General features: G+C 33.3%; 44 protein-coding genes and 4 riboswitches. Of the genes, 43 read left to right on the top strand and 1 reads right to left on the bottom strand.

Features of this window, described 5'->3' with window-relative positions; all coding sequences use genetic code 11:
- Positions 1 to 166 precede the first annotated feature (166 nt).
- The 39 genes from RT412_RS16355 to RT412_RS16545 all read left to right on the top strand — a co-directional run bounded on the left by RT412_RS16355 (position 167) and on the right by RT412_RS16545 (position 35,526).
- Positions 167 to 1,873, top strand: coding sequence for a methyl-accepting chemotaxis protein (locus RT412_RS16355; RefSeq protein ID WP_313342932.1), 1,707 nt, complete (start codon positions 167 to 169; stop codon positions 1,871 to 1,873).
- A gap of 17 nt (positions 1,874 to 1,890) precedes the next feature.
- Positions 1,891 to 2,748, top strand: a complete 858-nt coding sequence (locus tag RT412_RS16360) for an HD domain-containing phosphohydrolase (protein WP_313342929.1) — start codon at positions 1,891 to 1,893, stop codon at positions 2,746 to 2,748.
- Positions 2,749 to 2,871: 123 nt separating this feature from the next.
- Positions 2,872 to 3,294, top strand: coding sequence for an OsmC family protein (locus RT412_RS16365; RefSeq protein ID WP_313342926.1), 423 nt, complete (start codon positions 2,872 to 2,874; stop codon positions 3,292 to 3,294).
- Between the two features lie 23 nt (positions 3,295 to 3,317).
- Positions 3,318 to 4,178 carry a shikimate dehydrogenase gene (locus RT412_RS16370; protein WP_313342923.1) on the top strand — a complete coding sequence of 287 codons (861 nt, stop codon included), beginning with the start codon at positions 3,318 to 3,320 and terminating at the stop codon, positions 4,176 to 4,178.
- A gap of 98 nt (positions 4,179 to 4,276) precedes the next feature.
- Positions 4,277 to 5,254, top strand: a complete 978-nt coding sequence (gene prmA / locus RT412_RS16375; protein WP_313342920.1) for a 50S ribosomal protein L11 methyltransferase — start codon at positions 4,277 to 4,279, stop codon at positions 5,252 to 5,254.
- Positions 5,255 to 5,270: 16 nt separating this feature from the next.
- Positions 5,271 to 6,008, top strand: a complete 738-nt coding sequence (locus RT412_RS16380) for an RsmE family RNA methyltransferase (RefSeq protein ID WP_313342918.1) — start codon at positions 5,271 to 5,273, stop codon at positions 6,006 to 6,008.
- Positions 6,009 to 6,172: 164 nt separating this feature from the next.
- On the top strand, positions 6,173 to 7,399 hold the full coding sequence (locus RT412_RS16385) for a dicarboxylate/amino acid:cation symporter (RefSeq protein ID WP_313342950.1): 1,227 nt from the start codon (positions 6,173 to 6,175) through the stop codon (positions 7,397 to 7,399).
- Positions 7,400 to 7,516: 117 nt separating this feature from the next.
- Entirely contained in the window at positions 7,517 to 8,653 is a 1,137-nt protein-coding gene (hemW, locus tag RT412_RS16390; protein WP_313342915.1) for a radical SAM family heme chaperone HemW, read from the top strand.
- Positions 8,654 to 8,796: 143 nt separating this feature from the next.
- Complete coding sequence (gene hrcA / locus RT412_RS16395) at positions 8,797 to 9,855, top strand: heat-inducible transcriptional repressor HrcA (RefSeq protein WP_313342912.1); 1,059 nt, start codon at positions 8,797 to 8,799, stop codon at positions 9,853 to 9,855.
- Positions 9,856 to 9,859: 4 nt separating this feature from the next.
- Entirely contained in the window at positions 9,860 to 10,405 is a 546-nt protein-coding gene (gene grpE, locus RT412_RS16400; protein ID WP_313342910.1) for a nucleotide exchange factor GrpE, read from the top strand.
- Between the two features lie 158 nt (positions 10,406 to 10,563).
- Positions 10,564 to 12,414 (top strand): molecular chaperone DnaK, encoded by a 1,851-nt coding sequence (gene dnaK, locus RT412_RS16405; protein WP_313342906.1) that lies wholly within the window; start codon positions 10,564 to 10,566, stop codon positions 12,412 to 12,414.
- A gap of 97 nt (positions 12,415 to 12,511) precedes the next feature.
- Positions 12,512 to 13,648 carry a molecular chaperone DnaJ gene (dnaJ, locus tag RT412_RS16410; RefSeq protein WP_313342904.1) on the top strand — a complete coding sequence of 379 codons (1,137 nt, stop codon included), beginning with the start codon at positions 12,512 to 12,514 and terminating at the stop codon, positions 13,646 to 13,648.
- A gap of 251 nt (positions 13,649 to 13,899) precedes the next feature.
- Positions 13,900 to 13,982: riboswitch (cyclic di-GMP riboswitch) on the top strand.
- Positions 13,983 to 14,126: 144 nt separating this feature from the next.
- Positions 14,127 to 14,209, top strand: a riboswitch (cyclic di-GMP riboswitch).
- A gap of 145 nt (positions 14,210 to 14,354) precedes the next feature.
- Positions 14,355 to 14,437, top strand: a riboswitch (cyclic di-GMP riboswitch).
- Between the two features lie 116 nt (positions 14,438 to 14,553).
- Positions 14,554 to 15,972, top strand: a complete 1,419-nt coding sequence (locus tag RT412_RS16415; protein WP_313342901.1) for a hypothetical protein — start codon at positions 14,554 to 14,556, stop codon at positions 15,970 to 15,972.
- A 34-nt stretch (positions 15,973 to 16,006) separates the two neighbouring features.
- The gene (locus RT412_RS16420; RefSeq protein ID WP_313342898.1) at positions 16,007 to 16,249 is read left to right on the top strand and encodes a hypothetical protein; all 243 of its coding nucleotides are present in this window, start codon (positions 16,007 to 16,009) and stop codon (positions 16,247 to 16,249) included.
- 132 nt (positions 16,250 to 16,381) lie between these two features.
- A complete protein-coding gene (locus tag RT412_RS16425) occupies positions 16,382 to 17,023 on the top strand; it encodes a prepilin peptidase (protein ID WP_313342894.1) in 642 nt (213 codons plus the stop codon).
- A 16-nt stretch (positions 17,024 to 17,039) separates the two neighbouring features.
- Positions 17,040 to 17,210 (top strand): Flp family type IVb pilin, encoded by a 171-nt coding sequence (locus RT412_RS16430; protein ID WP_313342892.1) that lies wholly within the window; start codon positions 17,040 to 17,042, stop codon positions 17,208 to 17,210.
- Between the two features lie 109 nt (positions 17,211 to 17,319).
- Complete coding sequence (locus tag RT412_RS16435) at positions 17,320 to 17,508, top strand: Flp family type IVb pilin (protein WP_313342890.1); 189 nt, start codon at positions 17,320 to 17,322, stop codon at positions 17,506 to 17,508.
- 45 nt (positions 17,509 to 17,553) lie between these two features.
- Positions 17,554 to 18,018, top strand: a complete 465-nt coding sequence (locus RT412_RS16440; protein WP_313413332.1) for a pilus assembly protein — start codon at positions 17,554 to 17,556, stop codon at positions 18,016 to 18,018.
- Positions 18,019 to 18,039: 21 nt separating this feature from the next.
- On the top strand, positions 18,040 to 19,059 hold the full coding sequence (locus RT412_RS16445) for a Tad domain-containing protein (RefSeq protein WP_313342885.1): 1,020 nt from the start codon (positions 18,040 to 18,042) through the stop codon (positions 19,057 to 19,059).
- Positions 19,060 to 19,083: 24 nt separating this feature from the next.
- The gene (gene cpaB / locus RT412_RS16450) at positions 19,084 to 19,821 is read left to right on the top strand and encodes a Flp pilus assembly protein CpaB (RefSeq protein ID WP_313342882.1); all 738 of its coding nucleotides are present in this window, start codon (positions 19,084 to 19,086) and stop codon (positions 19,819 to 19,821) included.
- Between the two features lie 17 nt (positions 19,822 to 19,838).
- Positions 19,839 to 21,047 carry an AAA family ATPase gene (locus RT412_RS16455; protein WP_313342879.1) on the top strand — a complete coding sequence of 403 codons (1,209 nt, stop codon included), beginning with the start codon at positions 19,839 to 19,841 and terminating at the stop codon, positions 21,045 to 21,047.
- Positions 21,048 to 21,059: 12 nt separating this feature from the next.
- Entirely contained in the window at positions 21,060 to 22,412 is a 1,353-nt protein-coding gene (locus tag RT412_RS16460; RefSeq protein ID WP_313342876.1) for a CpaF family protein, read from the top strand.
- Between the two features lie 10 nt (positions 22,413 to 22,422).
- Complete coding sequence (locus tag RT412_RS16465; protein WP_313342873.1) at positions 22,423 to 23,370, top strand: type II secretion system F family protein; 948 nt, start codon at positions 22,423 to 22,425, stop codon at positions 23,368 to 23,370.
- Between the two features lie 7 nt (positions 23,371 to 23,377).
- The gene (locus RT412_RS16470; RefSeq protein WP_313342870.1) at positions 23,378 to 24,310 is read left to right on the top strand and encodes a type II secretion system F family protein; all 933 of its coding nucleotides are present in this window, start codon (positions 23,378 to 23,380) and stop codon (positions 24,308 to 24,310) included.
- Positions 24,310 to 24,639: a DUF192 domain-containing protein gene (locus RT412_RS16475; RefSeq protein WP_313342867.1), complete on the top strand. Its 330-nt coding sequence runs from the start codon at positions 24,310 to 24,312 to the stop codon at positions 24,637 to 24,639. The genes RT412_RS16470 and RT412_RS16475 overlap by 1 nt, the downstream gene beginning before the upstream one ends.
- A gap of 44 nt (positions 24,640 to 24,683) precedes the next feature.
- Positions 24,684 to 25,805: a hypothetical protein gene (locus tag RT412_RS16480; RefSeq protein WP_313342865.1), complete on the top strand. Its 1,122-nt coding sequence runs from the start codon at positions 24,684 to 24,686 to the stop codon at positions 25,803 to 25,805.
- Positions 25,806 to 25,890: 85 nt separating this feature from the next.
- Entirely contained in the window at positions 25,891 to 26,277 is a 387-nt protein-coding gene (locus RT412_RS16485; RefSeq protein WP_313342862.1) for a hotdog fold domain-containing protein, read from the top strand.
- 266 nt (positions 26,278 to 26,543) lie between these two features.
- A complete protein-coding gene (locus tag RT412_RS16490; protein ID WP_313342860.1) occupies positions 26,544 to 28,232 on the top strand; it encodes a GspE/PulE family protein in 1,689 nt (562 codons plus the stop codon).
- A 69-nt stretch (positions 28,233 to 28,301) separates the two neighbouring features.
- Positions 28,302 to 29,507, top strand: coding sequence for a type II secretion system F family protein (locus tag RT412_RS16495; RefSeq protein ID WP_313342857.1), 1,206 nt, complete (start codon positions 28,302 to 28,304; stop codon positions 29,505 to 29,507).
- 41 nt (positions 29,508 to 29,548) lie between these two features.
- Positions 29,549 to 29,902, top strand: a complete 354-nt coding sequence (locus tag RT412_RS16500) for a type II secretion system protein (RefSeq protein ID WP_313342854.1) — start codon at positions 29,549 to 29,551, stop codon at positions 29,900 to 29,902.
- 9 nt (positions 29,903 to 29,911) lie between these two features.
- Positions 29,912 to 30,376, top strand: coding sequence for an A24 family peptidase (locus RT412_RS16505; RefSeq protein ID WP_313342852.1), 465 nt, complete (start codon positions 29,912 to 29,914; stop codon positions 30,374 to 30,376).
- 131 nt (positions 30,377 to 30,507) lie between these two features.
- On the top strand, positions 30,508 to 32,022 hold the full coding sequence (gene pilM, locus RT412_RS16510) for a pilus assembly protein PilM (RefSeq protein ID WP_313342850.1): 1,515 nt from the start codon (positions 30,508 to 30,510) through the stop codon (positions 32,020 to 32,022).
- Positions 32,019 to 32,573, top strand: coding sequence for a hypothetical protein (locus RT412_RS16515; protein WP_313342847.1), 555 nt, complete (start codon positions 32,019 to 32,021; stop codon positions 32,571 to 32,573). The genes pilM and RT412_RS16515 overlap by 4 nt, the downstream gene beginning before the upstream one ends.
- 10 nt (positions 32,574 to 32,583) lie before the next feature.
- The gene (locus tag RT412_RS16520; protein ID WP_313342844.1) at positions 32,584 to 32,961 is read left to right on the top strand and encodes a prepilin-type N-terminal cleavage/methylation domain-containing protein; all 378 of its coding nucleotides are present in this window, start codon (positions 32,584 to 32,586) and stop codon (positions 32,959 to 32,961) included.
- Positions 32,951 to 33,505, top strand: a complete 555-nt coding sequence (locus RT412_RS16525) for a hypothetical protein (protein WP_313342841.1) — start codon at positions 32,951 to 32,953, stop codon at positions 33,503 to 33,505. The genes RT412_RS16520 and RT412_RS16525 overlap by 11 nt, the downstream gene beginning before the upstream one ends.
- Positions 33,506 to 33,519: 14 nt before the next feature.
- A complete protein-coding gene (locus RT412_RS16530; RefSeq protein WP_313342839.1) occupies positions 33,520 to 34,053 on the top strand; it encodes a type II secretion system protein in 534 nt (177 codons plus the stop codon).
- 88 nt (positions 34,054 to 34,141) lie between these two features.
- Positions 34,142 to 34,573 carry a prepilin-type N-terminal cleavage/methylation domain-containing protein gene (locus RT412_RS16535; protein WP_313342836.1) on the top strand — a complete coding sequence of 144 codons (432 nt, stop codon included), beginning with the start codon at positions 34,142 to 34,144 and terminating at the stop codon, positions 34,571 to 34,573.
- Positions 34,574 to 34,616: 43 nt separating this feature from the next.
- Positions 34,617 to 35,174, top strand: coding sequence for an elongation factor P (efp, locus tag RT412_RS16540; RefSeq protein ID WP_313342834.1), 558 nt, complete (start codon positions 34,617 to 34,619; stop codon positions 35,172 to 35,174).
- 10 nt (positions 35,175 to 35,184) lie between these two features.
- Positions 35,185 to 35,526, top strand: coding sequence for a CD1247 N-terminal domain-containing protein (locus tag RT412_RS16545; RefSeq protein ID WP_313342832.1), 342 nt, complete (start codon positions 35,185 to 35,187; stop codon positions 35,524 to 35,526).
- A gap of 213 nt (positions 35,527 to 35,739) precedes the next feature.
- On the opposite strand, the gene RT412_RS16550 is transcribed toward RT412_RS16545, so the two are convergent.
- Positions 35,740 to 36,612 carry a hypothetical protein gene (locus RT412_RS16550; protein ID WP_313342830.1) on the bottom strand — a complete coding sequence of 291 codons (873 nt, stop codon included), beginning with the start codon at positions 36,610 to 36,612 and terminating at the stop codon, positions 35,740 to 35,742.
- 320 nt (positions 36,613 to 36,932) lie between these two features.
- On the opposite strand from RT412_RS16550, the gene RT412_RS16555 reads away from it, so the two are divergent.
- The 4 genes from RT412_RS16555 (at position 36,933) to RT412_RS16570 (ending at position 42,246) form a co-directional block, all read left to right on the top strand.
- Positions 36,933 to 37,358: a C-GCAxxG-C-C family protein gene (locus RT412_RS16555; protein ID WP_313342828.1), complete on the top strand. Its 426-nt coding sequence runs from the start codon at positions 36,933 to 36,935 to the stop codon at positions 37,356 to 37,358.
- Between the two features lie 2 nt (positions 37,359 to 37,360).
- A complete protein-coding gene (locus RT412_RS16560; RefSeq protein WP_313342826.1) occupies positions 37,361 to 39,217 on the top strand; it encodes an ATP-dependent helicase in 1,857 nt (618 codons plus the stop codon).
- A gap of 208 nt (positions 39,218 to 39,425) precedes the next feature.
- The gene (locus tag RT412_RS16565) at positions 39,426 to 40,628 is read left to right on the top strand and encodes a bacterial transcriptional activator domain-containing protein (RefSeq protein ID WP_313342824.1); all 1,203 of its coding nucleotides are present in this window, start codon (positions 39,426 to 39,428) and stop codon (positions 40,626 to 40,628) included.
- Between the two features lie 178 nt (positions 40,629 to 40,806).
- Complete coding sequence (locus RT412_RS16570) at positions 40,807 to 42,246, top strand: diguanylate cyclase (RefSeq protein ID WP_313342822.1); 1,440 nt, start codon at positions 40,807 to 40,809, stop codon at positions 42,244 to 42,246.
- Between the two features lie 92 nt (positions 42,247 to 42,338).
- Positions 42,339 to 42,425: riboswitch (cyclic di-GMP riboswitch) on the top strand.
- Positions 42,426 to 42,501: the final 76 nt, after the last annotated feature.

Below are 42,501 nucleotides of genomic sequence, written 5' to 3' on the forward strand. Positions count from 1 at the left end.
ACCGAATGCAACAAAATTGTAGAAATGTTGTCTATGAGCATATTGTGGGACAGCAGTATAAATTAAATGTATTTATTTTATAAGAACGGTTGTGAAGTTATCAACGAATAAATTTAATATTCATAAGCGTTAAAACAATCACAAAATAGAATCACAGGAGGGAAAAATGAAAAATTTTAAGATTCGTAAAAAGCTGTTTGTAACATTCGGAATTGTGCTGCTTTTGTTTGCGGGGGCAATGGCAAGTGCAATTTTTGGAATGAGGACATTGTCATCTAATTTTAAAACCTTTTATGAAGGTCCATATTCCACATCCAATGCGGCCATGAGTATGAGGCGTATTCTTCAAGGGCTTGAAAAGGAAGTATTATTAACAATAACCGAGAATTCTTCGGATGGTGATAAAAAAATGAATAATTTGCTGGAAGAATTGAATAACGAAATAACAATTCTGGAAGATAAGCTTATTACCGAAGAAAGTAAAGAGGTATTGGAGCAAATAAAGCTGATTGTGAAAGAGGCAGCGGGCTACAGGCAGGAGATCATGGAACTGGCAAAGGACGGAAAATTGGATAATGCACACAGTATTTATAGGAATAAATATTATCCCATTGCCGAGGAGCTTGGTGTAAAGGCTGATCAGATTGGCAGGATTGCCGATGAATTGGGAATGAATGTTTATAATAGCGGGAAGAAGGCGGAGAACTCTGCCTATATTATACTGATTATTTTCTTTGCAGTCGCTCTTGCGGTTATTGTCGTGCTTGTTATTTATATTGTCAGAAGTATTACAAATCCTGTTTATGAGATAGAGAGGGCTACTAAGCAGCTTGCTGAAGGCGACTTAAGCGCGGTTGTTACATATGAGTCCAAAGATGAACTTGGCTCTCTGGCGGATAGTGTTCGTAAACTTATTATTAATCTCAGGGGGTATATTTCAAATATTTCAGAGATCTTAAAAATGATGGCAGACGGGGATCTGACGGCTACAGTTGATATGGAGTATAAAAAGGATTTTGCTCCGATTAAAGATTCTCTGGAGAATATTCTTGAGTCCATGAATATTACGCTTCTTCAGATAAATCAATCATCCCAGCAGGTAGCGGCGGGGTCTCATCAGGTTGCAGCAGCTTCGCAGGCTCTTTCGCAGGGAGCTACCGAGCAGGCAGGTTCCATAGAGGAGCTGGTTGCGGCAATTACGGAAATTACCGGACAGGTTAACAATAATGCGGTAAGCGCGCAGAAGGCAAATGAAATGGTTGTTGAAACCGCTGCTGAAATTGAAAACGGAAACCGACAGATGACGCAGCTTGTAGAAGCTATGAACAATATAACCAGAGCATCTAACCAGATACGAAATATAATCAAGACTATTGATGACATAGCATTTCAAACCAATATACTTTCCCTAAATGCCGCGGTTGAAGCAGCAAGAGCGGGAAATGCAGGTAAGGGTTTTGCGGTTGTTGCAGACGAGGTGCGAAACCTTGCGGCAAAAAGTGCGACTGCGGCCAAGGATACAACGCAGCTGATTGAAAATGCACTCACGGCAATTGAAAGCGGTACGGCAATGGTAACTCAGACAGAACAGTCATTAGAGGCAATTGAAAAAAAAGCGGAGCTTGTAGCTAAATTTGTCAACAACATTGCTGATGCCTCCAATTTACAGGCGGCGGAGCTGAGTCAGACGAACTCGGGAATAGAGCAAATATCATCTGTGGTACAGGATAATTCTGCTACTGCCGAGGAAAGCGCGGCTTCCAGTGAGGAGCTTTCCGGACTTGCCGAATCCTTGCGCAAGCTTATTGAGCAGTTTAAACTCAGGGACGAATTTGCAGAGCATATAGCCGACCGTGTAAATGCTATTATTTAAAGTTTTGGAGATTATGCATGGGAAAAAAGAGTTTTGTCTTATATGTCATAAAGTATGAATCTACTAAAAAATTAAAATTTATTGATGAATTGCAAAATCTTTTTGATGTAAAGTTTTTTTCATTCGATAACGGTATTAAGAACAGAAAAACAAGGAATTTGATTAGGCGATTTTTAAGATCGCATATATTCAAAACAAAAAATATTTACGAAAAGCATAATTTATCTCATGACATGTCGGTTAAGCATGAAGCTTGCATTATTATAAACTCAATGCTGATGTATTATATGACAGGACGAAGTTCAAGACATCCCATGCGTACAAAACTTATGTTAAAATTATTGGCAGATGAGGCAATTAAAAGGAATTTGCACACAGACGTTCTTTCGCCCGAAAACAATATCATAATCTCAAATGCTGCCTTGTTTCATGATTTGGGGAAATTGGGCATTTCCCCTTCCATTCTCACTAAATCCGGCAAATTAACACCGGAGGAATATGAAATAATTAAAACACATACCACAATAGGAAGAGATATGATGCTTTCCTGTAAAAATATCATTGCGCACGGCGAAAAGCAAGTTAAGTTTTTTTCAGAGATTATTTATTCTCATCACGAGCATTGGGACGGCTCAGGATATCCTCAGGGTCTCAGAGGCGAAGAGATTCCCGTATCCGCACGTCTTATGGCAATTGCCGACGTATATGATGCCATGACAAGCAAACGTATATACAAAGAAGCATATAGCCATGAAGAAGCTGTGAAAACGATTCTTAGGGGCTCCGGAACTCATTTCGATCCGCAGGCGGTTGAGCTTTTTCTAAACTTACAAGATAAATTTCATGACATAGCTTCGTATTATCGTGACAAATAAATTGTGAAACAATTATTTTTGCCACAATTACTATTCATAAAGCTTCGAGTCAGAAATTTCGGTTTGAAAATAGTGTCCGCATAATATATAATGATGTAAATAATATTGTTAAGGAGACCAATTATGAATAAAACAAATATAGAAGCTAAATTAAAAGGGAATATGGCATTTGAAATGGAAATTAACGGACATAAGGTTGTAACCGATGCGACCGTAGAAAACGGAGGCAACGGATATGGACCAAGTCCTAAAGCTTTGCTGCTGGCAGGTCTTATTGGGTGCTCCGGAATAGATATAATGCTTATAACAGGTAAAATGAGGTTAGATATTGATGATGTCAATGTAGAGGTTGAAGCTGAAATAAGAGATGAGGACCCTAAAATTTACAACTATATAAAATTGGTATATAAATTTAAAGGTAAGGATCTTCCCTATGATAAGCTTGAAAGAGCAGTAAAGCTTTCTATGGATAAATACTGCGGTGTTGCTGCAATGCTTAATAAAACTGTACCCATCACTTATGAAATACAGGTAATGGAAATATGATTCTTTAAAAGAGGAGTTAAAAAATGACCAACAGAATACAGGGTACGACCACATTGGTGGGTTTACTTGGATATCCGGTGAAACACAGCATGTCTCCTCATATGCATAATACAGCATTCAAGCTTCTTGGTCTTGATCATGTGTACATGGCTTTTGAGGTGCAGGACGGTCATATAAAAGATGGCTTGGATGCACTCAGGGTTCTAAATGCAGAAGGGTGCAACGTGACAATGCCCCATAAAAAAAAGGTTATGGAATATCTTGATGAGATTTCGGAGGATGCTAAAATAATCGGCTCAGTAAATACGGTGAAAAATAATAACGGAAAGCTTATCGGATACAATACTGACGGTATAGGATTTATTAAGGCACTTGAAGAAAATGATGTTGAATATACAGGTAAAAAAATAATAATTGCCGGAGCGGGAGGCGCAGCAAGAGCAGTTGCAACGCAATTAGCATACGAAGGTGCCAGAGAGCTTGTTCTTTTTAACAGGACCTTGAGTGCTGCCGAAGAAATTGTCGAGAACATAGATAAAAATATTCCTGACTGCAAAGGAAGAGCATTGGAACTGAAAGAGGAAGAACTGAGAAAAGAATTACAGGATGCTTCCATACTGGTAAACTGCACATCACTTGGTATGAAAGAAACAATTGATATGGCTGTAGTTTCATCATCTGATGCATTCCACAAGGATTTGTTTGTGGCAGATATAGTTTATGACCCGCCAAAGACTAAACTTTTGAAAATGGCGGAAGAAGCCGGCTGCAGATTCATGAACGGACTTATGATGATTATATGGCAGGGAGCAAGTGCATTTAAAATATGGACTGGAAAGGATATGCCTGTAGCTCTTATAAAAAAGGAAATACTTAGAAGTTAAATATTACCGCTGTTTGTTAAAGGAAGGGGGACACACCTCTTTATGAGAGTGATAGTCTTTGCGGGATAGAAGGAATGTCCCCGTTAGGAGGAGGAAAAATGAACTGGACTGAAATAACAATTTATACAACAACAAACGGGATAGAAATAATAAATGGCTCATTAATAAAATTAGGTATTAATGACGCTGTTATTGAAGATGCGAGCGTGTTTGAAGATTTTTTATACAATGATACGTTAAACTGGGATTACTATGATGAAGAGCTTGCAAATATGAAAAGCTGCGAAAGCTGTATTAAGGTTTATTTAGCCGACAATAATCAAGGTAGACAGTTGGTTACAGAAGTAAAAAAAATTATAGAAAGTATGAGGAAACAATATAAGGATATAGATTTAGGAAGGTTAGAAATTGAAACTCAAATCTTAAATGATGAGGATTGGGCTAATAACTGGAAGCAATATTTTAAACCGTTTGCCGTGTCTGATAAAATAATTATTAAGCCGACATGGGAAGAGTTAAAAGAGTCTGTTGACGATAAAATAATTTTGGAAATAGATCCGGGCATGAGCTTCGGCACGGGACAGCATCACACCACACGCCTATGTATTGAGCAAATAATAAAATACATGGAAAAAGATATGGAGGTATTGGATATGGGCTGCGGAAGCGGCATATTATCAATTGCATCAGTACTTTTAGGAGCTAAGAGAGCATTAGGTATAGATATCGATGAAAATGCGGTTAAAACTGCAAAAGAAAATGCAGCTCTTAATAATATTTTGGACGATAGATTTACTGTGTATTGCGGCGATGTGACAGAAGATGAAAACTTGCAGAGAAAAATCGGATTTAACAAATATGATATGATTGCAGTAAATATTATTGCTCAGATAATAATGGGAATGAGTTCAACCTTCCCTAAATTTTTAAAAAAGGGCGGTTTAGTTATTGCATCCGGTGTTATTAAAAAATATGTAGAAGATGTTGTTAAGGACTTTGAAGGACTTGGTCTTGAGATTTTAGAAATTAATGACAGCGAAGAATGGCTATCTATAACTGCTAAGTACAACGGATAGCAATCGGGAGGTAAATGTGTTCAGATATTTTTGTATTGAGGACTATATTATTGGTGATAAGGTTATAATCTCCGGTGGAGATTTAAAACATTTAAAAACAATTTTGAGAGCAAAAATCGGTGACGAAGTTTCAATAGTTACAGAGAGTAATGAATTTATTGCAGAAATTACGGAAATACATAATGATGAAATAATTTGTTTATTAGTTGATAAATTAGACAGAAACAATGAAGCCGCTATTAATATAACACTTTGCCAGGGTATCCCGAAGCAAGCTAAAATGGAAACTATAATTCAGCAAAATGTTGAATTAGGGGTAAAATCCTTTATTCCCCTAATAACTGAAAGAACTGTCGTAAAATTAAATGAGAAGGACAGAGAACAGAAGAAATTGGATCGATGGAGAAAAATTGCAAAGGAATCTTCAAAGCAAAGCAAAAGAAATATTGTACCCGCTGTTGAAGATATAATGACAGTAAAAGAACTTATCGAAAAGATTAAAAAAGAAGAGCCGGTTGTCTTGGTTCCTTATGAATTAGAAAATGTCTCAACATTGAAGGATGTTTTATCCTCTGCCAAACAAAATTATTATATAATAATAGGTCCTGAAGGCGGGTTTGATATAAAAGAAATAGAAATGTTTAGGAGCATCGGAGCTCATATTGTAACTTTAGGTAAAAGGATTTTGAGAACTGAAACTGCAGGAGTTGTAACCTCATCTGTAGTATTGTATGCATGTGACGAGATGATGTAAGTTGTGAAAATGCCCGTCTGCTTTGTCTTCGTTGAATATTAAGAAATATTGACAATTATTTTGCTATTTTAAGAAAAATATTTAGAGACAAAATAAAAAAAATAAGGTATAATAGATAAAGGTTTTCATAAAAAAAGAAGGAGGAACTATTATCTATGAAAAAGATGCAACTTACAACAAAGATTTTCATAGGATTGGCATTAGGTATTGTTTTAGGAATTATTCTTCAGCCGAATCCGGAAATCGCGGATAATTACATTAAACCATTTGGAACATTATTTTTGAATCTTATTAAATTGGTAATCGTGCCATTGGTATTTTCTTCATTAGTAGTTGGTGCATGCAGTATGGACGATGTTAGAAAGCTTGGAAGAATCGGTGGGAAGACGGTGGGTTTTTACATGGTTACAACAGCATTTGCCGTTACTATCGGTCTTGTTTTAGCTAATGTTACAAATGTAGGCGGCGGTTATACTATTCCAGTTGATGCAACATATGAAATAGCAGCAGCTCCAAATGTAATTGAAACATTGTTAAACATTATACCTGCTAATCCTTTAAAAGCACTTGTTGACGGTAATATGCTTCAGGTTATTGCCTTTGCATTGATAATTGGAGCAGGTATTATCGGAATTGGCGAAAAGGGCAAGAATTTACAAAGCTTTTTTGATTCATTTGCAGAAGTAATGTATAAAATAATTGCTGTAATAATGGAATTTGCTCCTATAGGAGTATTTGCATTAATTACACCTGTAGTTGCTGTTAATGGACCATCCGTTCTTTTACCGCTGTTAAAATTAATAATAGTAGTATATGTAGGTTGTGCTTTACATGCAATACTGACTTATTCTTTAACCGTTTGGGGAATTGCAAAAGTATCACCGTTACAATTCTTTAAGGGAATAGCTCCAGCGATGGTATTTTCTTATACAACTGCCAGCAGTTCGGCAACATTACCTATCAGCATGAAAAGATGTGAAGAAAATTTAGGTGTTTCAAAATCAATTTGCAGCTTTACGCTTCCGTTAGGTGCAACCATCAATATGGATGGAACAGCTATTTATCAAGGTATTTGTGCATTCTTTATCGCTCAGATATATGGACTTGAATTATCTATCGGTGCACAGATTACTATTATATTGACAGCAACATTGGCTTCAATCGGTACTGCCGGAGTTCCGGGAGCAGGTATGATAATGCTTGGTATGGTTCTGCATTCAGTTGGATTACCAATCGAAGGTATTGCAATTATTGCAGGTGTTGACAGAATTCTTGATATGATGAGAACAATGATTAACGTTACAGGTGATGCTGCGTGCTCGGTAGTTGTTGCTGCAACAGAAGGTGAAATAGACAGATCTGTATTCGAAAAAACAGCTAAAGCAAAATAAATTGAATAATTAAATAAGAAATGATATAATCGGAGCTGAAATTCAGCTCCTTTTTATGTTCAATGGTAGAGATTATGCATGCCGGATGACAATAAAAGAAAATAATTAAGAGGTATTATGAAAAGATTAGGTATATACGTACACGTCCCATTTTGCAAGAAAAAATGCAATTATTGCGATTTTTATTCGGTAAAATGGGATTATGAAGCAGAAAACAAGTACATAGAAGCAATATTAAATGAAATTAAAGGCTATAAAGAAAAATTAAGCATTTTTACAGCAGATACAATATTTTTCGGCGGAGGCACGCCTACAATTATAAAACCTTCTAACTTAAAAAGAATTATTGAATCGATAAATGATTTGATTGTAATAGACAAAAATGCGGAAATAACAGTGGAAGCAAATCCCAATACATTATCTCACGAAAACTTAATAGCGTATAAGAAAATAGGTATTAACAGATTAAGTATAGGAATTCAATCATTAAATGATGAAATACTTAAAAAAATTGGTAGAATACATAACGGTGATGAAGCACTGAGTTCGATAGACAGGGCTAAAAAGAACGGGTTTGAAAACATAAATGCAGATGTTATGTTCAATATTCCGGGCCAAAATGTTAAGGACATAGAAAATACTATTGACAGAATCATAGAAAAAGATATAAAACATATATCCTTTTATTCGCTAAAATTAGAAAAAGAAACGCCTCTTTACATAATGGAGCAGAGCAATAAAATAACTATGCCCGAAGAAGATGAAGAAAGAAAAATGTATTATGCAGGCAGAAGTGCAATGGAGAAGCGTAATTTAATGCAATATGAAATTTCAAATTTTGCATTAAAGGGGTACGAATGCAAGCATAATTTTAAATATTGGAATCAGGAAGAATATATCGGATTAGGACCTTCAGCCCATTCATTTTTAAACAATATCAGGTTCAGCAATCTTTCGGATTTGAATTTATATTGTGAAAATTTAAAATCAAATAAGTTTGAAAGAATTACACATGAAGAATTAAGCGAGGATGATTTGATGTTTGAATACATCATGCTTAGATTAAGATTGACCGAAGGAATAAATATCAATGAATTCAATAATAAATTTTCGACTGATTTCAAGGGAATGTATAAGATGCAGATTAATTATTTACACAAAAACAATTTGATTGACTTAAGTGAAAACAATATTAAACTGACCCAAAAAGGTATGGATATATCAAATTATGTAATAGAAGAATTTATGATTTAACCCTATTTTTCATCGAGCCCCTTCGCTGCACGCAGGGTGACATTTTTTTATAATTTCTATTGACAAAACAACAGTTAAGTAGTATCTTATATTTATGGATTTAGCACTCAATCAATGTGAGTGCTAACAAAGGAGTGAATGAAATGTCTTTGGATAAAAGAAAAATTAAAATACTTAAAGCAATTATCGCAAGCTATATTGATAATGCTGAAGCAGTTGGCTCAAGGACAATTTCAAAAAAATATGAGCTTGGAGTAAGTCCTGCAACCATCAGGAATGAAATGTCTGATTTGGAGGAAATGGGTTTTTTAATCCAACCCCATGCTTCAGCAGGAAGAATACCTACTGATAAAGCATACAGATATTATGTGGATGATTTATGGAAAAAGGTTCAATCATCCAACAATGCAAACTTACATCAGCTGAGAGATATAATAGAAGAGAAAGCTAATGAAATGGATTTTGTTTTTAAGAATTCGGTACGTATACTTTCTCAGTTCACAAAATATACTTCATTTATTGTTGCACCTCAGCTTAAGCAAGCAATAATAAAAAGAATTCAATTGGTACCTGTAACAGATAGGAAAGTGCTGCTTGTATTAATTCTAAACTCAGATATAGTAAAGCAAGTTATGATTAATTTAAACAGTCCGATACCTCCGGAACAGATGGATAAAATATCTTCGACTCTTACAGAAAAGATGTGTGGACATAAATTAGGTGATATTGATTCCGTTAAAAATAATATAATTCAAGAGCTTTATTATATAAGAGAGAGCAGCGGAGATTCACTTTTTGAATTACTTCCGTACCTAATGGAGCAAATAGGCAAATTAGAAGATTTCAACATATATGCCGATGGTATAACGAATATATTAAATTTGCCGGAATACAATGACGTAGTTAAAGCGAGAGAATTTATTTCATTTATTGAAGATAAAAACAGTTTAGCAAAATTGTTTCAGATAACCGGAGAAAATGCTTTAGACATAAGTATAGGTCATGAAAATCAATATAACGAATTAAGAGATTGCAGTTTAATAACAGCAACATATAAAATTAATGGCAAGCTCATAGGTAAAATAGGGGTTATCGGTCCTACAAGAATGGATTACAACAAGGTAATTTCAACGGTTAAATCCATGTCAGAAGCAATGAATGAAATAATAAGTCAAAACTTTAATGATGATAAAGAGGAGTAGTGATATGGCTAAGACAAAAAAGCATGATGAAGAAATTTTCAAAGAAGATAATGAAAATATATATGAAGAAACAATTGCTGATAATCAAGAAACTGAAGAAATAAAAGACTCAGAAGAAACTAAAAATGAAGAAATAGAACAGCTAAACAACAAATTAGTAAGATTACAAGCAGATTTTTTAAACTATAAGGCAAGAACAGAGAAAGAGAAAATATCAACTTACAGCAATACAGTTTCTGATTTTATATTAGATTTACTGCCAGTAGCAGATAATCTTGAAAGAGCATTGTCTGCCGAGAACTCAGAAGGAAGTTCATTCAAAGAAGGCGTTCAGATGGTGTATGATCAGTTTATGAGCATTCTTAACAAAAAAGGTTTAAAGGAAATAGAAGCACTGCATAAACCTTTTGATCATAATGTACATTACGGTGTCGGCTTTGAAGACAATGATAAATATGATGATGGAATCATAATTGATGTGCTGCAAAAAGGTTATACTGTAAAAGATAAATGCATAAGACCATCAATGGTCAGAATATGTAGACGATAGATTAGCGATAGATAAGCAATAGATTAGCAATGGGAAAAACATTGTTCGTCAATCGCAAATCAATTGCCTGTCTTGGCGATTCAAATAAAAAATACAAATAATGAAAACCTATTTAAGTTAATTAGTATTCAATTTAAATTTATTTATGGAGGAATAAAATGAGTAAAGTTATAGGAATTGACTTAGGAACAACAAACTCTTGTGTTGCTGTTATGGAAGGCGGAGAAGCCGTTGTTATAGCAAATGTAGAAGGAAAAAGAACTACACCTTCAATAGTTGCATTCACAAAAGAGGGAGAAAGATTAGTCGGTGAAACTGCAAAAAGACAGGCAGTTACAAACCCAGATAAAACTATTTCATCTATTAAAAGAGAAATGGGTACAAATCATAAAGTTAATATTGACGGCAAATCATATACACCACAGGAGATTTCAGCATTCATACTTCAAAAATTAAAAGCAGATGCAGAAAGCTATCTTGGTGAAACAGTTACAGAAGCTGTTATCACAGTACCTGCTTATTTCTCAGACAGCCAAAGACAGGCAACTAAGGATGCAGGTAAAATAGCCGGACTTGAAGTAAAAAGAATAATAAATGAACCGACTGCCGCGGCTTTAGCATATGGAGTTGACAAGGAAGATCATATGCAGACAATCATGGTATATGACCTTGGTGGAGGTACATTTGACGTTTCAATACTTGAAATAGGTGATGGCGTTTTCGAAGTTAAAGCAACATCAGGAAACAATAAGCTTGGCGGAGACGACTTTGACCAGGTTATTATAGATTACTTAGCAGATCAGTTCCAAAAGGAAAATGGCATAGATTTAAGAAAAGATAAAATGGCACTTCAAAGATTAAAAGAAGCAGCAGAAACAGCTAAGAAGGAATTGTCAAGCGCTATGACTTCAAACATAAATTTGCCGTTTATCACAGCAACTCAGGAAGGTCCGAAACATATGAACGTGGACTTAACAAGAGCTAAATTCAATGAATTAACATCATTCTTGGTAGAAAAAACAGTAGAGCCGGTTAAAAAGGCAATGGCAGATGCTAAATTAACAGCAAATGATATAGATAAAGTATTGCTTGTAGGTGGGTCAACAAGAATTCCTGCTGTTCAGGATGCAGTAAAAAGATTGACAGGAAAAGATCCTCATAAGGGTATTAACCCTGATGAATGCGTTGCATTGGGAGCGGCCATACAAGGCGGAGTATTAACAGGTGAATTCGGAAATGATATATTGCTGGTTGATGTTACACCATTATCATTAGGAATTGAAACATTAGGCGGAGTATTCACTAAATTAATAGACAGAAATACAAGAATACCAACTAAAAAGAGTCAGGTATTCTCAACCGCCGCAGACAATCAGCCTGCAGTTGACATCCATGTATTGCAGGGTGAAAGACAAATGGCAGCTGACAATATCACATTAGGCAGATTCCAATTGACAGGTATCGTTCCGGCTCCGAGAGGAATCCCTCAAATAGAAGTGACATTTGATATTGATGCTAACGGTATAGTTAATGTAAGCGCTAAGGATTTAGGTACAGGAAAAGAACAAAAAATTACAATTACCGCTTCAACTAAGATGCCAGATTCTGAAATAGAAAAGAAAGTTAAAGAAGCTGAACAATATGCTGAAGAAGATAAAAAGAAAAAAGAAGGAATCGAAATCAAAAATAATGCAGATACATTAGTATACCAGACAGAAAAAACCTTAAAGGATTTAGAAGGAAAAATTTCTGCAGAAGAAAAAGCTGCAGCTCAGACAGCAGCAGACGAGCTTAAAAAAGCAATTGAAAGTAACGATACAAACCAAATGAAGGATAAAACCGAAAAGCTAACAAAGGTATTTAATGACCTTGCTCAAAAGCTTTATGCTCAAACAGGTGCACAAGGCGAACCTGAAGGTGATCCAAACTTTAGCCAAAACGAAGCACCTAACGATGATAATGTAGTAGATGCAGATTTTGAAGAAATAAACGATGACGATAATAAATAAATCGATGAACGAGACTGCGTATCTAATATTAAAGTACCAAGCTAAATCCCCAAAAAGGGTTTAGCTTGGTTAATGTATGTGACAAGGTGGTGAAAGAGTGGCAAAAAGAGATTATTACGAAATACTGGGAATCAGCAAGGATGCAGATGAGAAAGAAATAAAGTCAGCATTTAGAAAATTAGCTAAGCAATATCATCCCGACTTAAATCCTGGCAATAAAGAAGCAGAAGCAAAATTTAAAGAAGTAAACGAAGCATATGAAATTTTAAGTGACCTGGATAAAAAAGCAAAATATGATCAATTCGGACACGCTGCATTTGATCAGAACTCAGGGTTTGGCGGAGGAGCAGGATTTAATGATTTTGGAGATATATTCGGAGATATATTCGGAGATTTCTTTGGAGGAGGCTTTAGCGGAGCAAGAACTCAAAGAACAGGGCCAAAGGCGGGCTCCGATCTTAAAATAAAGCTTGATATAACCTTTGAAGAAGCAGCGTTTGGAACAAAGAAAGAAATTAAAATTAATCGTATAGAAAAATGTCACGTTTGTGACGGTTCAGGAGCAAAGACAGGCACAAGCAAAAAAACATGCCCTACATGTAACGGCTCAGGTAACATAAGAACAGTGCAACGAACACCGTTTGGACAGTTTGCAAGCACAAAGACATGTACAACATGCGGTGGTATAGGTGAAGTGGTGGAAGAACCATGTACAACATGCAGCGGAACCGGTAAGGAAAAGAAATCGAGGAAGCTATCCATCAATATACCTGCAGGCGTTGACACCGGTTCTGTAATACCTTTAAGAGGCGAAGGAAACCACGGAGAACGAGGAGGTCCTTCAGGGGACTTATATGTTTATTTAAATGTTAAGCCACACGAAATATTTGAAAGAGACGGAAACGACGTTTGGTGTGAAATTCCTGTTTCATTTACAAAAGCAGCATTAGGCGGTTCGATTCAGGTTCCTACAATCGAGGGTAAAGTTAAGTATGAGGTACCGGAAGGAACGCAGACAGGAACTGTATTCAGATTGAAAAATAAAGGAATTAAAAATTTAAGAGGAGCGGGTAAAGGAGACCAATATGTAAGAGTTAAAATAGAGGTTCCTAAAAAGCTTACAGATAAACAAAAATCATTATTACATGAATTTGCATCCGAAATGGGTGAAAACACAGATAAGGAAGATAAAAAAGGATTTTTCGGTAAAATGAAGGATGCTTTTAAGGATTAAGAAGCCCTAACCCTATTTTTTAGAGTGTTTTTTCTGAAAAATAGCGGTAGGTCTTTCGCAACGAGTTCCCAATTTATGCGAGAGAAGCGAGCGAATAAATTGGTGAACGAGACTGGAATTTGTCATCCTACTGAATTCGCGTATTTTTCAACAAAAACTAACAATCTTAAAAAAGAATTAATAAAAACTTACAAATTTCTTAAAAAAACTATTGCATTATTTTTAAAAGTGGAGTACAATGTAATCAATAACTACGATAATAGCAAACTTGTCGAAAGGCAAGGACGCAAAGCCATGGGTCTAAAGTTTTTACTATGATTGCCAGGTTGCCGAAAAGTAATTGATATGTCTATTTGATATGTCTACTTAACTGCATGCCTGGGGTGTGCAGTTTTTTATTGATAAAAATTGTCAATAGTGGCTAAAAAGGAATTCAAATATCTTGCATTATTAAAAATGCAGGGTACAATATATACTACTACGATAATAGCAAACTTACCGAAAGGTAAGGACGCAAAGCCATGGGTCTAAAGTTTTTACTATGATTGCCAGGTTGCCGATGAGTGATTGATATGTCTATTTTGATATGTCTACTTAACTGCATGCCTGGGGTGTGCAGTTTTTTATTGATAAAAATTGTCAATAGTGGCTAAAAAGGAATTCAAATATCTTGCATTATTAAAAATGCAGGGTACAATATATACTACTACGATAATAGCAAACTTACCGAAAGGTAAGGACGCAAAGCCATGGGTCTAAAGTTTTTACTATGATTGCCAGGTTGCCGATGAGTGATTGATATGTCTGTTTTGATATGTCTATTTTGATATATCTATTGATGTGTCTGCTTAACTGCATGCCTAGGCGTGCAGTTTTTTTATTATTGTAAAGGAGGGATTGATTTTATGTCAGATCCAAATACTTTATCAGGCAATAATGCAGATTTAAGTGAATTTAAAAAACTTCAGAAAAGATTGAATCATGAGGGTATACGTCAACAGTTCAGAACAAAAGTTGTTGGCGGCTTAAATGAAGAAGACGTTACAAATTACATATTAACTTTGGAAGAAAAATTAAAAAAATTAGAATTAGATAACAAAAAAGCAACAGATGAAATTTTTTCTTTAAGGTCAAAGATTAACATAGAATTAGATTCAAAGGACAGTTTACTTACAAATTTTGATGAGTTGAAATTTGATTTGAATACATACAAGAGCGAATGCATTCGAAAAGAAACCGCTATTGTCTCACTTAGAGAGAAGTATAATTTAGAGAGTTCTTTGATGAAAAGTGAAATTCATCAAATGACAGAATCTAAGAAAGAATTAGAAAAAGCATTAAATGAATCTCTTCTTAAAATTGATGAAATAAATAAAAAGCTATCTGATTTTGAACTTACATACGAAGAGCTTAATAAGAAAAACAGTCAATTAACAGAAGAAAGAAATGAATTAGCAAGTCAACTAAGTATTTCACGGGATGAAATTGATAATATAAATGAAAATGCAACAAAATTTAAAAATGAAAATCAACAATTAATAAAAAGAGTTGCTGTATTGGAAACTGACAACGACTCATTAACAGTAAGAATATCTGAAATGTCAGAAGATAGTAAGTTGGTTTCGGCTCTAAATGAAGAAAAAATAAAAATGGAAGAAGAGATAAAAGCATACGAGGAGCTGTTGAATCAATCTATCTTCAAATATGATCAATTAAAAGAAAATGCAGACAGATATGAATATGAAAATATTAATCTAAAAGAAAGAATAGTAGAAATTGAAGAGGCAGTTTCGGCTAAGGACCATAAAATAAGTGAAGCAGACAGAATTTCTATGGATTTAAGACATCAACTTGAAATAGAAAAATCCCGCAATGAAAAAATAGATATGGACTTAGCAATATTTAAGCAAAAGATTAGCAGCTTACAGGATACAGTAAATTCAAATTTAGCTGAGCTTGATGAACAAAAAAAGAAAGCGCAAAACGCAGAAATAGAGTTGAATTTAGAAAAGTCGAAATTAGTAAGCTATAAAATCAACGGTTTTAGAGATGAATTCGGAGGCATGTGCGAGAAAATTGCAAACTTGGAGTTTGAAACAAAGCAGTATTTAGAATCCAGCACAATGCTTCAGCAACAGTTGACTATTCAGAAAAACAGAGCTGACAAGGCAGAGTATGATTTGGGAACATTCATGGACATGCTTTCTGAAATTAAGGAAAAATTCTATAACGAACACATTAATCTTGACGAAGAGTTTGCTCAGTTATTCGCAAAAAGAATAAGTTTACCGGATAAAGAGAAATTGATAGTGAGCTTTGACTAAACACAAAGAAAAAATATGAAAGACGGAGTTATCATTGAATATAACAAACGATAAAATATGTTTAGTCCAAAATGCTGAGCATAAGATAGAAAAATTAAATAAAACAGTAAAGCTCACCGTTTTATATACTTTGGCAGGTATTCCATTAGTATTTGTTCCACTTGGGGGAGAAACAGATCACTTTTATTTGCCTAAAGTAATAGCAATGATAACTCTGATTATTAGCTTTTTAGTGACGCAGCTTAAAAATCAAATAAAACTTAGCAGTTTAATTTAAAATGGTTTAGTTGATAAAACCCTGTTCATATATTTTGTTCTTATAGTTTTATCAGTGATTTTCTTAGGATTTATAGCTTCATATAAAATTAATTAATCAGTAATCTATGAAATTAAATTAGTAGAGGTATATATGAAATTATTTTTATCAATAATCATTGGAATAGCAGGATTAATTATTGGTTATAAAATTCCTGAATTTTTTCAAAGAATTATGCAATACAAGAAGGGAAAGCATTATACGGGAATAGGTAAAGAAAGCTTTAATATAGTGATGCTTTTATGCCTACTTACCGGACTGATCTGGGGGTATTCATTTTATCAAATGCATAACATGTTGTATGCTGCTATGTTAGCTGTTCTTATGACATTAGGATTAATAATTGCATACATAGATGTGAAAATTAGAATTATACCAAATGAATTAGTATTAGTAATTTTAATACTTGGTATAGCTTTTCAAATAACATATTTTGGATTTAAAGCTTTAATGGGGGCAGCAATCAGTATGATTGTGATGATGGTGGTTTTTACAGCTGTTGCCGGCTTTGTGGGATTTGGCAAAGTGGGAGCAGGAGATGTGAAGCTTGCAGGGGTTATGGGAATCAGCTTAGGCTATCCGTTAATTATAACGGCAATAGGAATTATGGCGGTTGTATTGACAGTATTCATATTATCGGGTATGGCACTTAAGAAAATATATTTATCAACAATGCTTCCATTTGCACCGTTTATGATAACGGGTTACATCTCTGCATTATTAACTTTAGTATAGTTCTAAGGGGGAACATATGAAAAAGAAAATTGATTGGTTCAGAAATGAAGAAGATGGTCAGGGTATGGTTGAATACGGCTTAATAATTGCTTTAGTTGCTATGGCAATTATAGGTTCATTATCTTTACTTGGTGTTGCAGCCAATGAAGTACTATATGAAAAAACTATAAGCGAAATAACTTTTTAGAGCAACAATCAGTGTTTTTTTACATAAACACAATGTTTCTTAATTTGTAATACTGTGAATATAACTTCACATTATTAATAAATAAAAAAAAAAAAATGGGGGTTACAAAATGAAAAAATTAATGAATTGGTTAAAAAATGAAGAAAGTGGACAAGGTATGGTTGAGTATGGCTTGATCATAGCTTTAGTGGCAGTTGTTCTTATTGGAGCGTTAGTTGCACTTCAAGGCGGATTAGATAACATATTTACTCAAGCTTCAGATGTACTTAATGATCCAAGTTCAGCAGTATCAAACTAATAACTATTCTTCAAAAACACCGGCCCGTCCTTTTGGTCGGGTTCGGTGTTTTTACCTAAAAGGGGAGGGAGAAAACTGAAACTTAAACGTTTTTTTAAAAAAGAAAAAGGACAGGCAATGGTTGAGTTTGCATTGGTGCTCCCTATACTTTTGTTGTTTATCGGGGGGGTAATTGATTTTGGATGGATTTTTCATAATCAGCTGGCAGCAAACAATGCAAGCAGAGAAGCAGCAAGGTATATTGCAATACATTATTATTTTGACAGTATGAATACAACAACAGCGACTACTAAAGCATCAGAAATAATTAACGATTATGTTAAACTTGTAGATTTAGCTGTTGATAACATAATCCCGGAGGACGATGATGTCAATGACGGTAAAAAGGTAAAGGTTAAATTATCCGGCAAAGTTATTATTCTAACGCCTATTCTTAGAGCTATATTAGATAATGATGGCGACGGTAAATTTCCTATACAAGCGGAAACAACAATGAGGGTGGAAAAATAGTATTAATGAGGTGGTGATATTTTGAAAAATAAAAAATACTTTACAAAACTAAAAAATGAAGAAAACGGTAATGTTATTGTTATAGTAGCATTGTTGATGGTAATTATAATGGGTTTTTCAGCTTTTGCTATAGATTTGGGAGTGAAATACAACGAAACATCAATTATGCAAAAAGGGTTGGATAGCATAGCTTTAGCAGCTGTCAGAGAATTACCTGCTGACAATACATCTTCACCTAAGTGGAACAACGCCGTAAATGCGGCAATAAAGTATGCAGAGTTAAATGATATTGAAGATATAACAGAAAGCAGCTTAACACCTGTATATGAGGATGGTAAAATAATCGGATTAACTGTTGACGGCAGCAATGAATTTCCATATTATTTTGCAAGGATTTTCGGTATAAATAAGGGTACAGTTAACAAGAAAGCAACTGCAAAATTATTAAAGGTCAGCGGAGTAACAGGTTTATTACCACTTGCGTTACCCAAGACTGTTATGGATAAAATTATAGATGAAGGTTTAATGGGACAAAATTTAACATTGAAGCTTGGACCTCAAAAACTTGATGGTATTGATGAAGATGATATGAGAGATGATTTCGAAGAGGAATTTGATTTAGCCGGAAATGAGGGCTGGAGGGGAGCAATTAATTTTGTAAGTATTACTAATTTCAACAATGCACTGCCTGGAGGAGATTACAAAAGTGCCATGGAAAGCGGTGGCTTTAACAGTATAGTAAATATAGGAGATCCTGTTACAACAAATTCCGGTACAATGCCCGTTTTAGTAGAAGGTAAAATAGTGATTGGACAAAATGCAACAATACCTGTTATTCAGGAGGATGTTCATGGAGTGTTGAGAATAGTGGGATTTGTAACATTTAAAATAACTAACCTTGAAGGAAATAATCAAAATCAACAGAAAATCAGTATAGTAACATCATCATATGTTAGTAATTATATAACAGCAGGTGATACGGAAACCGGAGTAATTATGAATGATTACGGTGTAAGAGCAGCTAAATTGGTTGACTATTAAATAAAGGCATACGGGAGTGGACATATGAAAAAAGTAAAAATTTTGGCATTTGTGACGGCAGTTATTGCTGCTGTCCTTTTATATAATTTTCTTAACTCATTGGATGAAAAAACAAGTGTTGAGGTTGTAAAGACCGGGGTGTTGACAGCATCCATAAATATTCCTCCTAATACGACCATAACAGCAGAAATGGTTGAGATATCGGAGATACCGGCGGAAGCAGCTCACAAGGAAGCAGTTTTAAATGAAGCTGCTGCCGTCGGAAAATTTTCCAAGTATGAAATTACAGCAGGAGAGCAGGTTTTGTCAACTAAATTAATATCACCTGAAGGGGGCGGGGGAGACGGAACTCTTGCTTATGAAATAAAGCCCGGCATGCGTGCTGTTTCCATAGGAGTAGGGAATTTGTCAGGATTAGTCGGTATGATAAAACCTAAAAATACTGTTGATATTATAGCTCAATTTCAAAGACCGGAAAAACAACCGGATGGCGAAGAAAAAGTTATAGATTACACAACCATGCTTGCTGAAAATATTATTGTTTTAGCAGTGGATGATGTATTATCACAGGAAGGAAAAATAATAAATCCCGAAACAGGATTGGCTTATACATCGGTTACGCTGCAGGTAACAACAGCTCAGGCTATGGAACTTAGTATGGCGGAATATAAAGGACAACTCAGGTTAATATTAAGGTCTCCTTTAGACGACGGTATAGTTGCACCTAAAACTATAAAATTTGACGATATCATAATTAATTAATGGACAAGGGGGCAAAAATGAGAATTAAGGTTTTATTAATCAGCAAAATGGAAAGAAATATAGGTGCTCTTAGGTCGATGATAGATGATGCAGATATTGCTGTAATCGGGGAATCCATAGGTGGTTCAGTTGCCTTGGATAAAATAGAAAACACATCTCCTGATATTATAATAATGACTTTGGGAGCAGGCGATACGGATGTACTTAGCTTAGCTGAGCGTATAACTCTTCACAGACCTCGTTCCTTTATAATTTTAGTTGCTGAGAATTTAGATATTGAAACTATGCAAGCTGCTGTTGCAGCAGGATGTCATAATATTACCGAATTTCCTTCTTCACCTAAGGAATTCGGCGAATATATCAAGACGATTTATAATAATGAATCATTGCGTATTAAATCTTTAAGTGATAAAGACACATTGGTATGGGCTTCAACTGTTATAACTATTTTTGGTGCAAAAGGCGGTCTCGGGAAAAGTACTATAGCAGCAAACTTAGCTGTAAAATTAGCTGAAAAGCGTAAAAAAGTTGCTTTGATAGATTTAGATTTGCAATTTGGTGATTTACATATTTTCCTTGATATTGAGCCCAAAGATACTATAACTGAATTGGTACAGGATGTTATGACTCCAAACATAGACTCCGTGAGAAGTTATATGGCTGTACATTCAAGCGGTGTCCATTTGCTGTGTGCTCCTAAAAGCCCTGAGTATGCAGAATTGGTTTCTGCAGAGAAAGTACAAAGCTTGCTAAGCTTGCTTCGTTCTTATTATGATTATGTAATTGTTGATACTTCTCCTTCTTTTAACGATGTAACAATGACAGCCATAGAAGCATCTTCGATTATATTTTTTGTTACAGGGCTTGATATATCAATTTTAAGAAATTCAAAGCTCAGTATTGCCATATTAGAATCGTTGCAACAAACAGATAAGGTCAGATTAATAGTGAACAAAGCAGTTGATATAAATTCAATCACAATTAACGATGTTCAAAGAATTATAGGTTACCCCATATGGGCTAAGATACCGAGTGATTATAAGGTGGCTGTTAATGCATTAAACAGAGGAGTACCTTTTGTGACAGGGGCACCTAACAGTAAGCTTAGCGAATCTGTAAGCTTATTGTCTGATGTATTGATAAAAGGTTCTTCCAATTACAGTATCATGGGCAAAAATAATAAGAGATTAGGAAAGAAATTCAGCATTTTTAATAAAAAACAATAAGGGTGGTAGGACATGAGTTTATTAGATCGTCTTGAAAAGCAAAAAACATCTGTCGCTGAAGAAAATGCAACAGATGTAACTGCCGCAAACAAGAATGTTTACATTGATGAATATGCGGATTTAAAGGAACGTGTCCATCGGGATTTTATCGAAAAAGTAAATCAGCAAGATTTAAGCTTGTTAGATATTAAGGGTGATAAGGAAGAGGAACTGTTAAAAATAATGGAATCATTGATTGAGGTAAAAGCACCTCATGTTTCCAGAACAGAGCGTTCAAGGTTGTTAAAGGAAATATACAATGATGTAATGGGATTAGGTCCTCTTGAAGTATTGTTGAATGACAATGAAGTAACAGAAATAATGGTAAACGGACCTCATCGTGTATATGTGGAGAGAAAAGGCAAGTTGGTGCTATCTGATGTTGTGTTTAAGGATAACACTCATGTTATGAATATCATAAACCGAATTGTATCACAGGTTGGGAGAAGGGTTGATGAATCAAGTCCTATGGTTGATGCCCGCCTAATTGATGGATCGCGTTTTAATGCAGTTATACCACCATTGTCATTGGTAGGTCCAAGTATGACCATACGTAAATTTTCTAAAAAACCATTTACCGCCAATGATCTTATAAAATTTGGTTCAATATCGCCTAAAATGGTTTCTTTTTTGGAGGCATGCGTAAAGGGCAGAATGAATATAATTGTAGCCGGCGGTACCGGCAGCGGAAAAACTACTTTATTGAATGTTTTATCAAGCTGCATACCTAACAATGAGCGTATAGTTACTATAGAAGATGCCGCAGAGCTTCAGTTAATGCAGGATCATGTTGTCACACTTGAAAGCAGACCACCAAACTTAGAAGGTAAAGGTCAAATTTCCATAAGGGATTTGGTTAAAAACTCACTGCGTATGCGTCCCGACAGAATAATCGTAGGTGAGGTTCGTTCGGGAGAAACCTTGGATATGCTTCAAGCAATGAATACCGGTCACGATGGATCTTTAACTACTGCACATGCCAACTCTCCAAGAGAATTAATGTCACGTTTGGAAACAATGGTTTTAATGTCAGGTATGGATTTACCTGTAAGGGCAATAAGAGAACAAATTCAATCAGGTTTGGATATAGTCGTACATCAATCAAGGTTGAAGGATGGTTCCAGAAAAGTTGTGAATATAACTGAAGTTGTTGGTATGGAAGGAGATACAATCACGCTCCAGGACATATTTACATACAGAGTAGAAGGTGTTGATTCATCAGGTAAAATGAAAGGCAGTTTCACAGCAACCGGGATTCGTCCGAACTTTGTTGAAAAACTTGCATCCAGCGGTATCCTCGTAAGAGATGATTGGTTTGCAAATTGAGGTAAAAAATATGGATATTATATTAATTACGATAATTTTGGCAATATTAGTATATTTTATATTTATTCTTTTGTTTTCAAAAATGGGCAATAAACATGTAAGGTACAGAATATCTAAATATTTTAAGGAAAATAATGTAGATGATGTACAAGAACAGTTCATAAAAGAAAAATCAGAGGAACAAAATAAAAGAAAAAAGGATAGATTTAAGCTTGCAAGCAAAGAATTTTCTTACCACATCATATCCTCGGGCATAAAGCTAAAGCCCAATGAATTCATTTATTTGTGGTTTGGATTAACATTAATTCCTTCAGCTATTGTGCTGTTTTTAGGAGGCAGTATTGTTACTGCCGTTGCACTTTCTATTATAGGTATTGCAATTCCACCATTTTTGCTTAATAATGCACGCAAAAAACGTGAGGAATTGTTTAATAAACAGCTTGGTGATGCAACAATAATTATGGGAAACAGCATAAAGGGAGGTTTTACTTTTATACAATCCATAGAAAATATTGCTGCTGAAATGCAGCCGCCTATATCCACAGAATTTTCTAAAGTGTTAAGAGAGATACATTATGGTGTGAAGCAGCAGGATGCGCTTAACCATATGGTTGAAAGAACTAAAAATAAAGATTTGGAGTTGTTGGTATCAGCCGTTTTGATTTCTGCTCAGGTTGGCAGCAATTTATCTGAAATTTTGGAAACAATATCGTCTACTATAAGAGACCGAATAAGAATTAAAAATGAAATAAAAACATTGACGGCTCAAGGAAGAATATCAGGATTAATAATCGGTTTATTGCCTATAGTTTTGATTTTAGTAATTATGGTAATGACTCCAAGCTATTTTGAGGGTTTTTTTGATTCATTTCTTGGGAAAATTTTGGTTGGTATTTCTATTGCATTAGAAATAATCGGTTTTGCTTTTATAAACAAAATTGTTAATATAAAAATGTGAGGTAAATATGACTCTTTATATATCTTTAGCTTTTGCATTATTTGTTTTTAGTACTATTATCATTACGCTTTATAGTCGCGGAATAAATTATGATAGAATAAATGGTCGTTTGTCAAAATTAACAAACAGTGAGAGAGAGATTGTGTTGGATGATGATTTAAATAAATCACTGTCTGAGAGATTTATCAATCCCATGACTGAATCTATGGTTAAATCACTTGGCAAGTTTATCCCCGAAAAGGGATCAGATAATAAAAAATCAGAAGCTTTAAGAAAACAGCTTCGTCAAGCAGGCATATCATTAATGCCAAGTGAATATACAGCTATAAGGATTATAATAATAATCGGGAATTCAGCCTTGTTTTTTATAATTGCTTTGATTTTAAACATTAATATCTTTAGTATTGTAATTGCACCATTATTTGGTGCTTATGTTGCATTTACCGTAATGCGTTTCAGCTTAATGAGCCGTATATCAAGCAGAAAAGAAAAAATGGAACGCCAGCTTCCCGATGTTTTGGACATGCTTAGTGTCAATGTGGAGGCAGGTTTAGGTTTTGAACAGGCAATATTACATATTATACAACACTTTCAGGGACCATTAGTGGATGAATTAAATATTACTTATAGAGAAATGTCCATGGGAAGAAGCAGAAGGGATGCACTTAAGTTTCTTGGAGACAGGTGTGATGTTGAAGATTTAAAATCCTTTACAGGCTCTATTAATCAAGCAAGTAAATTAGGTATATCAGTAAAAAATATTTTACATTCACAAGCGGCTGCAATCAGGGAAAGCAGAAGAAGCAAAATTGAAGAAAAAGCACATAAAATGTCTATCAAAATTCTTATTCCAATGGTTTTATTTATTTTCCCGGTTATATTTATAGTGCTCATGGGACCGGCGGTTGTTTCCATAGTTGAAACATTTGGTGGAATGTAATGAAGGTGCTTTGTAATGATAAAATAATTGCTGAAAATGTTTTAAAAGCAGATACTTTTGGGACTCGTTTCATTGGCTTAATGAATAGAAAGACACTAAATATGAATGAGGGGCTATTATTGACGGATTGTTCTTCTATACATTGTTTTTTTATGAAATTTACTATTGATGCAGTATATTTGTCTACTGATATGAAGGTGTTATATAAGGAAACGATTAAGCCATGGAAGATTGGTAAAATAGTAAAAGGGTGCACTCATATATTAGAGCTTGCTGAAGGGGTAGCGAATAAAGTTTCGATGGGGGATAATATTGTATTAGTTGAATAAATAAATGCATTAAAAGAGAAGATTTTTGATTTAGGAGGATTGCTATGGTAGAAAACGACAATATTAATGTAGTTGAAATGTTGCGTGTTAAAACAGAAGAACAGGATTTAGACAGCGTTTTAAAAAGTATCTTTGGAGGTTATACAAAAAATTCAGTCCAAGAGTACTTATTATTAATAAAAAAACAGCAGCAGCAATCACAAGAAACATTTTCAAAAAATCTTCAAACATTATTTCAGGAAAAGGAAAGTTTAAGGAAAAATAACGAAATATTATTAGCCCGGTTAAATAGATTATCTGCGGAGTATGACAATATGTCCAAATCATTAAAAGATATTAAGCTTGATGATTCTGAATATTCGGCTGAAAATGCTATTACATTTAAGAATAAAAATTTATACTTAGAAGAACAAGTTAAAGTAACAGAGGGGGAAAATTATTCTCTAAAAAAGAAAATTGAAAGATTGAATAATGATATAAGTGAATTAACATTAAAATTAGAGCAATCAATAAAAGAAACCGAAGCTCAAAAGGAAATGTTAAAAGCCGAGAGGATTGAATCTAAAAAACAACGGGATACGGTTGCTGATTTATCTCGTTTGTTAGAGGAAGAAAAAAACGAGGTTAAGTTTTTAAAAGCAAATATGACTGACGGTAAGTTAGCTGAATTAAATACAAAGGTTGGTGAATTAAGTGTTCAGCTTTCCTGTCAGACGGAGATTATTATAAAGTTAAATGCTGATATTGAATTAAAGGATAAAAATATAGATGCTTTAAATGATGAAGTGGCTTTATTGAAAGAAAAGCAATCTGCATTGATGAAATCATTACAGGATAATATTACACAAAATGATAAGCTTTTGGTGTCAAATGAAGCGTTAAGATATCAACTTCAAGAAGAATTTAAAAAATCAATTGATTTAATAAATGAAAAAGCAAATTTAGCCATAGATAGGTTAGTTGCGCAGAAAAATTTAAGTGACGCTGAGACAAAACTATCATCTTTAGAAATGCAGTTATTAAAAATGAAAAAAATTGATGAAGTAAAAGATAGTTTCAGCAGGATTGGAATTAGTGTTTCGAATAATGAAGTCATTGAACAAAACAATGAAAACAATGAGGATTCATTCAATGTTGAGGAAACAATAGCTATAAATTTCGATTAAAATTGACAACCTCTGAATTCAATGTTAAAATTAGCTTGTCACAAAGGCAAGTGGCAAGAGGAAAGCAAAAAATTTGGAGGTAAAAATGAAATCAATAATCAGATTGAGAATGAGCGCTCATGAGGCTCACTACGGCGGAGATTTGGTTGACGGAGCAAGAATGCTGGGACTATTCGGTGATGTAGCTACAGAACTGTTAATCAGAAACGACGGAGATGAAGGATTGTTTGTAGCTTATGATAATGTGGAGTTCCTTGCACCTGTATATGCAGGAGATTACATCGAAGCAGAAGGAGAAATAGTTTCTCAAGGCAACTCTTCAAGAAAAATGAAATTCGAAGCAAGAAAGGTAATAGTTCCGAGAAAAGATATAAACGATTCGGCTTGTGATTTCTTAGAAGAACCAATAGTAGTATGCAGAGCAAGCGGAACATGTGTTGTTACAAAAGATAAACAAAGAAAGATGCCCTAATCCCATTTTTCTGACCGAAGGGAAAGAAAAATGGATGATAGGTCATTCGCAACGAATTCCCAATTTATGCGACGTAAGGAGCAAATAAATAGGTGAATGAGACTGCAAAAATAAATAGAATACAATATTAAAAAGCTCGTTCAGCAAAGTGCAGGCGGGTTTTTTTATTGTAAGATAAATTGACAAAATAACATATTTTTCATATAATTAATAGGATGTGTAATAATTTACAATTATAGATAATTTTAACATAAAAGGGATAAGTTATGAATAGTTTTAGCAAAACAGCTCGTCTTGGAGATATTCTTCTGCAAAAAAAAGAAATAACACAGGAGCAGCTTAGTGAGTGTCTGAGGTTACAAAAAGGAAGCGGTAAAAAGATCGGAGAGATTCTTATAGAAAATGGATGCGTAACCGAGGAAATAGTTTTAAACACATTGTCAGTTCAATTAGGGATAGAAATAGTCAATTTAGATAATTTTCATATAAACGCAGAAGCAACAAAACTGATATCAGAAAAATTAGCTAAAAGAGTTAGTGCCATACCTTTAAAAACAGTAAACGATAAAATCTATGTTGCAATGAGTGAACCGTTAAACATATTTGATATTGAAGATATCGAAATAGAATCAGGCAAAAAAGCGGAAATTTTGTTAGCCGCAAAAGCACAAATTAATTATGCCATAGAAAAATATATGGGGAGAAGAAGTGCAGAAAAAGCGGTAGAAGATTTTAACAAAGAAAATTTAGCAAATGAAGATTTTGATGCAATAAACGAAGAAACAGACATAAACGTAAGCAACTCGCCGGTTGTTCGTCTTATTAATTCACTTATAAGACAGGCCCTAAAAATGGGAGCCAGCGACATACATATAGAGCCCCTTGAAAACAGAATAAGGGTAAGAGTTAGAATAGACGGGGAATTACAGGAAATATTAACACCATCAAAGCACACTCAATCCGCTTTAGTAACGAGAGTTAAAATAATTGCAGGAATGAATATTGCCGAAAAAAGATTACCTCAAGACGGTAGAATTGAAATGAAAATAGATGATACGGTAGTTGACCTGCGTATATCTGTTCTGCCGACTGTTTACGGTGAAAAAATAGTAATGCGTTTATTGAACAGATGTAATTTTTTAAAAACTAAAAAAGAGTTAGGTTTTACTCCCGAAAATATGGAAATGTTTGAAGCTATATTAGGAGTACCAAACGGAGTAATATTAGTAACCGGACCTACAGGAAGCGGAAAAACAACGACTCTTTATGCAAGCTTAAACGAGCTTAATAAAATGAATAAAAACATTATTACGGTTGAGGATCCTGTTGAATATAAAATTGAAGGTATAAATCAGGTTCAGGTTAACAGTAAAGCAGGATTATTATTTTCAACTGGATTAAGATCAATATTAAGACAGGACCCGGACATAATAATGGTAGGGGAAATCAGAGACGAAGAAACGGCAGAGATAGCTGTCAGAGCAGCTATAACAGGCCATTTGGTTATTTCTACCTTGCATACAAACGATGCTCCGTCAACTATTATGAGATTGCAGGATATGGGTATTAAACCATTCTTAATTGCAGCTTCAGTCAGAGGAATCGTAGCCCAAAGATTGGTAAAAAGAGTGTGTCCTAATTGCAAGGAAGAATATAAGGCAAGTGAAACAGAAAAAAACCTGCTGAATATAGAATTTGACGTAACGTTACAAAGAGGAACCGGTTGCCCTAAATGCTTCAATACAGGATATAGCGGAAGAATTGCGATTCATGAAATATTAAAGGTCGATAAGACAGTAAGAGAAGCAATACAAAGCAGCAAAAGTATAGATGAAATCACCAAAGCTGCAGAAAAGGGCGGAATGATGACATTGAGGGAAAATTGCAGAGAATTAGTATTATCGGGAATTACAACGATAGAAGAATATTCACAGGTAGTTTATAAATTGGATTGATGTGAGAGATAACATGGATATAAATGATACGCTTTCCAAAACAATTGATTATAAAAATGGAAGGTAACTATGGCAGTATACAAATGCAGTGTAGTAGATCAATCAGGTAAAAAACAAAAGATATGCCGTGATGCAGAATCAGAAGCAGAGATAGCTAATTACTTAAAACAAAACAACTACATAATAATAGATATAAATAAGTCAGACGATTATACAAACTTAAGAGGATTTAATTCCCACAGAATTAAATCAAAGGATTTGGCGGTATTTTGCAAGCAGATTTATGCCATGTTAAAAGCAGGTGTGACCATAGTTAATTCACTTGATATTCTGAGGCAGCAGACAGAAAACAAAAGATTAGCAAAAATAATAGGATTTATATACGAAGATTTGCAAAAGGGCAATACTTTCTCAGAGGCATTATCACATCATAAGAACGTATTTCCGCCAATTCTTATAAGCATGGTGGAAGCAGGGGAATTAAGCGGTAACTTAGACGTTATTATGAACAGGCTGGCAATACATTTTGAAAAGGAATACAAGATAGAAAATAAGGTTAAGGGAGCAATGACATATCCGGTTATACTTATTTTTGTAAGTATTGCAGTAGTAATGTTTTTATTAACTACAATTATGCCTACCTTCGTAGAAATGTATTCAAGCTCCGGTATAGATCTTCCAAAGGTTACACAGGTTATGATTTCCATAAATAACGGTCTTAAAAATTATTGGTATATTATTGTTTTTTTTATTTTGGTTTTAGTTCTTTTAATTTCTGCAATCAATAAAAATGAAAATATAAAAATTAAGGGAGATTATTTTAAACTTCGGATACCTGTGGTAAAAAATTTAGTTTTAAAGGTAGCAACATCTCGTTTTACCCGTACTCTTTCAACACTTATGGGGAGTGGTGTTCCATTGCTGCAGGCGCTTGAAACCGTATCGGGAGTAACCGGTAACACATATATAAAAAGCAAAATTTTAGAAGCTAAAGAGGATGTAAGAAGAGGACATGCTTTGTCACAGCCCCTGAAACGTCAGGGAGTGTTTCCGCCTATGGTTCACTCAATGATTAAAATAGGCGAGGACTCCGGCTCTATTGAGGAAATTTTGGACAAGACAGCAGATTTTTACGATGAAGAAGTGGATACGACGGTAACAAAGCTTACTGCCATGCTTGAGCCGATGATGATTGTATTTATGGCAATAATAATCGGATTTATAGTAATTTCGATGGTAACTCCAATGTTTGATATGGTACGAGCGGTACAGTGATACAATGGGAGAACGATAGGAGAAATAGGAGGTCTTGATTAGTGAAAAAATTAAAAAGCAAAAAAGGATTCACATTAATTGAATTGGTAGTGGTATTGGCAGTATTGGGCATTATTATGGCTATTGCAGTGCCGAGATTTATGGAAGTACAAGAAAATGCTAAAGAAAAAGCGGACGAAGCTACAATTGAGATGCTTGCAAAGGCAGCAGAACTGTATTATGTTCAAAATAATACTACAAATTCTATAACTGTTGAAGATTTAGTTCCGAGCTATCTTGACAAAATAGAATTTAAAACTGATGAATATGGAGAATCAGACGGATCTGATTTAGCCATTTCTTACAGTAATGGTGTGATTATAATTAAAAATGGTACTGAAACAGTGTATCCGTAAAGCTTAGACATGGGTGAGAAATTATTATCTTTAATAATAATCTGCTGGCTTATTAGCATAAGCATCATAGACATAAAACACAAAATTATCCCTGACAGTTTAAACGTAACCGGATTATTTATAGGAATTACTTATATAATCATAAACAAACAATTATTAGACAGCTTAATAGGTGCAGCGATAGGATTTGGTTTATTTCTTTTGATTGCCTTGATTACAAATGCCATGGGCGGAGGCGATATAAAACTTATGTTAGTGCTTGGGCTCATATTCGGTATAAAAGGAATATTATTTATAACCTTATTCTCCTTTCTAATAGGAGCTGTTATATCAGTAATTTTGTTAAGCTTGAGAATTAAAAGCAGAAAAGATGAAATACCCTTTGCTCCGTTTATATCTTTATCTGTTTTGATATATATATTTTTTGGTAATGAAATAATAAATTGGTATTTCACATTATTGATGCCATTCTGAATTTAGTTAAGATGCCTAACCTCATTTTTTAAAATAGGCACCTTGACATATTATGACAATTTTTATATAATTTTAATACCAAAATTTGTAAATGACCCCTTGGAATAATAAGCTATAGAAAAGGGATGGTTATGGGTCGGTTATTATCTATAGAAATTGATAAATATAATATAAAAATTGCAGAAGTGTCAAAAAAAGGTGAAATGCTGTCAATCTTAAAATCTTTAGTCATTAAGGCACCCTTTGATATTACTGAAGGCAAGCTTGATACGGAAGATATTGATAGTATGGCAGCCATTATAAAAAAAGAGCTCGACTTAAATAATATTAAAGCGAAAAGAGCTGTATTTGTAATTAATTCAAACAGCATTATTGCACGAAGGATAAAGCTGCCGTTGCTTAAGAAAAGCTCTGAAACCTTGTCGATGGTAAAAAACGAATTAGAACAGCTTATATCGGTTGATTTACGGCAGTATAAAATTATGTATAAGGTTACTAAACAGCATGCTGAAAATAATAATACATTTTATACTGTTTATTGCTTGCCTATTTCAATATATAACCGGCTTGTTGAATTATCTGAAAAATTAAAATTAAAGTTTATATGCTTGGATGTATCATTTAATTGTCTCAATAAAATTTTTTCACATAATATAAAAATTAATAATAAAGCACTTAATTCAGAACATATTTATGCCTTTATAAATATAGATCTGAATTGGTGCTCTTTTTGTGTTTTAAATAAGGGTGTAAATGACTTTTCCAGAATTTTTATTTTTGACAAAGTCAGAAATTCGGAATTTGCTGCGGAAGATGAAGGATATTACGGTACGGATAAAGCTTCCGATGCATTGAGTGTGTTGCTTGAAGAAATAAGCAAGTACATAAGATATTATTATTCTATAGACAATACCGATTGGATTAATAAAATTTATATTTATGGTATTAGCTCGCAAATTCAAGGCATAAGCAGATACTTTTCTGAGAACTTAAATATAGAAGCAGAAAAGATATATACAATTTCTAATTTGCGTCTTGACAGCAATCTTTCATTTGATTGTTCTTTAAATAATTACTTCAACTCAATACTGTCGTTATTTAATAATAAGAATGACATTTGCTATTGTAAGGAAAGCTTATATAAATACAAGGAATATACAACCGCAATTATTTTAATTGCTTTTATTTTGGCAGTTAGTTGTTATGTAATGTCTCGCTCTAATCTATTATTAACTGATAAAACAGAAAATTTAAACATGTATATTTATGATACTAATAATGTAGAATTAAACTTTCAAATTGAGAAAATCAAGAATGAAAATTTAATTTTAGAGAATCTTTTAGAGGAAATAGAAATAATGGAGAGTATGGTTAATAACAGTGATGTTTCCTCATATATACTTAAAGAAATTTATAATGTAATTCCCTTAAATACTAAAGTAACATCCATATCCATTGACAGAAACAGCACTCAATTGACATGTATATCCGGTTCAATGGAAGAGGTCTCTATATTCGTAAAAAGCTTAAGAAAAATTGAGTATATAAATAAAATTCATGTTCCCAACGTAGAAGTAAATCAAAATGATTCTTTGAGCTATTCATATTCAATTGTTTGTTGGTTGAAGGATGTGAATGATAAATGATTAAGAGCAAAAGGATAAAACTTATAAATATCATGATTACTATTTTAATTATTGTTCTGCTCTTAAGCACTTTAGACACTGTTACGTGGCATAAACTTAACCCAATAACAGAAGAGTATAGCAGTACTATAGATATATATGAAAATATGTCGAATAACATAAAAATGAAGGATGCTATACTGAGCAAAAATAAAGAATTAAAAAACGAAATAAGCAATTTGAACTTTGATGCTGATGTATTGCAGGAAGATATTATGTCATTGTTGTATATTCACAGCAAGAAAAATAATCTTGAAATCAATAAAATTATTTTTTCTGAAGCATCTTCTGTAATTGATGAAAATAATGATGTGAGCATCATCGATACAAACATCACTTTCATACAGGCAAATGTAAATTTCAAATGCAGCTTTGCCAACATGCTGAAATTCATAGAGGACATAAAAGGTGGTAATAAGTATGTGTCAATAACTAATCTGTATTTATTGTCATGGAATGAAGAGGTTCTTGACGGTACTATAGATTTATGTTTTTATTCGATTCCTGAATGATAGGGTGATTATGTTGAAAAATAATGGCTTTACATTGATTGAAGTAATATTGACATTAACTATATTGACTTTAGTTATAATGCCCTTAATGTCTATGTTGGTATTTGCAGCAAAAATTAATAATGAAAGTGACAGAGAATACAAATCATTTTTAGCTGCGCAAAGCTGCATGGAAGAAATAAAGGCGCTAAACGGTATTGATGCCGAAAATTATATTTATAACAATGATACAGGTGCATATGAAAGAACAGTGACTCAAACTGATGATGAATTCGGAGCTGAAATAAGAATAGTACCTGAAAGTGCTTTTTATTATTTGATAGATATAAGTATTTTAGATAACGGTGAGGTTATTAATACCTTGAGGGGGAGTATGATTGTTAAATAAAGATGAAGGTTCTATCTTGATATTGATGGTCATCGTTATTGCAATTATCAGCTCAATCAGTGTATTAACTTTAAATATTGCCATTTCACAATATCAAATAAAAAAAACCAACAGCAATATAAAAAGGGCTTTTTATTTGTCTGAAGACGGTATAAACAGCGCTGCATTAAGAACTTATAGTTTAATTTGTTATGCTTGTGAGGATTCTGCAGATAAAGCTGATGAATATCTGAAATTATATCCTGATGATATTGACGGAGCTGAAGCTTTGTTTAAAAACAATTATAAATTGTATGTAATAAACAGAGCGGTAAGCATAATAAACAGTAACGAAAATCCTTCGTTAGAGGTTGTAAATTATAACAATTTGTTTTTTGTTAATGAAAAGTTGACGTTACGTGTAAAATCAACATATATATCAGATACCGGCATTGAAAAAAGCTTAAGTGCCAATTTGGTTATTTTAGTTCCTTGTTATGCAGATATAAGAACAGACATACTTGACTTTTCAAAAATTTTTTATTTAAGCAGCTTTGATGTATGAATAATAGGTGAGTTATGAAGTGTAAAAATGGATATACTTTAGTTGAATTATTAATAACCTTAGCAATAGTTGCATTTGTTTCCGTACTAATTATGACTTTTTTTACTGCCAACCTGAATAATATTGCAAAAATAAAAAATAATTCCGAGCTGCAGTTCCATGCTCAATATATCTTAAACTTTTTTTCTGAAAAGATTATGGAGTCCGAAAAGGTTGAATTGATTTTAGTTTTAGCTGGTCCTTATTTAAACAGTGTAATCAATTCAAAAAATGAGCAAAGTATATCAAAGATATCTCTCAGATACAGTGAACAAGCTAATCAATGCTACATATTTGAGGTGAGAGGTATAAAGATATTCTACGGTAAAGGAAAATCAAATGATTCGGCATCCTCGGAATTGGGTACTTATGTAAAAGAGATAAAAATAAAACCATATCCGGATGGAAAAACATTTGCTGAGGCAGTGGGGTTGAGAATTACCGTTGTATTGGTTAAGGGCTCTGAAGAGTATGATGCATCCCAGCTTATTTACATGAGATTAAGCTAAAAATATGTTGTGTAAATTCAAGAAAACATTGACAAATATTCAATTAATTTATAAAATGGGATGTGTAATTATATCCTAAAGGAGTGCCATGAATAAAAAAGGTTATACTCTTATTGAAATAATTACAGTATTTTCTTTAATCGGAATATTAATCGGTTTAAGTATTCCTAAAATTACAAATGATTTTGGCTATTTAGACAATTCTTCGGAAGAGCTTTTGAGAGATGTGAGATATATTCAAACAGAAGCAATGAAAAATCCTTTAAATAGCTACAAATTAATCGTCAATTCTATTGAACGCAGTTACTACATAGTAAATTCACAAAATAATGAAGTATTAAAATCAGTTAAATTAAAGGATAGATATACAATTAGTTATACTGGTACAGGAGATTTGTATTTTAATTCAGGCGGAGTTCCTATACATCCGGGAACTTTTAAGATAACTGATGCAAGGTTGAATAAATCTAAAGAAATTACTGTTGTTGTGGCAACGGGACGAACAATTATACTGGAATAAGCAGCAATCTGCTGGTTATAATATACATAAGGAGGAGACAACAATGATTACAGCAAGTGATTTTAAAAAGGGTATAACTATATCTTGGAATAATGGATTATGGCAAATAGTAGATTTTCAACACGTTAAACCGGGTAAAGGTGCGGCTTTTGTTAGAAGCAAATTAAAAAACATTGTAACAGGAGCTATAAGAGAAGAAACTTTTAACCCTACTGAAAAATTCCCGCTGGCAAGAATAGAAACAAAGGATATGCAATATTTATATAATGATGGAGAACTGTATTATTTTATGGATCCGGAATCATTTGAACAAATTCCTTTAAATTATGAACAGGTAGCTGATGCGATTATTTATATTAAAGAAAATGAATTTGCCCAAATGAGATTTTATGAAGGTAAACCATTTGAAGTAACAGCACCAAATTTTGTTGAATTGGAAATAATTGAAACTGAACCCGGTTTTAAGGGAGATACTGCGACAGGTGCAAATAAACCTGCCATAGTTGAAACAGGTGCTAAGATTAACGTGCCGCTCTTCGTTGAGTTAGGTGATAAAATTAAGATTGACACCAGAACAGGTGAATATCTATCAAGAGTTTAGGAGGTATAACATGGATTTTTTGTATGAAAAAATATCATATTTAAGAGGTTTAGCTGACGGATTAGACGTTAAACCTGATTCAAAAGAAGGTAAACTGTTTAACGCTTTAATGGAAGTTATCGAAGAAATAGCTGATGGTATGAATGACATAGTAGAAGAACAAGATGAAGTTAATGAGTACTTAGATTTATTAGATGAAGACCTATCAACAGTTGAAGAAGAAATATTCGGTGACTTGGAAATCGACGAAGATGATGATTACGACTTCGATTTCGATGATGAATATGATGACGATTACGACGATGAATTTGAAGAACATGAATGTAATTGTGCAGAACACGAAGACCTATAGTATTTAAAGGCAAAGCACCTCTGAGAGGTGCGCAGGCCGCTGAAAAAAGTCCCCCTGCTTCGTTGCCGTTCAGCCGGTCAATCCTCACGTATGTTTGAATACGCTGCGGTTGCCCGTCTTCCGGCGCCTTGCAGGATGAACTTTTTCAACAGCCTACCATCTTGATGACTTTGTCATCAATCTGAGCACCTCTGAGAGGTGCTTTTGTTTCGTTTATGGCCATATATCCTTCGGGTTAACTCCGTAAACTTGTACTATTTCAAACAAATCACTGTTGGCAATATCCTTAGGTGTTACCAACCATGAGCCGTCAGAATCTATATTAAAGTCATGCTGCATAAACGGATACCAAACCAAGTGTGAGCATTGAGTACTGCTTATATTTTCAGGCTCTGGATTCTTTTTACTTGTCAATCCCACTGTTAATCCATAAGGGATATCATTTAAGTTTTCCTTTGCAAATTTCGCTATTTCATCAAGGTCCTCATCTGAAGCGTCCTTTATTTTAAGCATCATAAACGAAGGATAAACTCTCCATTTATTTATATTTTGCAGCATTGTATTGCTTCCTAAAATCACTGCTTCCAATGTTTCCATATTTTCTGCATCTGTTACTATTGCTGCGTGTCCATGTCTCCATCCAAGCGAGTGGGTTGCCTTGGTTATAAGAACGTAGCCATTTTTATAAGTTGCCAGATCAAAACCGTATATTGGTTTATTTTCCTCATTTACCAATGATTCCTGACTGGTTATAATACCTATTGACTCACAAAGTATATTGTTGCTTCTAAAGAAATTCTCTTGAAAATTAAGCATTGTATTTTTGCCGGAAATTTTATCACTTAAAATTTCATCAACAGCCGTCTTTCCTAATCCGGTTTGGTAAAACAGTTCCTTATAATCATCTTCTGATAATTCAGTTTTTTCTAATATAGGAATTATATCTGTTTTTTCATAATCAGGACGGTAGTAGCCCATTGGTTCAATTATCATTTCCATTATTGATATAACAATAAAAATCATTATGAGTATCAATGAAATAAATATCAATTTTTTATGTTTAATTTTTTTTGTTTTGATTGTCATTTTACACCCCTGTTTATCACCATATGTCATCTTAAACGTAGTGAAAGATGCCCTAACCTCTAAATTATATACCATACTCCTTAAAAAATAAATTAAAAGTCACACAAATACAAAAAAATATAAAATTAAGAAAAGTTCAAGCTATTAAATTAATAATTAATATGATAAAATATATATTATTATAAAGATATGGAGGAAGACTATGAACAAATATAAAAGAGCAAATACATTTAAAAGAATTGTATGTTTAGTGTTAGCCGGTGGAATGATATTAACAGCTTTTATGAGCATGCTTACATTCTTTATGTAAAGGAGAACAAATGAAAGAAATAGTTGATAAAATAAACAAATTAGAATTATCTTACCCTTTAGAAGAAAGACCCAAATATCATATAAATTGTGCTGAAACATTGTTAATGGCTGCAAACGAAGAATACGAATTAGGGCTTGATGACAGATTTATCAAAGCAGTATGTCCGTTTGGAGGCGGTCTCCAATCCGAAAAAACCTGCGGAGCTCTATTAGGAACTTTATCGGCAATCGGAGTTATATTTACAGAAGACAGACCAAGCGATAATGAAAAAATGAAAGAAATGACTAAAAAATATGTAGAAGAGTTTGAAAAAGAGTTTGGGGCATTGGACTGTGCAACAATTAAAAAGCACCATAGAAGTGAAACAGAAGGATGTGCTCCTGTTAAAATAAGAGCCGCAGGAGTATTTGAAAGAATAACGGAAGAAAAATAAGCATGGAATATTTTGATTTATTAAAGAGCTTTAATGGTATAGAATTAAATAATCAACAAATAAAAGCCGCTTCCTTTGACAAAGGAAATGCTTTGGTGCTTTCCACTGCCGGCTCAGGCAAGACTACCGTTACTACAGTCAGAGTTGGCCGTCTTTTGTATGAAAATAAGTGCGGAAGTAAAATTCTGACCATAACATTTTCAAAAATGGCCGCAAAAGATATGTATAACAGATTTTATACATTCTTTGGAGATTTATATAAAAATAAAACAGATTTTTTAACTATACATGCCTTTTCTTATAAAATTGTCAGAGATTTTTTTAGAAGAAAGGGCGTTAATTTTGAGTTGCTTACAAATAATTATCAGATATTAAGCGAAATACTTAAATCCTATTACTCTAATTCATATTTCAATTATATAAGTGATGAAGAAGTTGAAAATCTTTCATCAGCAATAAGCTTCGTCAATAACATGATGATTAATCCTGCAGAATATAAGGATTACGGAATCGAAATAAGGGACTTTGATAAAATTTATGAAGCATATAAATTGTACAAGTCACAAAATCAGTTAATAGATTTTGATGATATGCTTTTGTACGCTTACAAAATTCTTTCTAATTCAAATAATCAAAGAGAAAATATAAAAAGGTTATATGAATATGTTCAAATAGATGAAATGCAGGATACCTCCAAAATACAGCATGAAATTATAAAGCTTATAACAGATAACAATTTATTTATGGTCGGTGATGATGACCAGGCAATATATTCTTTCAGGGGCAGTTATCCGGATTTTATGCTTGATTTTAAAAACGTATATAAGAACGGAGAGATCTTTTATTTAGATAATAATTACAGATCGGACAAAAATATCGTAGAAGGCGCTAAAAGGTTTATAGAGAAAAATAAAAATAGATACAAAAAGGAAATTAATACAAACAATAAAAAAGAAAACGAAATAAATATTATTAAAGTTAACAGCAGAGCCGAGCAAGCTAAATATATTACGGAAGAATTGAATAAAATTAAAGATCAAACTGTAGGTATACTGTTCAGATACAATATTTCAGCTATGATATTAGCCAATAATTTATATGAAAACAGTATTAACTTTTATATAAAAGAAGACAAATCAAAATTTTTCAGCAGTCCTGTATTATATGACATATTAGCGTTTTTAAATCTTGCATTGAATCCAAGAGATAGAAATGCATTTTCAAGAATTTATTATAAAAGCTATACTTATTTTACTAAAGGTATGTGCAAAATTGTTACGGACAGCCCGCGAGAGGATTTAACGGTATTTGACATATTGGATAATTACAAATATTTTGATTACTATGTATACGATAAAATCCGTCAATTTAAGATGGACATAAATTATATCAATAAGCTAAAACCTAACGATGCTATCAGGTTTATTAAGCTTGAATTGGAATATATAAACTATTTGGAAAGAATGCAGGATGAAGGGAGAAATAATTTATCCAATTCGTTGCACATATTAGAAATATTAGAAGAAATAGGTTCATATTGCAGCAATATAAAAGAATTTACAGAAAAAATAGAGAATCTTCAGAATGTCATAAAAAATGCTTCGGAGAATACTACGGCAAATATAACACTTACAACAATTCACAGTGCTAAAGGATTAGAATACGATTATGTATTCATTACTGATAATATTGATGGTGAATTTCCTTCTGACAGAAAAAATATGAATAATGATGTCTATGAAAAATTATTAGAAGAAGAACGGCGAATATTTTATGTTGGAATGACAAGAGCAAAGAAAATACTAAACATTATAGTTCCGGAAAAACCTTCGTTATTTATAAATGAACTGATAGGGTAATAAAAATAATTTATAAAAATTACAAAATCACAAAATAGTCAATGAAAGAATAATGACTAAGTGTTAATATATATAAGTATGAAATTTTACAATGTATAATTTTTAATAATTATTAAATTTATTCATCATACATAATTTTGTTGAAAAATGTTTTACAAACATATATAATAGTATAAATTGTAAAGCGGAGCATTACTTGGGGGTAAATATGAAGCTCTATATCAACACACTTGGCGAGTTCGATATTAAATCAAACGACAGTTCTATTCTTATGCAATCAAGCCGTACATATAAACTCTACAAACTTTTTGAGTATTTTTTGACATTCAGAAATAAAAAACTGTTGCCTGAAAATATTATCGATAATCTATTGTCCGAAAGCGAATCAGACGATCCAAAAAACATACTGCGTACTCAAATATTCAGATTAAGAAAAATTATTAAATCATTTATACAAGATGAGGACGAATCAAAATCTATAATTTTAAATTTTAAAAACGGTTACTATTGTCTTGAAATAGGAGAAAATGTCACCATAGATACGGATGAGTTTGAAGACCTTATTAAAAGGGCAGATATAGAAAGAGAATACAATACGGAAACTGCTGTTGAAATATATGAAAAAGCATTGAAATTATATAAGGGATTATACCTTTCTGATAATGCATATGAAGTTTGGTTAGTGCCTACAAGGAATTATTACCAACGACTTTATCTGAAAACCTTGTACAAGTTGATTGAAATTTTAAAAGAATATAAAGAATACGAGAAAATAATGGCATCGTGCGAAGAAGCTCTGCTGATTGAGCCATATGAAGAAAGTATTCATATTTATTTAATGGAATCAATGCTTAAATTGGGACAAACTAAAGCAGCATTACATCATTACGAGTACGCTTTGAATTTATTGCAAAAAGAAATGGATGTGCAACCATCTGTCTATTTTACCGAAATGCAGTATAAAATTCAAAACAACACATCGACTAAAACAAAGGCAAATTCAGATACAGGTTCCAAGTTAGATGATGGCAATATGTTCGGAGCACTACACTGCAGTGCAGATGCTTTTAAATTTTTATTTAATTTGCAAAAAAGAAAATCGCAGAGAAATCAAGAAAATGATTATCTATGTACGATAAATATCATAGATAAAAACAATGTAAACACATCGGAACAAAGCAAACAATCAAGAAGCTGGAAAGAACTGTTAGAGAATTCATTAAGAAAAGGTGATGTCTTTACATTCTGGAGCCGCAATCAAATATTAGTGCTTCTTCATAACGTAAGAGAGCCCGGAATTAGCGTCATGGAAAAAAGAATAAAAAACAATATGATGAAATATGAAAGAATTAATAAAATTCAAATAAATATGATTTTCCAACCAATCAGTGACAGTGTGGACGGTCCATAACCGCCACACTTTTCGCATTTTTGTGAATGAGACTGGGGATCCCCCCTCCTTTGAAATCAAAAAGTAATCGCAATAAAATCAAAATCACACCTCAGATAAACTCCAATGTAATTTATACTAACTATAATAAGAATAATAAATCTAATTTCTGACTATGACAAAAGAAAGGAGTGAGGAGTTGGACTATCCAATATTTGACTTTTGTTTAAAATTCAAAATTATTTACAATAAGAAAGGTAACTTTATTGATTATTTACTGATGCATGTAAGTGACACATTCTTTAAAGCTACCAATATTGATCCGAAGTTGATATCAGGAAAGAAATTTTCGGATATAGTGGTTGATAATGCTGACATGCTTAACTTTAAGGAAATTTATCTTAATATGATACCAAGTACTAAGCAAAGATATGATATGTATTTTAAAAATTTGGACAGATGGTATCGTATCAATATTTATACCGACAAAGGTGAATATGAGGATTTTTTGGTCATATACTATGTAGATGTGACTGATATAAAGAATAACAATCAACAAATTTTATCTGAAATCGATGAAAATAACAAAATAATTTATCTTAAAGATAGAGAAAAGATATACTACGGAGACAGATTAACAGGGCTGTATAATAAAAATTTCTTTGAAGAAGAGCTTTTGAGATTAGATACAAAAAGGCAGCTTCCTATCAGCTTAATAATGGGAGACATTAACGGACTTAAGCTTATAAATGATGCTTTTGGTCATGGGATGGGTGATAATGCATTAAAAAAGGCAGCCGAGATAATGACACAATCTTTTAGAGACGAAGACATAATAAGCAGGGTCGGCGGAGATGAATTTATAGTTCTGTTACCTAAAACCTCTGAAGAAACAGCAAAAGTAATAGCCGATAGAATTAAATCAAAATGTGAAAGCAGTCCTTTGGATTTTATAAAAATAAGTATCAGCTTCGGTGTTGCAACTAAGACAGAAGAAAGCGAAGATATACAAAAAATATTTAAAAAAGCAGAAGACAGAATGTATTTTAAGAAGCTAAAGGAAAGTAAGGAAGCTAAACTATCAATGATAAAATTTCTTAAAAGCAGGTTAGAAAAAATAACTTATGAAACAAGGTCGCATTATGATAGATTAAAAGCCCTTACTATGTTAATGGCGAATGCACTTAAATTATCTGACAGTGAAAAAGAAGAACTAAGATTGCTGTGCGAATTCCATGACATCGGGAAAATAGGTGTTTCTAAAAATATACTTCAAAAAGAAGGAACCCTTAACAACGAAGAATGGGAAAATGTAAAAAGGCACAGTGAAATCGGCTATTATATAGCAAGAGAATTCAGAGACGCAAAACCGATAGACGAACTTATATTGATTCATCACGAGCGCTGGGACGGCAAAGGCTATCCGGGATTGTTTAAAGAGAGTGAAATCCCTATTGTTGCAAGAGTTTTTGCTATTGCGGATGCATATGATGTAATGGTTAATGACAGACCTTATAAGTCATTAATGTCTAAATACGAAGCATTAAATGAAATAAGGGCTCAGGCAGGCAAGCAATTTGACCCGTATATATCCAAATTATTTATAGGATTAATGGAAAACATGGAACAAATTGTATAATATATAAAATTTTTCAACATAATATTATTATACTAAAATATGTTTATAAACTGCTTTATGTGGTATATACATTTTACAGAATATTGATAATATTTAACGAAGGGCAAACCTATTGAAAGATAGGGACGCAAAGCTATGAAGTCTAAGACATTTACTGTTATGACGGTTCAGCTGCAAAATAATTTTATTTTGCAGCTTTTTTGTATCAACAATAAACCCCCGGCTATGCCGGGGGAAGCAAAAAGCTTTAGCTAC

The sequence above is a fragment of the Sedimentibacter sp. genome (assembly GCF_032080165.1).
Classification (GTDB): Bacteria; Bacillota; Clostridia; order Tissierellales; family Sedimentibacteraceae; genus Sedimentibacter.

What these genes read in the sequence shown, in the direction of transcription:
- RT412_RS16355 (WP_313342932.1), top strand. Translation starts at nt 167, where the DNA reads ATGAAAAATTTTAAGATTCGTAAAAAGCTGTTTGTAACATTCGGAATT.
- RT412_RS16360 (WP_313342929.1), top strand. Translation starts at nt 1,891, where the DNA reads ATGGGAAAAAAGAGTTTTGTCTTATATGTCATAAAGTATGAATCTACT.
- RT412_RS16365 (WP_313342926.1), top strand. Translation starts at nt 2,872, where the DNA reads ATGAATAAAACAAATATAGAAGCTAAATTAAAAGGGAATATGGCATTT.
- RT412_RS16370 (WP_313342923.1), top strand. Translation starts at nt 3,318, where the DNA reads ATGACCAACAGAATACAGGGTACGACCACATTGGTGGGTTTACTTGGA.
- prmA (WP_313342920.1), top strand. Translation starts at nt 4,277, where the DNA reads ATGAACTGGACTGAAATAACAATTTATACAACAACAAACGGGATAGAA.
- RT412_RS16385 (WP_313342950.1), top strand. Translation starts at nt 6,173, where the DNA reads ATGCAACTTACAACAAAGATTTTCATAGGATTGGCATTAGGTATTGTT.
- hemW (WP_313342915.1), top strand. Translation starts at nt 7,517, where the DNA reads ATGAAAAGATTAGGTATATACGTACACGTCCCATTTTGCAAGAAAAAA.
- hrcA (WP_313342912.1), top strand. Translation starts at nt 8,797, where the DNA reads ATGTCTTTGGATAAAAGAAAAATTAAAATACTTAAAGCAATTATCGCA.
- grpE (WP_313342910.1), top strand. Translation starts at nt 9,860, where the DNA reads ATGGCTAAGACAAAAAAGCATGATGAAGAAATTTTCAAAGAAGATAAT.
- dnaK (WP_313342906.1), top strand. Translation starts at nt 10,564, where the DNA reads ATGAGTAAAGTTATAGGAATTGACTTAGGAACAACAAACTCTTGTGTT.
- RT412_RS16415 (WP_313342901.1), top strand. Translation starts at nt 14,554, where the DNA reads ATGTCAGATCCAAATACTTTATCAGGCAATAATGCAGATTTAAGTGAA.
- RT412_RS16425 (WP_313342894.1), top strand. Translation starts at nt 16,382, where the DNA reads ATGAAATTATTTTTATCAATAATCATTGGAATAGCAGGATTAATTATT.
- RT412_RS16430 (WP_313342892.1), top strand. Translation starts at nt 17,040, where the DNA reads ATGAAAAAGAAAATTGATTGGTTCAGAAATGAAGAAGATGGTCAGGGT.
- RT412_RS16435 (WP_313342890.1), top strand. Translation starts at nt 17,320, where the DNA reads ATGAAAAAATTAATGAATTGGTTAAAAAATGAAGAAAGTGGACAAGGT.
- cpaB (WP_313342882.1), top strand. Translation starts at nt 19,084, where the DNA reads ATGAAAAAAGTAAAAATTTTGGCATTTGTGACGGCAGTTATTGCTGCT.
- RT412_RS16455 (WP_313342879.1), top strand. Translation starts at nt 19,839, where the DNA reads ATGAGAATTAAGGTTTTATTAATCAGCAAAATGGAAAGAAATATAGGT.
- RT412_RS16460 (WP_313342876.1), top strand. Translation starts at nt 21,060, where the DNA reads ATGAGTTTATTAGATCGTCTTGAAAAGCAAAAAACATCTGTCGCTGAA.
- RT412_RS16465 (WP_313342873.1), top strand. Translation starts at nt 22,423, where the DNA reads ATGGATATTATATTAATTACGATAATTTTGGCAATATTAGTATATTTT.
- RT412_RS16470 (WP_313342870.1), top strand. Translation starts at nt 23,378, where the DNA reads ATGACTCTTTATATATCTTTAGCTTTTGCATTATTTGTTTTTAGTACT.
- RT412_RS16475 (WP_313342867.1), top strand. Translation starts at nt 24,310, where the DNA reads ATGAAGGTGCTTTGTAATGATAAAATAATTGCTGAAAATGTTTTAAAA.
- RT412_RS16480 (WP_313342865.1), top strand. Translation starts at nt 24,684, where the DNA reads ATGGTAGAAAACGACAATATTAATGTAGTTGAAATGTTGCGTGTTAAA.
- RT412_RS16485 (WP_313342862.1), top strand. Translation starts at nt 25,891, where the DNA reads ATGAAATCAATAATCAGATTGAGAATGAGCGCTCATGAGGCTCACTAC.
- RT412_RS16490 (WP_313342860.1), top strand. Translation starts at nt 26,544, where the DNA reads ATGAATAGTTTTAGCAAAACAGCTCGTCTTGGAGATATTCTTCTGCAA.
- RT412_RS16495 (WP_313342857.1), top strand. Translation starts at nt 28,302, where the DNA reads ATGGCAGTATACAAATGCAGTGTAGTAGATCAATCAGGTAAAAAACAA.
- RT412_RS16505 (WP_313342852.1), top strand. Translation starts at nt 29,912, where the DNA reads ATGGGTGAGAAATTATTATCTTTAATAATAATCTGCTGGCTTATTAGC.
- pilM (WP_313342850.1), top strand. Translation starts at nt 30,508, where the DNA reads ATGGGTCGGTTATTATCTATAGAAATTGATAAATATAATATAAAAATT.
- RT412_RS16515 (WP_313342847.1), top strand. Translation starts at nt 32,019, where the DNA reads ATGATTAAGAGCAAAAGGATAAAACTTATAAATATCATGATTACTATT.
- RT412_RS16520 (WP_313342844.1), top strand. Translation starts at nt 32,584, where the DNA reads ATGTTGAAAAATAATGGCTTTACATTGATTGAAGTAATATTGACATTA.
- RT412_RS16530 (WP_313342839.1), top strand. Translation starts at nt 33,520, where the DNA reads ATGAAGTGTAAAAATGGATATACTTTAGTTGAATTATTAATAACCTTA.
- RT412_RS16535 (WP_313342836.1), top strand. Translation starts at nt 34,142, where the DNA reads ATGAATAAAAAAGGTTATACTCTTATTGAAATAATTACAGTATTTTCT.
- efp (WP_313342834.1), top strand. Translation starts at nt 34,617, where the DNA reads ATGATTACAGCAAGTGATTTTAAAAAGGGTATAACTATATCTTGGAAT.
- RT412_RS16545 (WP_313342832.1), top strand. Translation starts at nt 35,185, where the DNA reads ATGGATTTTTTGTATGAAAAAATATCATATTTAAGAGGTTTAGCTGAC.
- RT412_RS16550 (WP_313342830.1), bottom strand. Translation starts at nt 36,612, where the DNA reads ATGACAATCAAAACAAAAAAAATTAAACATAAAAAATTGATATTTATT.
- RT412_RS16555 (WP_313342828.1), top strand. Translation starts at nt 36,933, where the DNA reads ATGAAAGAAATAGTTGATAAAATAAACAAATTAGAATTATCTTACCCT.
- RT412_RS16560 (WP_313342826.1), top strand. Translation starts at nt 37,361, where the DNA reads ATGGAATATTTTGATTTATTAAAGAGCTTTAATGGTATAGAATTAAAT.
- RT412_RS16565 (WP_313342824.1), top strand. Translation starts at nt 39,426, where the DNA reads ATGAAGCTCTATATCAACACACTTGGCGAGTTCGATATTAAATCAAAC.